This window comes from Pseudomonas sp. NBRC 100443 (assembly GCF_030268185.1).
Taxonomy (GTDB): domain Bacteria; phylum Pseudomonadota; class Gammaproteobacteria; order Pseudomonadales; family Pseudomonadaceae; genus Pseudomonas; species Pseudomonas citronellolis.
The window spans coordinates 1-57,671 of the sequence record NZ_BSQE01000002.1 but is presented as its reverse complement, the minus strand read 5'-3'; the positions used below and the strand labels follow the sequence as shown (position 1 = coordinate 57,671).

Sequence of the window (57,671 nt, the reverse complement as noted above, 5' to 3'; positions counted from 1 at the left end):
CCCGGCCTATCAACATCTGGCGGATGGTGAGACGCAAGTAATCAACATCCCGGTCATCGTCACCGATGACCATGGAGCTACCAGCTCCAGCACCCTGACCATTACCGTCACCGGGACCAATGACGCACCGGTCGCCCAGGCTGGCAGCGCTACGACCGAAGAAAACACCATCCTCAATGGCCAAGTCCCGGCGGCCAGCGATGTCGACGGCACCATTGTCGGTTACCAGTTGGCCACCGATGTCGGCACCGGCAACGGCACGCTGACCTTCAACTCCAATGGCGGCTATACCTTCGATCCGGGCCACGACTTCGACAGCCTGCCGGCCGGTGTCAGCCGCGACGTCACCTTCACCTACCAGGCCAAGGATGACAGCGGCGCGCTGAGCGATCCGCAGACCATCACCATCACGGTCACCGGCACCAACGACGCACCGATTGCTCAGGCTGGCAGCGCGACGACCGAAGAGAACACCGTTCTCAATGGCCAAGTCCCGGCGGCCAGCGATGTCGACGGCACCATTGTCGGTTACCAGTTGGCCACCGATGTCGGCACCGGCAACGGCACGCTGACCTTCAACTCCAATGGCGGCTATACCTTCGATCCGGGCCACGACTTCGACAGCCTGCCGGCCGGTGTCAGCCGCGACGTCACCTTCACCTACCAGGCCAAGGATGACAGCGGCGCGCTGAGCGATCCGCAAACCATCACCATCACGGTTACCGGTACCAACGACGCCGCCGTCATCACCGGCGCCCAGGTCAGCATCAACGAGACCAACGCCCCGATCACCACCGGCGGCCAACTGACCGTCACCGACGTCGACAGCCCGGCCACCTTCGTCGAGCAGACCAACGTCGCCGGCCAGTACGGCCACTTCAGCCTGGCTGCCGACGGCACTTGGAGCTACACAGCCGACTCGGCCTACAACCAGCTGAATGTCGGCCAGTCGCTGACCGACACCTTCACCGTTACCAGCGCCGATGGCACCACCTCCAGCGTCAGCGTGACCATCGACGGCACCAACGACGCCGCCGTCATCACCGGCGCCCAGGTCAGCATCAACGAGACCAACGCCCCGATCACCACCGGCGGCCAACTCACCATCACCGACGTCGACAGCCCGGCCACCTTCGTCGAGCAGACCAACGTCGCCGGCCAGTACGGCCACTTCACCCTGGCTGCCGACGGCACCTGGAGCTACGTCGCCGACTCGGCCTACAACGAGCTCAAGCTGAACGAAACCCTGACCGACACCTTCAATGTCCAGAGCGCGGACGGCACCCAGTCCAGCGTCACCGTCAACATCGTCGGCAGCAACGATGCACCGGTGGCCCAGGCCGCCAGCGCCAGCGCCGTGGAGGGCGGCAGCCTGCAGCCGGGCGTCGTCGCCGGCGCCACCGATGGTTCGGCGCTGACGCTGACCATCACCACCACCCAGCCGGGCGAAGCCATCAGCTTCAACTGGACCTTCACCACCCAGGACTACGCGCCCTACAGCGACTTCGCCTTCGTGCAGGTCAACGGCCAGGTCGTCACCCTGCTGAGCAGCGTCGCCGCGGTGGGCGACTACGGCACCTCTGGCCCGCAGACCTTCAGCCACACCTTCGACCAGCCGGGCACCTACACCCTGGTGATCGGCGTGGCGGACAGCGGCGACAGCTCCGTCGACTCCACCCTGGTACTGAGCAACCTGCCGCCGCAAGCCAGCGTCGTCGGCTCGGTCGGCCAGGCGGTACAAGACGGCGCGGGTTGGACCCTCACCAGCAACGGCGCGAACAATCAGGCCCTGGTCGACCAGCTCAAGCCGGTCAGCGAGATCACCGGCCAGCTGCAGGCCAGCGACGTCGACCATGGCGCCCAGCTGAGCTACTCCGTCGACGGCGCCGCGCCGGCCGGCTTCACCCTGCACAGCGACGGCAGCTGGGTCTTCGATGCCAAGGACGCGGCTTACGACAGCCTGGCCGCGAACCAGGTGAAAGTGCTGCAGATCGGCTTCACGGTGACCGATGAACACGGCGCCACCGGCAGCAGCACCCTGACCCTGACCATCACCGGCACCAACGATGCGCCGGTGGCCAACGCCGACCAGGCGCTGACGCCGATCAACGTGGCGCTGCCGAGCATCGACGTGCTCGGCAACGACAGCGACGTCGACGGCGATGCGCTCAGCGTCACCAAGGCCGTGCTCGCCGACCCCAGCCAGGGCAGCGTCAGCATCAACCCCGACGGCACCCTGAACTTCGTGCCCGCCGAGAACGTCAGCGGCAGCGTGGTGATCCACTACGAGATCAGCGACAGCCACGGCGCCAGCGACAGCAGCAGCCTGACCGTGCAGGTGGGCGGCAACACCCCGCCCCAGGGCGCCGATGGCAGCGCCAGCCTGGACGAGGACAGCAGCCACAGCTTCAGCGCCGCCGACTTCGCCTTCAACGACACCGATGCCGGCCAGCACCTGCAGGCCGTGCGCATCGACAGCCTGCCGGGCGCCGGCAGCCTGACCTTCGACGGCGTCGCCGTCGTCCCGGGCCAGGTGATCGCCGCCGCCGACCTCGGCAAGCTGACATTCACCCCCGACGCCAACGACAATGGCGCTCCCTACGCCAGCTTCGGCTTCAGCGTGCAGGACAGCGCCGGCGCCTTCGACAGCGCTTCGCACACCTTCACCCTGGACGTCACCCCGGTGGACGATCCCTCGGTGCTGCTCCCGAACGTCGCGAGCATGGACGAGGACGACGGCAGCGCGACCGGCAACGTGCTGGACAACGACAGCGACGTGGACAACACGCTGAGCGTAAGCAGCTACAGCGTCGCCGGCTTCAGCGGCAACATCGCCGCCGGCACCGGCACCACCATCGTCGGCGTCGGCAGCATAGTGATCGATGCGAACGGCCACTACAGTTTCACCCCGGACGCCAACTACCACGGCGCCGTGCCGCAGATCACCTACACCACCAACACCGGCGCCAGCTCGACCCTGGACATCACCGTGAACTCGGCGAACGACCTGCCGGTGGCCGAAAACGCCAACAAGACCACCCTGGAAGACACGCCGGTTTCCGGCCAGGTCGTCGCCAGCGACGTCGATGGCGATGCCCTTACCTACACCCTGAAGCCGAGTAGCGGACCGATGAACGGCACCCTGGTACTCGACTCCAGCAACGGCAAATACACCTACACCCCGGACCACGACTACAACGGCAACGACAGCTTCACCGTGGTGGTCAGCGATGGCCAGGGCGGCACCGTCGAGTCCGTCGTCAGCATCACGGTCACGGCGGTGAACGATGAGCCGGTGACCGCCGACAACAGCAACACCACTGCCGAGGACACCGCCGTCTCCGGTCAGGTCGTCGCCAGCGACGTCGACAAGGACACCCTCACCTACACCCTGAAACCGGGTAGCGAGCCACAGCACGGCACCCTGGTACTCGACTCCAGCAACGGCAAGTACACCTACACCCCGGACCACGACTACAACGGCAACGACAGCTTCACCGTGGTGGTCGGCGATGGCCAGGGCGGCACCGTCGAGTCCGTCGTCAGCATCACCGTCACGGCAGTGAACGATGCCCCCATCGCACACGATGACAGCGCCACGATCGATGAAGACCACAGCGTCACCATCGACGTGCTGGCCAACGACACCGACATCGACAGCAGCAGCCTGAGCGTCACCGGCGCCAGTGCCAGCCATGGCAGCGTGACCATCAACCAGGACGGCACCCTGACCTACACCCCGGACGCCAACTACGGCGGCAGCGACACCATCGTCTATACGATCAGCGACGGCGATGGCGGCACCAGCAGCGCCAGCGTGACCGTCGGCATCACCCCGGTGGCCGACGCGCCGCTGCTCAGCCTCGACGCCTCCAGCGGTCATCCGGCGTCCACCGGCCTCACCGTGCAGAGCTGGACCGGCCTGGCCCTGGGCAGCAACGGCAACGGCATCAACCCGGACACCCTGCAGAGCGTCATCGACGCCGCCGGCGCGCCGGCCAGCACGTCCTCCACCAACAGCGTGAGCAACGGCAGCGTCAGCGCAGGCACCGCCACCAAGGTCAGCGGCCTGATCTTCCTCGAGGCCGGCCACACCTATACCTTCGCCGGCGTCGGCGACGACAGCATCCGCCTGGTGGTCGGCGGCACCAAGGTCGCCGAAGCCACCTGGAGCGGCTCCAGCGGCAAGTTCAGCGGTACCTTCACCCCCAGCGAGAGCGGCTACTACACCCTGGCGCTCTACCAGCACAACCAGAGCGGCCCGGGCAACTACAGCCTGACGCTTTCCGACAACGGCAGCCCGGCGCAGACCCTCGGCACTGGCAGCGCCCTGCTCTACCACGACGGCAGCGAACTCACCGCCGCCGGCGAGCGCCTGGCGGACCTGGCCGGCAGCAACGGCCAGGGCTACTACCAGGTCTACGGGCTGAACGAAGGCCGCGAGGACAGCAGCATTCCGCTGTCGAAGGTCAACGCCGCGCTGGTCGATACCGACGGCTCGGAAACCCTCAAGGTCAGCATCGGTTCGATCCCGCTCGGCGCGGTCCTCAGCGACGGCACCCTCAGCTTCACCGCCGGGGCCGACAAGACCAGCGTCGACGTCACCGGCTGGGACCTGGGCAAACTCACCATCACCCCGCCGCAGGACTTCAACGGCAGCTTCCAGTTGCAGGTCAGTGCCACCGCCAGCGAAACGGCCAACGGCGACCAGGCCACCAGCAGCCAGACGCTGACGGTGCAGGTCCATCCGGTCAACGACGCCCCGGTATTCACCAGCGCCGCCAGCCAGAGCACCGTGGAAGACAGCGTGCTGCACGGCCAGCTCGGCGCCAGCGACATCGACGGCGACAACCTGACCTACGCCCTGAAGAACGGCGGCAACCCAGCCCATGGCAGCGTGGTGGTCAACGGCGACGGCAGCTACAGCTACACCCCGGCGGCCGACTACAACGGCCCGGACAGCTTCGTCGTCACAGTCAGCGACGGTCATGGCGGCGAGGCCGAGCAACTGGTGACGGTCACCGTCACCCCGGTCAACGACGCCCCGGTATTCACCAGCCCGGCCAGCCAGAGCATCGCGGAAGACGACGTGCTCCACGGCCAGCTCGGCGCCAGCGACGTCGACGGCGACGCCCTGAGCTACGCCCTGAAGAACGGCAGCGCTCCGGCCCATGGCAGCGTGGTGGTCAACGGCGACGGCAGCTACAGCTACACCCCGCTGGCCAACTATAACGGCACCGACAGCTTCACCGTCACAGTCAGCGACGGCCAGGGTGGCCTGGCCGAGCAACTGGTGACGGTCACCGTCACCCCGGTCAACGATGCCCCCGTGGCCGCCAGCGACAGCAAGACCACTGGCGAGAACAGCGTGCTCAGCGACCAGGTGCCGGCTGCCAGCGACATCGACAGCCCGGTCAACCCCAGTGGCTACGCCCTGGTCAGCGGCCCGGGCACCGGTAACGGTAACCTGACCTTCAACGCCAACGGCAGCTACGTATTCAACCCGGGCAGCGACTTCGACAGCCTGGCCCCGGGCGAAAGCCGCCAGGTCAGCTTCACCTACACCGCCAAGGACAGCGCCGGCGCCACCAGTGCCCCGGCCACCGTGACCATCACCGTGACCGGCGCCAACGACGCGCCCACCGGCAGCGACGGCACCATCACGCTGAATGAAGACAGCAGCCGCAGCTTCAGCGCCCTCGACTTCGGCTTCAACGACGTCGACCACAACGACGCCCTCGGCGCGGTGCGCATCGACAGCCTGCCGGGCGCCGGCAGCCTGACCTTCAACGGCGTCGCCGTCACCCAGGGCCAGGTGATCGCCGCAGCCGACCTGGGCAAGCTGGCCTTCACCCCGGCGGCCAACGCCAATGGCAACAACTACGCCAGCTTCACCTTCTCGGTGAAGGACAGCAACGGCGCCTTCGACAGCACGCCGAACAAGCTCACCGTCAACGTCACCCCGGTCAACGACGACCCCGTGGCGGTCAACGACCACTACCTGGTCGGCGGCCTGCAGGGCAACTACTGGGGCTACCGCGAGGGCACCGACGGCAACAACCTGACCAGCCTGAGCATGGTCAGCGCGTTCATCGCCAAGAACACCCCCAGCGCGACTTTCACCGCTACCGCACTGGACTACGGTAATGGCGTAAGCAATAACCTGGGCGGCGACAAGCAGTTGCAGAAGTTCCTCGGCAGCGACGCCGCCTCGCTGAGCACCGACCCGGCCAACACCAGCGACGCCATCGTCCAGCTCACCGGGCTGGTCAACCTCGCCGCCGGCAACTACACGTTCAAGGTGACGGCGGACGACGGCTACAGCATCCGCATCGACGGTGTGGAAGTAGCCAAGGTCGATGCCAACCAGAGCGCCAGTACATTGGTGTCGCCGGTCTTCACCGTCGCCCAGGGCGGCAACCACCAGATCGAGATCCTCTACTGGGACCAGGGCGGCAACGCCCAGCTGAAGGTCGAGCTGGCCCCCGCCGGCGGCAGCCACAGCGTGCTCGGCGGCAGCAGCCTCAGCCACCCCCTGGCCGAACTGGTGACCAACGAAGACACCGCCCTGACCATCGCCGCCAATACCCTGCTGGGCAACGACAGCGACGTCGACGGCGACAGCCTGTCCATCCTCAGCGTGCAGGGCGCGGTCAACGGCACGGTGAAGCTGGAGAACGGCAACGTCGTCTTCACCCCGGCCAAGGACGTCAACGGCACCGGCAGCTTCACCTACACCGTCAGCGACGGCCACGGCGGCACCTCCACCGCCACCGTGACCGTCGGCATCAATGCGGTGAACGATGCGCCGGTGGCCAAGCCCGACATCGCCTCGACCCAGGAAGACAAGCCCGTCACCCTCAACGTGTTGGCCAACGACAGCGACGTCGACGGCGACAGCCTGAGCGTCACCAGCGCCTCCGCCAGCAACGGCAGCGTGACGGTCAATGCCGACGGCACTCTGACCTACACGCCCAAGGCCAACTTCAGCGGCAGCGACAGCATCACCTACACCATCAGCGATGGCCACGGCGGCACCGCCAGCTCCACGGTGGCGCTCAGCGTCACGCCGGTGGCCGACGTGCCGCTGCTCAATAGCGGCAGCATCTTCGCGCTCAACCCCGGCGCCACCAGCATCAGCACCACCCAGGGAATCACCCAGGCCAACCTGGAAACCGAGACCGGCCTGAAGTCGGGTGCCCTGGACGGCATCAATCCACCGGCCGGTAACGGTACCGGTACCAGCGACCCGGGTAACGTCGACGTCATCGACGGCTCGCTGACCAGCTCGGATTACACGCTCAAGGCCGGCACCCAGGTCAACTTCGCCTGGAACTTCACCAACGGCGAAAACTCCGGCAGCGAGATCAGCAATGGCTTCAACGACATAGTCGCGCTGGTGGTCACCGGTCCCGACGGCACCCGCACGCTGATCCAGGTGACCTCCTCCGAGCAGCGTGGCGCCAGCGTCAACGGCAGTGGCGTACAGAGCTACACCGCCAGCAGCAGCGGCAACTATCACTTCGACTGGCTGGTGCTCAACGGCGGCGACGCCAACAAGGACTCCAGCCTGAGCCTTGATCCTCCCACCTTCACCCTGGGCGGCAAGACCTACGGTGCGCCGATCAACGTCGGCATCAACGCAGCCCTGAGCGATACCGACGGCTCGGAAAGCCTCTCGGTGAAGATCACCGGCATGCCCAACGACGCCACCTTCACCAGCGGCACCCACAACGCCGACGGCAGCTGGAGCTTCACCCAGGCGCAGCTGCACGACCTGCAACTGCTGCCGGCCAGCGGCTACAACGGCACCCTGACCCTGGGCGTCACCGCCATCGCCACCGAGTCCGACGGCAGCACGGCCAGCGCTACGCAAACGCTGAGCATCACGGTGGCCTCGACCAACAGCAGCGGCAACGACCTGCTGCACGGCTACGGCACCAACAGCAGCAATAGCACCACCGACACCCTCAATGGCGGCGACGGCCACGACATACTCTACGGTGGCGCGGGCAACAGCATCCTCAATGGCGGTACCGGCAACGACACCCTGTATGGCGGCCTGGGCAACGACACCCTCGACGGAGGCAAAGGCAACGACCTGCTGGTCGGCGGCAAGGGCGACGACACCCTGACCGGCGGCGACGGCGCCGACACCTTCATCTGGCGCGCAGGCGACACCGGCAAGGACACCATCACCGACTTCAAGCCCACCGACGGCGACCGCATCGACCTGGTGGACCTGCTGCCGGATGCCGCGCACAACGACATCCTCAGCTACCTGAAGGTGGACACCGCGACCTCGACCCTGCAGATCAGCACCACCGGCCAGGTGAACAGCTCGCCCGACGTGACCATCAAGCTCACCGGCGTCGACCTCAAGACCTACGGCGCGACCTCGGCGGACATCGTCAAGTCGCTGGTGGCCGGCGCCGACCCGCTGGTGAAGACCGAGCACCACTGAGCCCGCCTGGCGGCGCCCCACGGGGCGTCGCCAGGTATCCCGAACACCTGATGGAGACGAGGCGATGCCTTACATCCAGCGTGACGCCGAAGGCCGGCTGATACGCGTCGAAAGCGCCGCCTTCGCCGGCATGAGCGGCAGCCTGGCCGACGACGACGAGGAAGTGCACGCCTGGCGCGAGGCCGAATACAGCCTGCGCCAGTTGCAACGCAGCGACCTGGAGATGATCCGGGTGCTGGAGGACCTGATCTCGGTGCTGATGGCCAAGGGCGTGATCCGTATTACCGACCTGCCCGAGGCGGCGCGCTCCAAGCTGCTCAGCCGTACCCAGGCGCGTGAGGCGCTGGGAGGCCTGCATCGGTTGATCGACGAGGAGGAGGATGGGGGGTTGATCTGACATCGCGAACAGCGCTTGCGCCGGCCCGAAGGGGAATGACCCAGTGACCTTCATGTCGCCTGGTCTCCTGAGCGGGTTTCGCTCGGTCTTCTGAAGAAACGTTCCGATGCGTGCGGATATTTCTGCGTAGGTTCCAGGAAGCACGGCTTTTCGTAGGATGGCGCTGAGCGAAGCGATACCCATCAGCGCAACCGCATGGGTTTCGCAAGCTCAACCCATCCTACGAAGAGCGCCTCGGCACAAGACAGTTGCTCCTACGGCTCCAGGAAGCGCGGGTGTAGGAGCGCGCCCTGCGCGCGAATCGCGGACAGAGTCCGCTCCAACGGGGGGACGGAACAGCCGTCGCTAACCCCGCCCCCACGGCCGCGGCGCGCCGAACAGTTGCCCCTGCGCCCCCTCGATGCCCATCCCGCGCAGCACGCGGAATTCCGCTTCGGTCTCGACGCGTTCGGCGATCAGCGGCAGGTCGATGCTGTGCGCCGCGTGCTGCATGGCCTCGATGAACAGGCGCTTGTCGTTCTCCACGTCGATGGCGCGGATGTGGCTGCCGTCGATCTTCAGGTAGGCCAGGCCCAGGCGCGCCAGGTTGCCGATCATGCTGAAGCGCCCGCCGAAGTGCTGCAGCGCCAGGCCGTAGCCCAGCTCGCGCAGGCGGCGGGTGAGTGCCTCCAGCGCCGCCTGGTCGGGCAACTGGTCTTCTTCCAGCTCCAGCACCAGGCGGCTGCCGTACTGCGGGTGCTGGCGCAGGCGTTCGAAGGCGCGGGCCAGGGCGCGTTCGTCGCGCAGCAGCGCGCCCGAGAGGTTCAGTGCCAGCACCTGGTCGTGGCCGGCCAGGTGCGCCAGGGTCAGGTCGAGCATCAGCAGGTCCAGCTGCGCCGACCAGCCGAAGCGCTCCAGCCAGGGCAGGAAGCGGCCCGCCGCGAGGCTGCCGCCCTGCCCGTCCGGCAGGCGCGAGAGCACCTTGTGGTGCAGCACCAGCTCGGTGTCCTCGCAGGCCACCACCGGCTGGAAGTACAGCTCGAAGCGCTTCTCGCGCAACGCCCGCTCCAGCAGTTGGTGCCAGCTGTGGCGCGCGTCGGCCACCGGCGCCGCTTCGCTGTCCAGCCGTGCCCAGGCACTGTGCTGCTGGCGTTCGGCCTGGGCCAGGGCCTGGTCGACGCGCAGCATCAGGCTGGCCGGCGCCTCGCCGGGATGGAACGGCACCAGGCCGAAGGCCGCCACCCGCGGCTGGTCGCTGGCGCCGGTGCTGGCCAGGCTGGCGAGCATGCCCTCCAGGCGCGTGGCCAGTTGCTCGGCGTCTTCCTCCAGCAGCCCGGGGGCCAGCAGGGCGAACTCGCCGCCGCGGGTGCGCGCCAGGGTGCGCCCGGCGCCCAGGCCCTGGCTGGCGCGCTGCAGTTGTTCGGCTACCGCCTTGAGCAAGGCGTCGGTGTGCTGGGCGCCCAGGCGCAGGTTGAGGCCGGCGAGGTCGAGCACCCGCAGCAACAGCAGGTAGCCGCTGCTGACCTGGTCCTCGGCGCTCAGCCGCGCCTGCAGCTGCAGGTCGAAGAAGCGCCGGTTGCCCAGGCCGGTCAGGCTGTCCTGGTAGGCCTCGTCGCGCAGCCGCTCGCTGCGTTCGGCCTGTTCCTGGAACAGTGCCTTGAGCTTCTCCACCATCTGGTTCATCGCCTGCACCACGCGGCGCAGTTCCGGGGTGCGCGGTAGCTCAGGCAGACTGAGGAACTCACGGCGGGCGATGGCGTGGGACTGCGCCACCATGTAGTCCAGCGGGCGTAGCTGGCGGCGCAGCAGCCAGGCGCCGAGCAGCGCGCTGGCCACCCCGCACAGCAGCAGCCAGCCGAGGCTGCCCAGGGCGCTCTGCCAGAGCTTGGCGATGGCGAACATCGGGTGGCTCACCACCTCCACCCGCGCCGCCTGGGTCCAGCCGCGGCTGACCACGGCGTCGCCGCCGGCGGACGGCAGGCCGATCAGCGAGACGAACCACTGCGGCGCGCCCGAGGCCACCGCGTCCGGCACGCCCTGGCGCTCCACCAGCACCTTGCCGGTGGCCAGGTCGACCACGCGGATGCGCTCGAAATAGCCGCTGTCGAAGATCGAGCTGACCATCAGCTCGACCATCGCCGGGTCGTCGATGTGCGGGGTGAGCGACAGGCCCAGCGCCGTGGCGGCGTCCTGGGCGTGGGAGCGCAACTGGTTGACGTACTGCTCGCGGGAGCTTTCCAGGCCGACCATGAAGCTGCCGCCGAAGGCCACCACCAGGAACAGGCAGATGGCGATCAGGAGTTGTTTGAACAGGGACATCTCGACTCCGCTACTCGCGCGAGGGGAACCCCTCGGCCTCCATTTTCCGCAACAGGTCCTGCCAGCGCGACAGCCGCTTGCTGTCGCCCACCTGCTTGCCTCCACCGCCGTCGGCCAGCCACAGCCCCTCGCCGTTGAAGGCGTACACCGGCTGCAGGTCGTCGCGCTGCGAGGCCGGCAGGATGCTGCCGATCAGGTTGTCCAGCACCAGCGGCACCGCTTCGGGCCGCGGGTAGTAGGTCAGCACCATGTGCGCCTGGTTCAGGCGCAGCGCCTTGACGTAGGTGATGCGCAACTTCTGCGCCGGCACCCCGAGGTGGCGCAGGCTGACGTACTTGGCGATGGCGAAGTCCTCGCAATCGCCGGCCCCCTTGAGCAGGGCCTCCACCGGCGTGGCCCAGTAGTCCACCTGGTGCCACAGGCCGAGGTCGTCGGTGAAACGCAGCTGGCGATTGAAGAAGTCGTTGACCGCCCGCAGCTGCTCCTGCTCGTCGGCGCCCGCCTCGTCGGCCAGCACCCGCTGCCAGGCCTCGATGCGTGCGCGCCCTGCCCCCAGCGGGCCATACAGCGCCTCGGCGCGGCGGGCGATCAGGGTGAAATCCCAGTCCGCCTCCAGCCACCCGGGGAGCCATGCAAAGGTAGCGGTCACGACCACGGTGGCCAGCCACGGCAACCTCCGCCGCGGGCCCCCCATTCGCCCGTTCGACAACATCGTCACTTCCTGCCAGCGGACCATCCGGCGCCCCACGGGGGCCGGCGCCGCATGGTGCGGGCTGGCGCGGGAAAAGGCAATGGCAATATGGAATCATCGAAACAGTGCTGCAGGCTCCCCCGCCTGCCCGCAGCCGCTTGTCACAAAAGGAATACATCCGGGCCACGGCGGTTTCCCGAGGCGCAGTTGTGCAGTGGAAGAAGCGATCCAGAGCGCTTGGCGAATCATGACCATCAGGTCATGAAATACTTACCTGCGGCTTCATTCATCAAGTGCATATACCTCAGAAACTTCCTTAAGAAATTGATGTAACAAAACTGAGCAAATCCACGATTCCTGACTAGGCTAATGGCCAGGGAAAAGCTCGCGTTAGAAGTCCGGGCGTTGTTTTTCGATCGCTGATTTCTGATGTGGGAATTCGTATGGACATGTCGAAACCAAGCCGTCCGATCGCTGCGTTCCGGCCCCGTAGCCAGGCCCTGGCCCTGGAACCCAGGATTCTCTTCGACGGCGCCGCCGCCTCCGCGGCCGACCAGCAGCACCACGCCAGCGACCACGCCGACCAGAGCGACGCCAGCCACACCCCCAGCACCCCGGACGCCGCCGCGGCCAAGGCCCCGGGCCAGCCGCGCACCCTGGTGGTGCTGGACAGCCGTGTGGAGAACCGCGAGCAACTGACCGCCAACCTCGCGGCCAACGTCACCACCCTGGTGGTGGATGCCGGCCAGGACGCCCTGGCGGCGATCAGCGCGGCGCTGGCGCAGCTGGGCAAGGTCGACTCGATCCAGATCTTCTCCCACGGCGCCTCCGGCCAGTTCACCCTGGGCAACCAGACCTTCACCGCGGCCAACCTCGACCAGTTCGGCAGCACCCTGAACAGCTGGCGCGGCGAACTCGATGCCGGCGCCGACATCCAGCTCTACGGTTGCGCCGTGGGCGCCGGCAGCGCCGGCCAGGCCCTGGTCGACCGCCTGGCGCAATGGACCGGCGCCGACGTCGGCGCCTCCAGCAACGCCACGGGCGCCAGCGCCGCCGGCGGCGACTGGAACCTGGAGGTGCGCCACGGCGACCTGGACAAGAGCATCGCCCTGTCCGCCAGCACCCTCGACCATTTCCAGGGCCTGCTGGCCGACGCCGACCCCACCACCAGCATCGGCAGCGGGGCCGCGGTGCGCCTGGGCGACGACGTCACCTTCACCGTCAGCTTCAGCAACCCCTCGGCCCAGGTCGGCTTCGCCCCCTACATCGACCTGTTCCTGCCGGCCACCGGGCGCGACGGCGACGACGGCCTGAGCTTCGTCAGCGCCACCTACCTGGGCCAGACGGTGAAGTCCTTCGTCGTCACCTTCGACGCCAACGGCAATGCCACCCACCCGCTGGCCAAGGACGCCAACGGCAACGCCCTGGTGATCAACGCCGCCAGCGTCGGCATGAAGCCGGGCGATCAGATGGTGGTACTGCAGCTGCCCTACGCCAGCGTCACCAACGGCCAGCCGAGCATCGACGTGCAGGTCACCGCGCACCTGAGCGACCTGGCCGACACCAGCCTCTCCGACGGCGCCCCCAACCTGACCATCAACGCCCGCGGCGGCTTCGAGTACGGCAACGATTCGCTGAACAACCCCACCCTCGACCCCAGCCGGGTGGAAGGCTCGCTGCATGCCTTCGTGGTCACCCCGACTCTGCTCAGCGTGACGCAGACGCTGGACATGCCCGAGGGCGAGACCGTCACCGGCCCGAACTACACCCGTACCGAGAGCGTCACCGTGACCCCGGCCGACGGCCAGACGCTGACCGACGTCACCATCACCCAGACGGTGCCCGCCCAGGTCCACGTCAGCGCCATCACCCCCGGCGCCGGCGGTACCCTGACCTCGGTGACCCTGCACGACGGCACCGTGCTGACCAACCCGGCGCTGATCGCCGTGGCCCTGGCCAACCCGAGCGTCTTCATCAGCAGCTACAGCATCCACTACGACACCCTGAGCGGCCCCAGCACCACCCAGGTCAGCTTCTACGTACCGGAAATCGACGCCAACGGCGCCCCGGTGATCGACCCGAGCACCGGTAACCCGGTGACCATCACCTTCGGCACCGCCACCGCGAGCGGCAACTGGAACCCGCTCGACCCGCGCGACCGGCCCACCGACCCGGATGGCTACCCCTTCACCATCACCGGCGATGGCCAGGGCATCACCTTCGTCGCCAAGTCCATCACCCTGCTCAAGCAGGTGAACCTGCAGAGCGACGTCGGCACCCCCGGACTGACCCCCGGCGACACCCTGCGCTACACCATGGACATCGCCATCTCCGACTTCTTCGGCTTCGGCGAGAACATCCTCCAGCAGGGCCGCTTCACCATCACCGACCAGCTCGGCGACGGCCAGACCTTCGATACGGCCAACCCACCGACCCTGGTCATCCGCCAGGGCGCCAACAGCCAGACCATCGCCCTGGTCTACACCGCCACGCAGAACGCCGACGGCAGCACCACCCTGGTCTTCGACATCGCCCAGTCGATTCTCAACGCGGTGGGCGGCGCCGGCCTGGGCGCCCTGTTCGGCGACCTGGCCCGGGACGACGTGCAGGACGGCGCCGTTCACGCCTTCATCACCTACGACGCCACGGTGGACACCACCTACACCACCGACCACCCGCCCCACGACCAGCTCAACGAGGGCGACAGCATCGGCAACAGCGCCACGGTCAACGCCACCGTGATACGCGACGCCGTCAACCTCGGCAGCGAACAGACCGATGGTTCCAGCACCACCAGCACCATCCAGAGTTCCAGCGTCGACATCGAACTGACCACGGTGAATGGCGGCACGCCGCCGGCCGACGGCGAGCTGCGCCCCGGCGACGTGGTCACCTTCACCATCAGCTACGACCTGCTGGTGGCCGACTACGAGAACTTCAAGCTCGTCGCCTACCTGCCGCTGCCGCTGCTGGACGCTACCGGCATCGCCTGGAGCGTCGGCAGCGGCGTGGGCCAGTGGTCCTTCGGGCCGGACAACACCATTCTCGACGTGCCGGACAGCGTCACCACCGGCCCGGGCAACTCGATCGTCTTCGACTTCGGCGACTTCATCTCCGGCGGCCTCGACGGCGGCACGGTGCAGGTGCACTTCACCATGGTCGTCGGCGACCAGCCCTTCGCCGACCAGCGCTCGCTGGACGTGCTGGCGCAATCCAGCCAGACCACCACCATCGACAAGGACGTGCTGGTCTCCTCCGATGTCGCGGTGATCGCCTCGATCGCCGAGCCGGTGCTGGACATCAAGCACGGCGTGGTTTCCAGCAGCAACGGCAGTGTCACCGGCACCAGCGGCAACTGGACGGCGCCGGGTACCGGCGGCAAGCCCTTCAGCGGCAACGTCACCGACCTTGCGGCGATCAACGGCGACGTCAGCGGCATCGACGGCGGCGACACCCTGCGCCTGGCCACCGCCATCGAGAACAGCGGTGGCGGCGCCGCCTACGACGTCAGCACCAGCATCACCCTGCCGCCGGGGCTGGCCTTCGTCGGCGGCAGCCTGGGCGCGGCCAACCTGCAGGTCTACCGTGGCGACGGCACGCTGCTGGCGCTCGGCACCGACTACAGCATCAGCGGCAACACCATCACCTTCCTCGACGCCAATGGCCAGGCGACCCTGCTGGCCGGGCGCAGCGGCACGGCCAACGACCTCTCCGGCGCCAACCTGGTGGTGATCACCTACGACGTCACCGTCGACAACGCCATCCTCGCCTCGCGCACCCTGCAGAGCAGCGCCGCGTTGACCAACTACGCCAGCGTCGAGGGCGGCCAGGACTTCACCCCCACCGACCTGACGGAAATCGCCAACCAGCAGGTGGCCGCGCCGACCCTCGTCAAGAACTACAAGGACGGCAGCCTCAGCGACGACGACTCCAGCGCCGGCCACACCAGCGGCAGCAACCTGGTGATCGGCGAGGGCATGACCTACGACATCGTCGTCACCCTGCCAGAAGGCGGCACCGCCAACCTGCGCATCGACGACCTGATCCCCCCGGGCCTGCGCCTGGACCCGCGCTTCAACGGCAACCTCGGCTACCAGATCATCACCACCGCGGCCGGCAGCGGCGCCCTGGGCCAGGACTTCAACGGCACGCTGAGCGTCTCCAGCTTCAGCGCCGACGGCAGCGACGGCGGCGACATGCGCCTGGTGTTCAGCACTGCCGGCGCCACGGCCGACAACAACACCGGCAACAATGCCTTCGTCATCCGCCTGGTGCTGGTGGCCAGCAACGTGCCGGGCAACCAGGCCGGGGTCAGCCTGAACAACGGCGCGCAACTGGTCTACAGCGACCCGGACGGCGACGCCCCCAACGGCGCCACCGCCCTCGACCGCACCGTGGCCAGCGCCCAGCAGCCCGGCGTGGCCATCGTCGAGCCGACGCTCACGGTGACCCAGCAGATCACCTCCAGCGGCGGCCTTGGCGGCTACGACCAGGGCGACACCATCAGCTTCGACATCACCATCGCCAACAACTCCGGCACCGATGCCTTCGACCTCAGCCTGCTCGACCTGCTGCCGACGGAAATCGACGGCCTGACCATCACCAACGTGACCTACAACGGTGGCGCGACCAACAATGGCGGGCCCGGCTTCGTCATCCTCAACGGCCAGTTGGTCAGCGCCGGCGGCGCCAATATCGACATCGCCAACGGCGGCAGCATCGTCATCAGCCTGAGCGGCGTGGTCAACGCCAGCGCCGCCGGCGAGGCGGCCATTCCGAACAACGCCGAAGTGCGCTGGACCAGCCTCGACGGCAGCAGTAGCGCCACCGACACCGCCAACGGCGAGCGCAGCGGCGACGACGGCCTGCTCGGGGGCGGCACCCTGAACGACTACCGGGTCATCTCGCCGCTGCTGATCCCGGTGGCCAACGGCATCCAGATCTCCCGCGTCGGCGGCATGCAGGACACCCCGCCGCCCAGCGATGCCGGCGGCACCAACACCGCGGCCCTCGACGAACAGGTGGCGGTGGGCGAAGTGATCCGCTACCGCGTGGCGGTGCTGGTGCCCACCGGCGACAACCCCAACTACCAGGTCCGCATCGAACTGGCCGCCGGCCTGGAATTCATCCCCGCCGACCTCAACAACATCCTCATCGCCCTGGTCTCGAGCAACCTCAACGGTCTGTCCAGCGACATCACCCTGACCAGCAACGGCCAGCTATGGATGAACGGCAACGAGGCCAGCGACGTGGCCCAGCCGATCAGCGCCAGCCTCGGCGGCACCGTGCCCGTCGGCCGGTTCGACGCCAGCGGCGGCCGCCTGGACATCGTCACCAACGCCGACGGCAGCCAGACGGTGACCTTCAACCTGGGCAACCTGACCAACACCGAGGCCAACGACAGCGACCTCGAAGGGGTGGTCCTCGAGTTCAACGTGCGCGTCACCAATGTCAGCGGCAACCAGGCCGGCAAGCAGCTCGGCGTGAGCGCCCACGAACACGTCGGCCTGGACGGCGGGGTCGACCGCGGCAAGAGCGACACCCTCTTCGAAACCGTGGTGGAGCCCAGCCTGGCCGGGCTGGACAAGCACGTCATCGACATCCAGCCCGGCGCCGGAAACACCACAGATACCACCGTCTCGGTCAGCTTCACCCAGAACGGCAGCGTGCCGGCCTACAACATCCACCTGCAGGACCAGTTCCCCAACGGCAGCAACTACCAGGTGCAGGGCATCCTGCTCAACGGCGTGGCGCTGAACCTGGCCAACCTGCCGGAAGGCGTCGCCTTCAGCGACGGCAGCGCCATTTCGGTGGACTTCGCCCGGCTCGCCCCCAACGACCAGGTGCAGGTGATCTACAGCGTCACCCTACCCAACGGCGTGATCGCCGACGACGCCAGCAGCGCCGCGGTGCTCACCTGGACCAGCCTGCCGACGGACTTCGAAAACACCGGCTGGGGCGGCTCCCTGCCCGGCAGCGGCGGCAGCACCGATGGCGAACGCAACGGCCAGGATGGCGCCAGCGGGCTGAACAACTACGTCCTCAGCGAGGGCGCGGGCATGGGCGTGGTCCAGGGCACCCTATGGAACGACAGCCGGTCCGCCACCAGTATCGCCACCCCAGACGGCCCGGGCCTGGACGGCGTGGCCGTACAGCTGACCTGGGCCGGCGCCGACGGCCAGTTCGGCACCGCCGACGACCGCGTGTTCAATACCGTCACCGCCAACGGCGGCATCTACCAGTTCGCCATCCTGCCCGCCGGCAACTACCTGATCGCCGTGCCGCAGGACTATCAATTGGCGGCCAACAACCGCTTCCACATCCGCATCGACACCGACACCGGCACCAGCGCCGCCGGGCTGGGCACGGTGAGCCTCGCCCTGGGCGAAGGCGCCACCGGCACCGCCGATTCGGGCTACGTGCACCTCAACGAGGCGCCGATCAACACCGTCACCGACCAGCACGGCACGGAAGACACGGTGCTGCACATCGTCGGCCTGGTCACCAGCGACGTGGACGTCAACGCCGGCAACGCCGACGGCATCATGAGCATCACCCTGAGCGTGCAGCACGGCGTGCTCTGGCAGTCGGCCACGCCGCCCGCCGCCGATGCCACGCCGCCCACCGGCGCCGGGCGCACCCTGGTGCTGAGCGGCACCCTGCAACAGCTCAACATCCTGCTCGGCCAGCTCTATTACAAGGGCGACCAGGACTTCAACACCTTCCGCGACAGCGAAACCCTGACCATGGTCACCAACGACCAGGGCAACTTCGGCGACAAGGACGGCGACGGCATCCCCGGCGAGAACCTGGACGATGCCCTGAGCGACACCGACACGGTGAACATCGTCATCGACCCGGTGAACGACGCGCCTCAAGCCAACAACGACATCGCCATCGCCGTGGAGGCCGGCGGCTCCAACAACGCCAGCCCCGGCACCAACCCCACCGGCAACGTGCTGGCCAACGACACCGACGTCGACATCCAGACCAACAACGACTTCCTCAGCGTCACCCACATCGCCAGCAACGCCAACCCCGCCGGGCTGGACCTGCCGTCCAGCGGCGTCATCAGCATCCAGGGGCGCTACGGCACCCTGCTGATCAACGCCAACGGCGGCTACCAGTACATCGTCGACAACAGCAACCCGACGGTGCAGGCGCTACGCACCGCCAACGACCGCCTCAGCGACTTCTTCGACTACGACCTGGTCGACAGCGGCGGCCTGACCAGCAGCGCCGTGCTGCAGATCAACATCCACGGCGCCAACGACACGCCGGTGGCCGCGCCCGACACCGGTATCGCCATCGAGGCCGGCGGCACCCTGAACGGTACCGCCGGCCAGGACGCCACCGGCAACGTGCTGAGCAACGATACCGACGTCGACTCGGTGGCCCTGGGCGAGACCAAGACGGTCAGCCTGGCCCGCTACGACGGCCCGGGTGGCGGGCGCGTGATTCCGGTCGCCAGCGGCCAGCCGGCGGTGATACAGACCGCTTTCGGCAGCCTGACGCTCAACGCCGACGGCAGCTACCGCTATGTGATCGACAACGACAGCCCGGCGGTGCAGGCGCTGTCCCCCGGCCAGACACTCACCGAAATCTTCACCTACCAGGTCACCGACGCCGGCGGCCTGAGCGCCATCACCACCCTGACCATCACCATCCAGGGCGCCAACGACGCCCCGCTGGCGGTCGACGACCAGGGCAGCGCCAGCGCCGGCGCCAGCGACGGCAGCCCGGCGCCGGTGAACGCCAGCGGCAACGTGATCACCGGCGCTGCCGGCGTCGGCACCGATACCGACGTCGACAACCTCGACCAGCCCAACGCCGACGTGCTCAAGGTCGACGGCGTGCGCAGCGGCCTGGAAAGCGCCGGAGGCAGCTTCACCGCGGTGCCGGCCAGCGGCTCGGTGAGCCTGACCACCGAAGTGGCACGCCTGGCCAACGGCAGCCTGATCAACGGCAACTTCGGCCAGCTCAGCCTGAGCGCCGACGGCAGCTACAGCTTCTTCGTCAACAGCGCCAACCCGGACATCCGCGCCCTGGGCGCCGGCGAAAGCCTGGAGGTGATCGTCACCTACCAGATCCATGACAGCGGCGGGCTGACCGACCAGGCGCAACTGGTGATCACCGTCACCGGGGTCAACGACCCGCCACAGATCAACCCGGTGACTGTCGATGCCATCGAGGCCGGCGGCCTGAACAACGCCACCGCGGGCCTGGACCCCAGCGGCAACATCGCCACGTCCTACAGCGACCCGGACGGCGATACCCTGACCATCACCGCCATCGTCAGCCCCACCGGCGCCAACGGCACCGTCGGCCAGAGCCTGGCGGGCAACTACGGCAGCCTGGTGCTCGACGCCCAGGGCAACTACAGCTACGTGATCGACAACAACAATGCCGCCGTTCAGGCCCTGCGCACCGACGCCGAGCGCCTGACCGAGGTATTCCAGTACAGCGTCAGCGACGGTAACGGCAAGACCGTCACCGCCACCTTCAGCGTGGTGATCCACGGCCGCAACGACACCCCCATCGCCAGCGAAGACGCCCCCATCGCCGTCGAGGCTGGCGGCACCGACAACGGCACCCCGGGCACCGACCCCAGCGGCAACGCCCTGCTCAACGACACCGACGTCGATGGCGGCGACGGCAAGACCGTCGATGGCCTGCGGACCGGCGCCCTGGCCGCCGGCGGGAGCTTCGTCCAGGTCGGCGCCGGCAACACCTCGGTGGCCGGCAGCTACGGCAGCCTGAGCATCGACGCCAACGGCAACTACGTCTACACGGTCAACAACGGCCTGGCCGCGGTGCAGGCACTGAAGGCCGGCGAGAGCCTCAGCGAAGTCTTCACCTACCAGATGCACGACACCGCCGGGGCCACCTCCCAGGCGCAGATCCGCATCACCATCCAGGGCGCCTGGGACGCGCCGGTGGCCCACGACGACCTGGACTTCGCCGTGGCCACCGACGACGACGGCAATGGCGGCAGCAATCCGATCGGCAACGTGCTGCCCAACGACACCGATGTCGACGCCGGCGACCACAAGACGCTGACGGGCATCGGCCTGGGCGCCGAAGGCGACAACCCGGCGCTGACCGGCGTGCCCGGCGGCACCACCCAGGCCAACGGCCAGGTGCTGGTCGGCCAGTACGGCACCCTGACCATCGGCGCCGACGGCAGCTACCAGTACGTGGTCGACTCCAGCAACGACGTCATCATCGCCCTCGGCCCGCTGGGCTTCGTCATCGAGCAGTTCACCTACCAGGTGACCGACGACGGCGGGCTGAGCGACACCGCCACCCTGAACATCGTCATCCGCGGCCAGGACCAGCCGCCGATCACCGCGCCCGACCAGGGCACCGCGGTGGAGGCCGGCGGCCTGAACAACGCCACGCCGGGCAGCGACCCCGGCGGCAACGTGCTGGACAACGACCACGACCCGGACACCATCGACCTGTTCCCGGAACAGATGACCATCCTCGCGTTCTGGAGCGGCGACCGCCCCCTGCCCGGCGACGCCGCCGCGGCCGGGCAGACCCTGCGCGGCCAGTACGGCGACCTGCGGATCAACGCCGACGGCAGCTGGAGCTACATCCTGGACAACAGCCTGGCAGCGGTGCAGGCCCTGCGCGTCAGCGGCCAGACCCTGGTGGAACGCTTCACCTACCAGGTCACCGACATCTGGGACGCCACCAGCAACGGCGTGCTGACCATCACCATCGACGGCCGCAACGACACCCCCATCGCCCAGGACGACGCCGCCATCGCCGTGGAGGCTGGCGGAGTGAACAACGGCACCCCGGGGGTGGACCCCACCGGCAACGTGCTGGACAACGACAGCGACGTCGACGGCGTGCAATACGGCGAGACCAGGCAAGTGATCTTCTTCAGCGGCGAGAACGGCCAGCAGGCCCAGGCCGGGCAACGTCTTGCCGGGCGCTACGGTGTGCTGCTGCTCAACGCCGACGGCAGCTACCGCTACGAGGTGAACAACGCGGACCCGGTGGTGCAGGCCCTGCGCACCGCCGGCGAGACCCTGCGCGAAGTCTTCACCTACCGCATGCGCGACACCGCCGGCGCTACCTCCGATGCGCGCCTGACCGTGACCATCCAGGGCGCCGACGACAACCCGGTGGCGCGCAACGACAGCAACACCGCCAGCGACCAGGTGGTCGCGCCCCAGGCCAGCGGCAACGTGCTGCCCAACGACAGCGACGTGGACGGCGGCGACCGCCTGAGCGTAGTCGGCGTGCGCGTCGGCGCGGAAAACGCCAGCGGCGCGGCCGGCAGCGTCGGCCAGGTGCTGGCCGGGCGCTACGGCTTCCTCACCCTCAATGCCGACGGCAGCTACACCTACAGCATCGACCAGACCAACCCCGAGGTGCTCGCCGCCGCCGGCCTGGGCCGGGTGCTGCAGGACGTCTTCACCTACACCGTCGCCGACCTCGCCGGCGCCACCGACCAGGCCGAGCTGACCATCACCCTGGAGATCGCCTCGCCCTACATCCAGCCGCCGGCCGGCCCCTACTTCGGCCAGCGCCCCGGCGACGGCCAGCGCAATGCCCCCGGCCTGGGCCTGGAGCCGGCGATCTTCGTGCTGCCGGAAGTCGAGAGCATCGAGCAGCGCCTCATGCAATCCATGTGGCACGTCGACGGCAACCGCGCCGACCTGTTCCTCACCCCCGAGGTCGAGGTGGACTCGATCGGCGCGGGCCTGGGCCTGGTGCCCGGCCAGTACGTGGCCCAGGCGGTGGCCGAGAGCCGCGAAGCCAGCGAACGGGAAAGGGCCTGGATCGACGGCCGCCACGGCCGCGCCAACCTCAGCGCCGACGGCCTGCTCAGCGAGCCCTCGCTCTGGGCGCCGCGCGCCAGCGACCTGGTACCGGCCGCCGAGAAGCCCGCGCAGACCGCCCGCGGCTTCCGCCAACAGCTGCGCGAAGCCGCGCAACGCAGGGGGAGCGCGAATTGAATCGGGATCGACAGAAAAAAACACGCATTGAACAAGGAATGCTTATGCCGGGACAACGCCTCAAGGCCTTGAGTGCCATCATCGCCGTCAGCACCGTGCTTGGCGCCTGCTCCTCGCTGATGGAGTCCAAACCCTACGACGAACAGCAGATGCGCCAGCGCGTCATCGACGACCAGGCGCGCATGTACCGCGAGCAGGAGCCGGTGAACGCGCCCATCACCTTCTACGAGGCCGCGGCGCGAGCCCTGAAATACAACCTCGACTACCGCCTGAAGCTGCTGGAAAGCGCCCTGGCCGCCGACCTGCGCGACGTCACCGCCCACGAGATGCTGCCGCGCCTGGTGGCCTCGGCCGGCTACGCCGGGCGCAACAACGACTCCGGCGGCACCTCCATCGGCATCCAGGACCGCCAGGTGTCCCTGCGTCCGTCCACCTCCGAGGAGCGCTACCGCGACATCGACAGCCTGGGCCTGTCCTGGAGCCTGCTGGACTTCGGCGTGGCCTACTACCGCACCCAGCAGAAGGCCGACCAGATCCACATGGCCGAGGAACGCCGCGAGCGCGTGGCGCAGAACGTCATGCAGGACGTGCGCAACGCCTACTGGCGGGCCCTGGGCGCCCAGCGCCTGCTGCCGGAGGTGGACAACCTGTTGATGCGCACCCACCGCGCCCTCACCGCCGCCCGCGAGGCCGAGAACCAGGGCCTGCTGCCGCGCCAGGACATCCTCGCCTACCAGCGCGCCCTGCTCGACTCGGTGTACATGCTCACCGTGCGCCGCCAGGACCTGGAGTTCGCCCGCGCCGAACTGGCCGCGCTGATGTCGCTGCCGCCGAACTCGAAGATGCTCCTGGCCGACACCAGCGAGCCGCCGCTGCCGCTGGTCACCAGCAACGTCGAGAGACTGGAGCAGCTGTCGCTGCAGCACCGCCCGGAAATCATGGAGGAGTGGTACCGCAAGCGCGTCGACGAGAACGACCTGAAGATCGCCAAGGCCCAGCTGTGGCCCAACGTCAGCGTCAACTACGGCTACCAGTACGACTCCAACAAGTACCTGTACAACAACCACTGGAACGAGACCGGCGTGCAGGTCTCCATCAACCTGCTGCGCCTGCTGCAGTACCCGGCGCTGAATACCGCCCAGCAGACCCAGGCCAAGACCGACGACATGCGCCGCACCGCGCTGTCCATGGCCATCCTCACCCAGGTCCGCGTCGGCCTGCTGCGCTACCAGCTGGCGCGCCAGGAAGTGGAATTCGCCGACGACAGCCTGCGCGTCGACAAGAGCCTGCTGGACTACGCGCAGAAGGCCCGCAGCGCCGCCCTGGGCACCGAGCTGGAACTGATCCGCGCCGAGGGCCGCTACCTGCTCTCGCGCTACCAGCGCGAGGCCGCCTACTCCGACGCCCAGGCCGCCTGGGGCCGGCTGTACAACTCGGTGGGCTTCGCCGTGCTGCCGGACAAGGTGGAAAACCACGACGTGAAGACCCTGGCCCGGGAAATCCAGCGCACCCTCGAACAGGAGAGCGGCAGCAACCTGCTCACCGCCAGCAGCAGTCTCTCTGGCAGCAACCTCTCCAGCAACGCCCCCTCCAGCAGCCACGAAGGAAGCGCCAATGCCGCACAGCCGTAAGTCCTGCCTGTCGTTCCTGCCGCTGTTGTTCCTCGCCCTGCTGCCGTCGGCCTTCGCCGCCGACGGCGATCCCACTCTCCCGCCGCCAGCCGCCAGCGACGAACCCAACGCCATCCGCGTGCTGCTGGTATCGGACCTGGAGACCACCCTGTCCAGCCAGATGAACGGCACCCTCGGCGAACTCAAGGCCAGCCTCGGCCAGAAGGTCGGCAAGGACGCCCTGCTGGCCCAGCTCCAGTGCGTCGAGGTGCAGGCCCGCGCCAAGGTCGCCGCCGCCGAGCTGGGCATGGCCCGGCAGAACCTGGCGGCCAAGCGCAACCTGCAGAAGCTCGACGCCGCCGGCGAGCTGGAAGTGGCCATGGCCACCACCGAGGTGAGCAAGGCCGAGGGCGCCCTCACCCTGGCCCGCGCCCAGGCCGGCTACTGCCAGGTGCAGGCGCCCTTCGCCGGGCGCGTGGCCAAGGTCTACGTCAAGCCGTACCAGACCGTGCAGGCCGGCGCGCCGCTGTTCGACCTGGTCAGCGACGGCGCCCTCAAGGTGCGCCTGAACGTGCCCTCCACCCTGCTGCCGCAGCTCAAGCCCGGCATGCCGGTGGAAGTGGAAATCCACGAGACCGGCAAGCGCTACCCGGCCAAGGTCAGCGCCATCAACGCGCGGGTCGACGCCGTGGCCCAGACCGTCGAGCTGGAGGCGCGCCTGGATGCGGCCTATCCTGAACTGATCGCGGGCATGAGCGGTACCGCGCGCTTCCCCGACGCGCAAGAGTAGGCAGCCATGAGCGAGATGTTTCCGCCACCCCAGCTGCTGCTGAGCCTGGCCAACCTGCGCGACCGCGCCCTGGCCGCGGAGTCGCTTAACGCCCTGGCCTTCTCCATGGCCAACGACCTCTACGCCCTGCTGCGCTTCCACCAGGCGCTGGTGCTGGCCCAGCACGGCCAGCAGCTGGAGCTGCTGTGCATCTCCGGCCTTGCGCGGCCCACCGAGGACTCGCCCTACCTGGTCTGGCTGCGCCGCGCCGGGCGCTGGCTGAGCGGCCAAGTGGCGGACGCGGCGCCGCGCTGGCTGCCCCGCGAATCCCTGGAAGTGCCCGAGGACATCGCCGAAGGCTGGGCCGAGTGGTGGCCCAGCGGGCTCTGGGTCATCCCCCTGCATGACCGCCACGGCCAGCGCCTGGGGCTGCTGGTGTTCCTCCTCGACGAAGCCCCGGCGCCCTCGGTGGAGAACCTGCTGCAGGGCGTGTTCCAGACCTGGGCGCACTGCTGGGCCGCCTTCGGCAAGCCGCGCTCGCTGCGCTTCTGGCGCCCCAGCCGGCGCCAGCTGTTGCTGGGCGTTGCGGTGCTGGCGGTGATGCTGCTGGTGCCGGTGCGGCAGACCGCGCTGGCCCCGGCCGAAGTGGTGTCGCGCAATGCCCAGGTGATCAGCTCGCCGATCGACGGGGTGATCGCCCGCATGCTGGTGCGGCCGAACCAGAGCGTCGAGGTCGGCACCCCGCTGTTCGCCCTCGACGAAACCACCCTGCGCAGCCGCGCCGAAGTGCTGGCCAAGGAAGTCGCGGTGGCCGACGCCGAGCTGCTGGCCGCCAGCCAGCGCGCCTTCGACAACCCGCAGAGCAAGGGCGAGCTGGCGGTGCTCAACGGCACCGCGCGGCAACGCCGCGCCGAACTGGCCGCGGTGCAGGCGCAACTGGCGCGCACCACGGTGCTCTCGCCGCGCGCCGGGGTGGCGGTGTACAGCGACCCCAACGACTGGCTGGGCAAACCGGTGGTCACCGGCGAGCGCATCCTCCAGGTCGCCGATCCCCGCCAGCCGGGCATGCGCATCCAGCTGCCGGTGGCCGACGCCATCGCCCTGGACAGCGGCGCGCCGGTCACCCTGTTCCTCACCGCCTACCCGCTCTCGCCGCTGCACGGGGAAATCCTCGAAACCAGCTACGAGGCGCGCCCGGGCGACGACGGCGTGGCCTCCTACCGCCTGCTGGCCAGCGTCGAGGGCGCCCCGGCCCACGCCCGCCTGGGCCTGCACGGCACCGCCAAGCTCTACGGCGAGCGCGTGCCGCTGGGCTACTACCTGCTGCGCCGGCCGCTGGCCGCCGCCCGCGCCTGGACCGGCTGGTGATGGACGCCGCCGCCGAAGACCTGCCCACGCCGCCGCTGCGCGACGACCTCGACATCGCCGAGGCCGGCAGCAATGCCGACGGCGAGCCGGCCTGGGTGATCCACGACAACGTCACCAACCGCTTCTTCCGCATCGGCTGGCTGGAGTTCGAATGCCTGCTGCGCTGGGAGCAGACGCCGCGGCGCATCGCCGAAGACATCGCCGAGCAGACCGCGCTCAAGCCCGACGTCGAGCAGGTGCTGGGCTTTCGCGCCTTCCTCGAACGCCACCAGCTGGTGCGCCCCGGCGCCCAGGCCCTGGAACGCCTGCGCGAGGCCAGCGAGGGCAACCAGTTCCTGACCTGGAAATGGTGGCTGCACCACTACCTGTTCTTCCGCATCCCGCTGCTGCACCCGCAACGCCACCTGCGGCGCCTGGCCGGCGCCCTGGGCTGGCTGTTCCACCCCTTCATGGGCGTGCTGGTGGTGGGCCTGGGCCTGCTCGGCATCGTCCTGGTGGCGCACCAGTGGGACACCTTCCGCCACGACGTGGTGGAATCCTTCTCCACCGAGGGCCTGCTCAGCTTCGCCCTGGCCCTGGTGGTGGCCAAGACACTCCACGAACTGGGCCACGCCCTGGTGGCTACGCGCCTGGGGCTGAAGGTGGCGCACATGGGCATCGCCTTCGTGGTGATGTGGCCGATGCTCTACACCGACACCGGCGAGAGCTGGAAGCTGCGCAGTTCGAAACAACGCCTGGCCATCGCCAGCGCCGGCATCCTCACCGAGCTGGGCCTGGCCGGGCTGGCCACCCTGGGCTGGGCGCTGAGCGACCCGGGCCCGCTGCGCAACGCCCTGCTGTACCTGGCCACCACCAGCTGGGCGCTGTCCCTGGCGCTGAACGCCAGCCCCTTCATGCGCTTCGACGGCTACTTCATCCTCTCCGACCTGCTCGACTTCCCCAACCTGCACGAGCGCGCCACGGCCCTGGCCAAGGTCACCCTGCGGCGCAACCTGCTGGGGCTCGACGAAGCCTGGCCGGAAGCCTTCCCGGTACGCCAGCGGCGCCTGCTGGTGGCCTTCGCCATGATCACCTGGGTGTACCGCCTGGTGCTGTTCCTGGGCATCGCGGTGACCGTCTACCTGTTCTTCTTCAAACTGCTCGGGATCTTTCTCTTCGCCGTGGAAATCTCCTGGTTCATCGTGCAGCCGATCTGGCGCGAACTGAAACACTGGTGGCAACACCGCGGCGAAGTGCGCCGCGGCCGCCGCCATCTCTTCCTCCTCCTGCTGGCAGCCGCCCTGCTGCTGGTCGCGGTGCCCTGGCGCAGCCAGATCCACGCCGTGGGCCTGGCCCGCGCCGAGCACCAGGTGCGCCTCTACGCACCCTTCCCGGCGCTGTTGCAGCAAGTGCGTAAGGCCGGCCCGGTGCAGGCCGGGCAGACCCTGGTGGTGCTCGACCAGCCGGACATCACCCTCCGCCTGGCCGGCAACGAAGCCAGCATGCAAGGCTACCGCGCCCGCCTGGCCGGCCTGCTGGCCGACCCCGGCGGCCTGGCCGAGGAAGCCGCCACCCGCCAGCGCTACGGCGTGCAATTCCAGGAAGCCCGCGCCGCCCGCTCGGAAATCGCCCGGCTGAACCTGCAGGCGCCCTTCGCCGGCCAGTGGCTGGACCTGAACCCGGACTGGCGCGGCGGCCAATGGATAGGCACCCGCGAGCCCCTGGGCGTACTGATCGACCCACACAGCTGGCAGGTGGACGCCTACGTCGGCCCCGACGAAGTCCAGCGCCTGGGCAAAGGCAGCGCGGTGCGCTTCTACCCCGAGGGCGTGCCCCGGGCGATCACCGGCAAGGTCCTGCAGATAGGCACCACGCGCATCGGCCAACTGGGCCAACCGGCCCTCGCCTCCCGCCACGGCGGCCCCCTGGCGGTGCAACCCCACGGCGACCAACTGGTGCCCAGCAGCCCGCTGTTCCACGTGCTGGTGCAGCTGGACGAAGCCCCACCGAACCTCCACGAAACCCGCGGCCACCTGCAGATCGAAGGCCAGCGCCGCAGCCTGCTGGCGGATGGGTTGATGCACCTGGCGGCGGTGTTCATGCGCGAGAGTGGGTTCTAGCGCTCCCGCGATTTCGCGCGCAGGGCGCGCTCCTGCATGGGAGCTGCGCCGAGGCGCTCTTCGTAGGATGGGTTGAGCCTTGGCGAAACCCATGCGGTCGGGGTGATGGGTATCGCTTCGCTCAACACCATCCTACGAAAAGCCGTGCTTCCTGGAAGGTAAGCGGGCCCTGCCCACGATTTCGCGCGCAGGGCGCGCTCCTACAGGGGAATGGCGTGGGTTGGGCGGCGTAGGCGCAACTGTCCTGCCCCGCGCCGAGATGCGGCGGATAACCGCGAACGGTTATGCGCCCTACGCACTTGCCGGTTGACGCTGAACTATCCGACCGCTCCGAACGGCTCCCTCTCCCGCTTGCGGGAGAGGGCTGGGGAGAGGGCGCTCTCACCCCCCCACAACAAATTGCAACGCCTTCCTCCCCATAACAGCCAGCCCCTTCGGTTACCCTCCCCGGCTCCCACGAAAAAACGACCCGCCCCAAGCCCCCTCGGCAAGGCCGGCGTCCGCAAAGAGGAACCCCCGTGACCCAAGCCCGCTACACCCCCGCCCAGATCACCCTGCACTGGCTCAGCGCCCTCCTGGTGCTGGCCATCATCGCCCTGCCCTACGGCAAGGACCTGTTCGCCGGCCTGCTCGGCGGCGTCGGCGGGGTGTTCACCCTGCACAAGTCCCTGGGCCTGACCGTCCTGGCCCTGACCGTCACCCGCCTGCTGGTCCGCGCCCGCCATGGCGCGCCGCAGCTGCTGCCGGCCGACGAGCGCCTCAAGCTGCTGGCCGCCAAGGCCGGCCATGCCCTGCTCTATGCGTTGCTGATCCTCATGCCGCTCACCGGCCTGCTGTTCGGCAAGCGCCCGGTGAACCTGTTCTGGCTCGTGGAAATCCCGCCGCTACCGCTGTCCGATGCCGCGCGCGAGGCGGCCAAGGCCTTCCACGTCACCGCCCAGTACCTGCTCTTCGCCCTCATCCTCGGCCACGCCGCCGCGGCCATCTGGCACCACCACGTGCGCCGCGACGGCGTGCTGCGCGCCATGCTGCCGGCCCGCGAACAGGCCTGAGGCGCCACCCGGGGCCGGCTCGCCACGCGCCGGCCCATCATCCCCATTCATCATCCTGATCGCACTTCCGGGCGATACCGCCGCTCCGCCCCGCTGCCTATGCTCGCCTGGCCGGCCCCACCCCTAGACGCGCCTCCTGATCCGACCGGGGGCGGTGGCCGGCCCCTTTCGCAACCGTTCCCGGAGCAGCCCATGTCCACACCCGCCCCCTTCGACCTCAGCGGCAAGGTCGCCTTCGTTTCCGGCGCCAGCCGCGGCATCGGCGAAGCCATCGCCCACCTGCTGGCCCGCCAGGGCGCCCAGGTCATCGTATCCAGCCGCCGGCTGGAGGGCTGCCAGGCGGTGGCCGAGGCCATCCAGGCCGCCGGCGGCAAGGCCAGCGCCGTGGCCTGCCACATCGGCGAGCCGGAGCAGATCCAGGCCACCTTCGCCTGGATCCGCGAACGCTTCGGGCGCCTCGACATCCTGGTCAACAACGCCGCCACCAATCCGCAGTACGGCAACGTGCTGGACACCGACGTCGCCGCCTTCCAGAAGACCGTGGACGTCAACATCCGCGGCTACTTCTACATGTCGGTGGAAGCCGGCAAGCTGATGCAGGCGCAAGGCGGCGGCAGCATCGTCAACGTCGCCTCGGTGAACGGCATCACCCCCGGCGAGCTGCAGGGCATCTACTCGGTGACCAAGGCCGCGGTGATCAGCATGACCAAGGTCTTCGCCAAGGAATGCGCGCCCTTCGGCATCCGCTGCAACGCGCTGCTGCCGGGGCCCACCGACACCAAGTTCGCCGCCGCCCTGGTGCAGAACCAGGCGGTGCTCGACGGCATCCTGCAGCGGGTGCCGCTCAAGCGCGTGGCCAACCCCGAGGAAATGGCCGGCGCCGTGCTCTACCTGGCCAGCGACGCCTCCAGCTACACCACCGGCATCAGCCTGGCGGTGGACGGCGGCTACCTCATCTGATCCGCACGCCCGCGGGCGCCCTTCCGACCTCCTGACGCACCGGGCCCTGGCCCGGTGCGCGCGTTGCCCCGCGGAATTCCTTCAGACAACTCCCACATCTCACCGAGCCAGTGAATGAAGGACCATTCAGCGTATTGCTGGACCCCGCTGGAACCCGCGCCACAGCGCGACTCATACCTTCTTCCGATGCGCCACTCGTACTTTCGCGCGCTTATCCGCCCCCGGCGCTCCACATAGCTTGTGCCTGCAGTCTTCCACCCCCTGCACTGGAGCGTTTCATGAGAACAATAACAAGACCTGGATTCTTCCAACCGCAGCTGCTCGCGCTGGCCGTCGCCCTGGGCGTGGCCGCCCCTGCCAAGGCGGTCAACTTCAACATCGGCGAGATCGAGGGGCAGTTCGATTCCTCCCTGTCCCTGGGCGCCAGCTGGAGTACCCAGAGCCCCCACCAGGACTTCATCGGCTACAACAACGGCGGCAACATCGCCACCCACACCACCGACGACGGCCGCGTGAACTTCGAGAAGGGCGAGACCTTCTCCAAGCTGTTCAAGGGCATCCACGACCTGGAGCTGAAATACGGCGACACCGGCCTGTTCGTCCGCGGCAAGTACTGGTACGACTTCGAGCTCAAGGACGAGAGCCGGCCGTTCAAGGACATCAGCGACGACGGCCGCGACAAGGGCGCCCGCTCCTCCGGCGCGCAGCTGCTCGATGCCTTCGTCTACCACAACTACGACATCAAGAACCTGCCGGGCAGCGTGCGCCTGGGCAAGCAGGTGGTGAGCTGGGGCGAGAGCACCTTCATCCCCAACAGCATCAACAGCATCAACCCCATCGACGTTTCCGCCATCCGCCGCCCCGGCGCCGAGATCAAGGAAGCGCTGCTGCCGGTGAACATGTTCTACCTGTCGCAGAGCGTGACCGACAGCCTGTCCGTCGAGGGCTTCTACCAGCTCAAGTGGGAGAAGACGGTACTGGACAACTGCGGCACCTTCTTCGGCACCGACGTGGTCCCCCACGGCTGCAACCTGAACAACGCCAACAACGCCGCGCCCGGCTTCGGCTCGCTGATGGCGCAGTTCGAGCCCATCGCCGCGGCCGCAGGCCAGGGCTTCATCGCCAACGACGAAGGGGTGATCCTGCCGCGCAGCGGCGACCGCGAGCCGGGCGACAGCGGCCAGTGGGGCCTGGCCCTGCGCTGGATGACCGACGACGTCGAGTACGGCGCCTACGCCATGAACTACCACAGCCGCAACCCCTACTACAGCAGCCAGACCGCCAACGGCGCCACCCTGGCCTCGCTGGGGCGCATCCTGGCCGCCACCGGCGCCGCCTGCGGTGGCCGCCCGGGTTGCTCCTCGGTGGTCCAGGGCATGGCCCTGAGCACCGTGCTGGGCAACAGCAACTACTTCATCGAGTACCCCGAGGACATCCGCCTCTACGGCCTGAGCTTCGCCACCAGCCTGCCCACCGGCACCGCCTGGAACGGCGAGATCAGCTACCGGCCGAACATGCCGCTGCAGATCAACACCCCGGACGTCTCCCTGGCGGTGCTCAACCCGATCGCGGCGACCAGCTCGCCGACCATGCCCAACGTGCCCGGCGGCATCAACCGCGGCTACGAACGCAAGCCGATGACCCAGGTGCAGACCACCTTCACCCACTTCTTCGAACAGGTGATGGGCGCCGACCGCCTGACCCTGGTGGGCGAACTGGGCCTGACCCAGCTGAGCGACCTGGAACCCACCAGCTCCATGCGCTACGGCCGCTCCCCCGAGTACGGCCAGTGGGCGCCGGGCAACACCCACGGCTTCTACACCAACACCTCCTGGGGCTACCGCGCCCGCGGCATCCTCGACTACGGCAACGCCATCGCCGGCATCAACCTGAAACCGAACATCGCCTGGTCCCACGACGTGGAAGGCTACGGCCCGACCTTCAACGAAGGCGCCAAGGCCATCAGCCTCGGCCTGGATGCCGACTACCGCAACACCTACACCGCCAGCCTGTCGTACACCAACTTCTTCGGCGGCGACTACAACACCCTGATCGACCGCGATTTCCTCGCGTTCAGTGTCGGCGTGAACTTCTGATCCGCGAGGACTCAACGATGAACAAAGCACTACGAGTGATCGGCGCATTCACCCTGTCCCTGCTGGCCGGCAGCGTGCTGGCCGCGGTGTCCCCGGACGAAGCCGCCAAGCTGGGCGCAAGCCTCACCCCGCTGGGCGCGGAAAAGGCCGGCAACGCCGACGGCAGCATCCCGGCCTGGACCGGCGGCCTGGCGCAGAACGCCGCCGCGGTGGATGCCAAGGGCTTCCCCGGCAACCCCTTCGCCGGCGAGAAGCCGCTGTTCACCATCACCGCGCAGAACGTCGAGCAGTACAAGGCCAAGCTGTCCGAAGGCCAGTTGGCGATGTTCAAGCGCTACCCCGACTACAAGATGAACGTCTACCCGAGCCACCGCAGCACCGTGGTCCCGGACTTCATCTACCAGGCGGCCAAGACCAGCGCGCTGAAGACCAGCCTGGTGCAGGGCGGCAACGGCCTGCAGGGCTTCGCCGACAGCCGCTGGGTGGCCTTCCCGATTCCCAAGGACGGCCTGGAAGTGGTGTGGAACCACATCACCCGCTTCCGCGGCGTGAACATCCTGCGCGCCTCGGTCACCGCCGCGCCGCAGACCAACGGCAGCTTCACCGCCATCCGCTACGAGGAAGACCTGGCGGTGCCCAAGGGCATGGCCGACCTGGATCCCAAGGACGCGGAAAACCTCCTGTACTACTACAAGTCGCGGGTCACCGAGCCGGCACGCCTGGCCGGCAACGTGCTGCTGGTGCACGACTCCCTGGACCAGGTAAAGGAACCGCGCATGGCCTGGCAGTACAACGCCGGCCAGCGCCGCGTGCGCCGCGCACCGCAGGTGGCCTACGACAGCCCGACCACCGAGGTGGACGGCCTGCGCACCTCCGACGGCCTGGACATGTACAACGGCGCGCCCAACCGCTACGACTGGAAGCTGGTGGGCAAGAAGGAAATCTACATCCCCTACAACAACTACGAGCTGGCCTCGCCCAAGCACAAGTACGACGAGATCCTCAAGGCCGGCCACATCAACCAGGACCTGGCGCGCTACGAGCTGCACCGCGTCTGGGTGGTGGAAGCCAACCTGAAGCAGGGCGAGCGGCACATCTACGCCAAGCGCCGCTTCTACGTCGACGAGGACTCCTGGAGCATCGCCCTGTCCGACCAGTACGACGGCCGCGGCCAGCTGTGGCGCGTAGGCGAGGCCATGCTGACCCAGGACTACAAGCAGCAGGTGCCCTGGTACGCCCTGGAATCCCTGTATGACCTGATCTCCGGCCGTTACGCGGTCAGCGGCATGATGAACCAGGAGAAGAGCTGGATCCGCTTCGGCGAGCCCTCCTCCGCCGCCAAATTCACCCCGGCTGCCCTGCGCAGCGACGGGGTTCGCTGAGCAGCAGCACCTGTGGTTTTGGGCGACCTTCGGGTCGCCATTTTTTTTGTGGCCCGGGCCACCCGAACCATGGCGCCTCCAGTGCTCTTCGTAGGAGCAACTGTCTTGCCGGCCGCGCCGAGACGCTTTTCGTAGGATGGGTTGAGCCTTGGCGAAACCCATGCGGTTGCGGTGATGGGTATCGCTTCGCTCAACACCATCCTACGAAAGCCATGCTCGCTCATGCGGTAAGCGGACCTTGTCCGCGATAGCCGGACGATCCGGCGCGGTTCGCGGATGAGATCCGCTCCTACGCAACCCCACCCACGCCATTCCGTTGTAGGAGCGCGCCCTGCGCGCGAATCGCGGGCAGGGCCCGCTCCTACAGGTCGCCGTGAAGCACGGTATTCCTCCCCCGTAGGAGCGGACCTTGTCCGCGATTAGCCGGAACCTCCGGCGTGGTTCGCGGATGAGATCCGCCCCTACGCAACCCCACCCACGCCATTCCGTTGTAGGAGCGCGCCCTGCGCGCGAATCGCGGGCAGGGCCCGCTCCTACAGGTCGCCATGAAGCACGGTATTCCTCCCTGTAAGCTCGCTCCTACGAAAAGACTCGCGGAAGAGCGCCCTCTCCCCAGCCCTCTCCCGCAAGCGGGAGAGGGGGCCGTTCGGAGCGGTCGGGTGGTTCAGCGTCAACCGGCAAGTTCGTAGGGCGCATAACCGTTCGCGGTTATCCGCCGCATCTCGGCGCGGGGCGCATAACAGTTGCGCCTACGCCGCCCCACCCGCGCCATTCCCATGTAGGAGCGCGCCCTGCGCGCGAAATCGCGGGTAAGGCCCGCGCCTACAGGTCGCCGTGAAGCCCGGCATTCCTCTTTGTAGGAGCGGACTCCGTCCGCGATCCACCGCGCCGCTAGCGGGCGCGGGTCACTTGCGGCAGCGCGTAGCTGCCATCGAGGATGCTGGCGTCCGGCTGGTACAGGCGCAGCAGCAGGTAGAAGTCGCCCTTGGGCGCCGGCAGCCAGTTGGCCTTGCCTGCGCCGGCCGGCTGGGCGTGCTGGATGGGGATACTGATCGAGCCGTCCGCCGCGACCTGCAGGCCCGGGGTGTCCGAGCCGACCTTGTAGCGGCCGATGGGGTTGTCCACCAGCATCTTGTCGCCGGCGTTGTAGATCGTCAGCGACCAGAATGCCCCCACCGGCGGCGCCTTGGCGAAGGTCAAGCGGTACGGGGTCTCGCCGTTGAGCGGCTTGCCCTGCTCGTCGGTGAAGCGGATCGGGTAGACCGCCTCCTCCGCCAGGTTGCCGCCCAGGTAGGCGCCGGCCATGACCGAGCGGCCCGGGTAGTCGTAGCCGAACGCCTTGACCAGGGCCACGTTCCAGCCATTGCGCAGCACGGTGGAGGTCATGGTGGCCTTGCCCGCCACTAGTTGGCCGTCGGCCAGGGCGCGCTTGAGCCCGCGCAGCTGCTCGGCGGTCAGCTTGCTGCGGTCGAAGCCGTGCTCGGGGGTGAGGCCGATGCGCGCCAGTTGCCCCACCAGCGCCTGGTCCACGGTCTTTATGCGGTTGTGCTGCATGGCGTAGCCCAGGTGGGTGAAGAAGCCCAGCTCGTCGCCATCGATCGACGGCAGCGCCGGCAGGCTTTGCTTCGCCGGCACGTAGCCGGCCTTGCCCAGCTGGCTCAGCGGGCGCAGGTCGAACTGCTTCTGCAGCGCCAGCACCGGCGCCAGGTCCTCGCCCTGGCGGATGTGCACGCGGCCCCACAGCCAGACCTTGTCGGTGCTCACCGGCAGCGCCTTGACGCCTGCCGGCAGGCTGCCCTCCCAGCCCGGCGGCACCAGGGCGAAGCGCCCGGCACCAGTGCCGGTGGCGCGACGGCCGATGTAGTGCTCCAGGTCGTGGTACATGTCGAAGACGTTGATCACGTAGTAGCGGTCGGCGGTGTCCGGCACGCTCAGCACGTAGGGCTCGTCCAGCTTGACCACCGCGCTCATGTACAGGGTGTCGTTGTTGGCGGTGGGCATGTCCTTGTCCGCCGGGGTGGACAGCGCCGTGGCCCAGCCGATCTGGTTCAGCGGCCCGCGGTAGCTGGTAGGCGGCTTGTTCGCCGGCACGTCGATGTACTCGAGCAGGATCCGCTCCAGGCGCACCAGCGGGTAGCCCCAGGTGTAGGCCATCACCCCCAGGTTGTAGGCGTCGATCTCCTGGGCCTGGGCGACCTTCTGCGGCGTCATCACCAGGCTGACCTGCGGGTCGGCATAGCTCGGCGCGGCCAGGCAGTGGCCGGCGGCCAGGGCGACGGCCACGCTCAGCGCGGACAGCATCGTGCGTGTGGCTTTCATCATGAATTCCTTGCTCTGGGTTGGAACTGGTGCGGCCCCATCCGTGCGTCAGAACGAAGCCAGGGGCACGGAAAGCGTCAGGTAGGCGGCGTGGCCTTCCAGGCGGTTGTAGGTGCCCTGCTCCTTGTAGGCCTTCAGGCGCAGCGACCAGGGCCGCGCGCCGGGAAAGTTCCAGGCCAGGGTCGCGCCCAGGGCCCGGGCGCGGCCCCGGAAAGGCCCGAGACTGGCGCCGCGGCCGCTGTCGCCAGTCAGCTGGCGGTAGTGGTAGCCGACCAGGCCGGCGGAGAAGCGCGGGCCGAAGTGCTGCTCGGCGGCCCACTCCAGGTGCGCCTCGTTGCCGCTGCGGTAGTCGGTGGCGGGGTTGGCGGCGTTGACGGTGACGCCGGCGGCGACGGACAGGTCCAGGCCGATGGCCGGGTCGAACCAGGTCAGCGCGGCGAAGGGGTCGGCGCCCCAGTGGTGGAAGGCGAGGTTGGCCAGGGCCTGGTCGTCGTAGTCGCCGGCCGGCACGTTCAGCGACACCCCGCCCTGCCAGTGGAAGTTGCCGCGGTGCCAGCCGAGGAAGGCCGCCAGCACCGGGTCGCCGTAGGTGTAGTTGGAGGCGTGCACGTCGCTGGCGAAGCGCCCGCCCTGGGGCCCGGTCAGCTCGGCGTCGACGTCGAGGCCGGGCCCGCCCAGGGGCTGGCTCCAGGACAGCCCCAGGTTGCCGCCAAGCAGTTGCGCAGGCGTGGACCAGAGCAGCGTCGGCATTGCCAGCCAGGTTTCCACGTCGATGCCGGCCACCACCTTGCCGTTGAGGGGGAAGTCCCGGCTCGCCCCGGCGCTGCCGCTGTAGCGGTAGAAGTCGTTCTGCAGGTACAGCCCCGGCGGCGGCAGTACCCCGGCCATGGGGCCGCGGGAACCGAGCAGGTAGAAACCGGCGCCGTTCTCCACCGCCCAGCCCTGGCCGGCGCCGAACAGCAGGCAGCCGGCCAGCAACAAGGATTCACGGCGCATGCAGTACGGCATCCGTCATGGCAGCAGGTGGCTGCCCATCGCCAGTACCGGGGCTCCACCAGCTCCGGGAGTCGCCGGCACGGCCCCGAGGAACAGCAGATCGCCCTCCGCAGATGTGATGAAAACCTGTGCAGCCAGACCGAGGACGACGGCCAGGATCAGGCTTGCGGTGATCAGAAGTTCTTTTCGATGGACGCGCATGCTCCGAACTCCTCCTGAAGGAAAATCCGAGTTGCCACCCGCCGGACGGACGGCAACCCCGTTACCGCTCGGCCTGCAGGGCCTTGGCGAGGGTCTGGTCGGTGAGCCAGCGCAGCAGCGCGCTGGTCTTGCGCGCCATGCCGCGCAGCAGCCGGGCGCGCAGGCCCGGGGTGATCATGAATTCGCGCTTGCGCAGCCCGGAGAGGATGCCGGCCACGGCCTCCTCCACCGTCAGCACACCGGCGGTGGCGTTGAGCGCCTCGGTGACCTTGCTGCCGTGCTGGCGCTCGTAGCTCAGCAGGGGCGTGGCGATCTCGCCGGGGCACACCACGGAGACGTCGATACCGCGCGGCTTCTGCTCCAGGCGCAGGACCTCGGCCAGGCCCACCACGCCGAACTTGGAGGCGCAGTAGGCGGCCTGGGTGTAGCCGCCGATGACTCCCGACAGCGAGGCCACCAGCACCAGGTGGCTGCCCCGCTGCATGTAGCGCAGCACGCCGGCGGCGAAGTTGCGGCTGCCGATCAGGTTGATACGCACCACCAGCTCGAAGGTTTCCGCCGGCAGCTCGGTGAACAGCGCGGTGCGCAGGATGCCGGCGGAATTGAAGGCGAAGTCCGGCGCGCCCAACTTGGTCGCGGCGGCATCCACCGCCGCGTCCACCTCGGCGGCGCGGGTGATGTCGACGATGAAGGCCTCGACCTTCTGCTGCGGCTGCCGGCACAGGCCGCGCAACTCGGCGAGCACGTTCTCGTCCACCCGCAGGTCGAACAGCGCCACGCTGGTGCCCTCGCCCACCAGGGCCTTGGCGATCTGCAGGCCGATGCCGCTGCCGGCGCCGGAAATGAAGGCGACGCGCGGCGTGCCGTGGGTCCACTGACTCATGCCTGGCTCTCCAGTCCTGCTGTTGCGCCGGCGGCGCCTGCCGACGCCTGGCGCTGTGTGCGGAAATGCTCGGTCAGCTCCGCCATGGCCGCCTCGAAGCTCACCGGCGGCCGGTAGCCGAGCAGGCGCCGGGCCTTGTCGATGGCGAACTCGTTGGGCCCGCCCATCAGGCGGAAGGTCTGCCGCGTCAGGTGTGGACGCTGCGTCTGCTTGCGCAGGTGGCCCCACCACTCCAGGGCGCTGGCCATGAAGCGCGCCAGCCAGTTCGGCAGGCTTTTCGGCGGCGGCGTCTGCGCGGCCTTGGCCAGGGCCTCCAGGTAGGTCTTCCAGGTCACGCCGAAGCCGTCGGCGGCGATGAACACATCGCCGTGCACGTACTCCGAGCGCGCGGCGGCGATCAGCAGCGCCACCAGGTTGTTCACGTGCACCAGCCCGGCGTCCCAGTCGCCGGAGCCCAGCAGGCAGGGCGCGCCTTCGCGCATCACCTGCACCAAAGAGTTCACCCAGGGCATGCTGCCGACGCCGAAGACGTTGGCCGGCCGCACGATGGTGCCCTTGAGCCCGCGCGCCACGCCCTCGCGGGTGACGCGCTCCTGTTCCTGCTTGCAGAACTCATAGGCCGACGATGGCACGCCGACCGGGCTGCCCTCGCTCAGCCGGCCCTTGGCCAGGGCGCTGGCGAAGGCGCAGACGCTGGTGGTCACCACGAAGTGCGCGTCCCAGCCCAGGGCCAGTTCGATGGCGTGCTCGGTGCCCTTGACGGTCACTTCCACGTGGGACTGGGTGCTGCCCCAGTCGCTGACCACCGCGGCCAGGTGGAAGATGGCGTCCACCGGGCCGATCTGCTCGCGCAGTTCGAGCAGCCGGCGCACGTCGCCGACCACGATGCGGACCCTGTCGCCCCACTCCGCCGGCTCGGGTTCGCCGGGCATCATCAGGGCGACCACGGCCACCTGCTCGGCCAGCAGCTGGCGCACCAGGTGGCGGCCGATGAAGCCGCCGGCGCCGGTGACGAATGCGCTCTGCAACCGGCTCATCTCACTCACCGAGCACGATCAGCTTGTCGCAGCTCTTGCCTTCGGCCGCGCACAGCGCGCGGTAGACGGCCAGGGCGGTCTTGGCGTCGAGGATGCGGATGACGTCGCCCTTCTCGTCGATGTCGACGTTGCTGCCGAAGATGGCGAACCAGACGTCGGCGATCTCGCTGGCGTCTTCGGCCACGCACAGGGTGTGCAGCGAATGCGCCGGCTCGTAGAGGTAGGAACCGGCCTTGTTCACCTTGTCCGGGTATTCGCGGTAGAACCACTCGCCCTGCAGGGTGACGGCGAACACCGGGCCGGTGTGGTAGTGGGTGTCGACGCCGAAGCCCGGCTTCATGCGGGTGCGGTTGATCCACAGGTTCTGGTTCAGGTCCACGTGCAGCAGCTGGATGGTGGAACCGTCGGGCAGGGCGACCCAGGGCAGGTCGTCTTCCAGCAGCAGGATCGCTTCGCGGGCGTGGTCACGGGACACCACCGGAGCGTTCTGCATGGCAGCGAAGACTTGCATGGCGGCGGGGCTGAGCTGACTCATCGGGGTAGAACTCCAATCTTGTTGTTATCGGCGCGCGCTGGCGCACGGGTATGTCGGGCGACCGCTCGCGGCCGCCCGGCAAGATCATTTCTCGGCGGACTTGGTGATCTGTTCCTTGAGCTGGTCGAAGCTCAGCGACACGCCCTTCTGCGCCGGCGGGAAGTCCTTGAAGGTCTTCAGGTGCGCGACTATGGCGTCGGTCATCCGGTTGAACACGTAGGTCTTCTTCTGCAGCAGGTTGGCGCGCGGGCCAGGCGCCTGGTCGTAGCTCTCGAAGGGGTCCTGGCGGATGTTGAACAGCCAGGGCATCTCCAGGGTCTTGGTGCTGCCGTAGTAGCCGTCGCGGGTGTAGAAGTGCGCCTTCCACTGGTCCAGGCGCACGGCCTGCAGGCGGCTCTCGGCGTAGTAGAAGATCTCGTGGCGCGCCGACTGGTCGGTCTTGCCTTCCCAGTAGGCCAGGTTGTCGAGGCCGTCGATGTAGTTCTTCTTCACCACGCCGGTGCCCAGGTCGTCGCCCTTGGCCAGGCGCTCGCGCACGTCGGGCATGCCGGCGGCCGACGCCAGGGTGGTGAACAGGTCCTCGTGGGACTGGATGCCATTGAGCTCCTCGCCCGCCGGGATGTGCCCCGGCCAGCGCACCATCATCGGCACGCGCACGCCGCCTTCCCAGGTGGTCATCTTGGTGCTGCGGTAGGGGCTGGTGCCGCCGAACGGGTAGGTCTCGTGCTCCGGACCGTTGTCGGTGGAGTAGATGACGATGGTGTTGTCGGCGATGCCCAGGTCGTCGAGCTTCTTCAGCACCGTGCCGACGTCCTCGTCGTGCTGCAGCATGCCGGCGCAGTGTTCGTCCTCGCCGCTGGTGAACTGCTTGCAGCGCTCCAGGTACTGGTTCGGCGTGTGGGTGAAGACGTGCATGCGCGTGGTGTTGATCCAGGCGAAGAACGGCTTCTTCTGCGCCACGGCCTTGTCCATGAACTTGAACGAGGCCTGGATCAGCTCCTGGTCCACGGTTTCCATGCGCTTGCGCGTCAGCGCGCCGGTATCCTCGCAGCGCTGCCTGCCCCACTTGCCGAAGCGCGGGTCCTCGCCGGGCGTCTCGCTGTCGGTGGCGTAGCAGTGCAGCACGCCGCGCGGGCCGTAACGCTTCTTGAAGTTGGGGTCGGTCGGGTAGTCGATGTCCTCCGGCTCCTCCTCGGTGTTGAGGTGGTAGAGGTTGCCGAAGAACTCGTCGAAGCCGTGCACCGTCGGCAGGTACTCGTTGCGGTCGCCCAGGTGGTTCTTGCCGAACTGGCCACTGGTGTAGCCCTGGGTCTTGAGCACCTCGGCCAGGGTCACGGTCTGCGGCTTGAGGCCCAGCAGCCCGCCCGGCTGGCTGACGGTGGTCATGCCCGAGCGGATCGGCAGCTGGCCGGTGATGAAGGCGGCGCGCCCGGCGGTGCAGCTGGGCTGGGCGTAGTGGTCGCTGAAGATGGCGCCGGCCTTGGCGATGCTGTCGATGTTCGGCGTGCGATAGCCCATGGCGCCACGGCTGTAGGCGCTGAGGTTCCACATGCCGATGTCGTCACCGAAGATCACCACGATGTTGGGTTTTTCCGCCGCCTGGGCGGCGCCGCCCAGTATCGACAGACCAAGGAGCAGCAGCGGCGCGGCTAATGTCGCGGCGAAGCGAGGCAGACAGGTAAGGATCATGTTTCTCGTTCTCGGTTTATCATCAACGGCAGGCGTGGCTGGTCATCGATCGGCAGGGCGAGACAGCACGCTCGAACGGTCACATGAAACGGCAAGAGGACGCTGGCGAACATGCCCGAAGAGGACAAAAACCGAACCAAAGTGGCCACGCCGGTCCAGCCGCGGCACCGCGGCGCCATGGGCCGGGTGCTGGCGCGCTTCCTCAGCGAGCACAGCGAAGCCGAGGAATTTGACCGGACGCAACTGGAGCAGCTATGGCAACGCGCGGCGCACATCGATCCGGCCGTCGGCCTGCACCTGTTCAGCCATTTCCTGCCCAGGGAGCGTTTCGTGCTGGTGCCCCTGACGCTGTGCTGCGCCAACGTCGGCGAGGCCCTGCGCTACTGGCAGCGCTTCGCCCACCTGGGCTCGGACCTTGATCGCCTGCGCATCGTCGAAGCCGCAGGCGAGGTGGCGCTGGAGGTGCAGATAGAGGCCTCGGAGCGCCTGCGCCGGCACTACAGCGAACATGCCCTGGCCATGACCATGACGCAGATGCGCGAAGGCTGCGTCGAACCCGTGCTGCCGCTACGCGCCGAGTTCGCCTACCCGCGGCCGCCCTACCATGCGCAGTACCGGGAGTGGTTCGGGCCGAACCTGCAATTCGGTTGCGAACGCACCCGCCTGGTCTTCGACAGTCGCGTGCTGGAGGTGCCGATGCGCGGCCACCACCCGGTGCTGGTGGAGCTGATCGTCAGCGGCCTGGAACAGCGCCTGGCGCGCCTGCAGCAGTTCAGCGGGGCCGCCGCGCGGGTGGCGCGGCACATCCGCGGCGAGCTGGAAAGCGGCGCCGCGCCCAGCCTGGAGAGCGCCGCCGCGGCGCTGCACATGACCCCGCGCACCCTGCGCCGGCGCCTGCTGGAGCAGGACCTGGGCTACCGCCAGGTGCTGGCCGCGGTGCGCACGGAGCTTGAGCAGTACCTGGAGCTGCAGGGCCTGGACCGCGAACGCATCGCCGCCCGCCTCGGCTACGCCGACACCGCCGCCTACCTGCGCGCGCGCAAGCGCTGGCAGGAGTGCCAGGAAGGCTGAAGCCTCATTCCCGGGCCAGCGCCTCCAGCCGGCCCCGGTCGAGCACCACGATGCAGCCGTACTTCTGCTCGATCATGCCGTCCTGGCCCCACTTCTTCAGCAACTGGCTGACCCGCTGGCGGGTGCTGCCCAGCAGCAGCGCCAGGGTCTCCTGGGACAGGCGCAGCTCGATGGCCAGCCCGCCATCGGCGTTGGCCGAGCCGAAGGCCGCGGCCAGCGCCAGCAGGCGGCTGGCCAGGCGCTGTTCCAGCGACTGGGTGGAAAAGGCCTCGAAGCCGACCAGCAACGCGCGCAGCATCGAACTCTGCAGGTGCAGCAAAAAGCGCGCGAAGGCGGGATGCCGGCCGATCAGGCTTTCGACGTCCGCCGGGGTGAGCTGCAGCACCAGGGACGGCATGGCCGCCTGGGCATCATGGATGCGCGGCTGGCCATCGAGCAGCGACACCAGGCCGACCCAGCAGCCCGGCTCGTAGAAGTTCAGCACCGCCTCCAGCCCATCTCGGGAAGTGCCGCTCAGGCGCAGCGAGCCCTCCAGCACTATGTACAGCCCATCGGCCCTGTCGCCACGGCGGAACAGCCGCTGCCCGGCCGCCAGCCGGCGTTGCCGGCCGTGGGCCAGGACCTCGTCGCGCACCTCCGCCGGCAGCAGGGCGAACGAGGGGTTGCCCAGCAGCGTCCGCAGGTGGCTTGCCGATACCTCGGAAGGGGTAGTCATGAGTACTCCTACAGCGTCCTCGCATTGCAAATACCTAACAGTCTCCCGCGGTATCGCGCCGCACTATTTTCCAATGATCGTCGTGGCGCCATGAGCCGCCCGGCGGGCATGCCCTGCCCGCCCCCGCCGCTTGTACTCCGCGAGAGACGCCAGAACAAGAATAAGCAGGAGACACCGTGATGAACGCCCCTCTGCCCCACCCGAGCGTCAGCCTCGACGACAAGTTCGAAACCCGCGAGGGCTGGATCTACCTCACCGGCACCCAGGCCCTGTCGCGCCTGCCGTTGCAGCAGCGCTGGCGCGACCAGGCCGCGGGCCTGGACACCGGCGGCTTCATCTCCGGCTACCGTGGCTCGCCGCTGGGCCGCTACGACATGGAGCTGTGGGCCCAGCAGGCGCGCCTGGAGGCCAACAATATCCACTTCATGCCGGGGGTCAACGAGGACCTGGCGATCACCGCGGTGTGGGGCTCGCAGTACGTCGGCCTGCTGCCCGGTTCGAGCGTGGACGGCGTGTTCGGCATCTGGTACGGCAAGGGCCCGGGCACCGACCGCAGCGCCGACGCCATGCGCCACCTGGGCAGCGCCGGCACCCACAAGCACGGTGGCGTGCTGGCCATCGCCGGCGACGACCACGGCGTCAAGTCTTCCTCGGTCATCAACTTCTCCGACCCGATCTTCATCGCCGCCGGCCTGCCGATCCTCTACCCGTCGAACACCCAGGAACTGCTCGACCTGGGCCTGCACGGCTTCGCCATGAGCCGCTTCTGCGGCTGCGCCGTGGGCTTCAAGGTGCACAACGACGTGGTCGAGGGCGGCGGCTCGGTGCGCGTCGGCCCGGACTCGCCGCGCATCGTCCTGCCCGAGCTGCAGGTTGCCCCGCACCTGGGGCCCCAGGGCCTGAACATCCGCACCTTCGACATCCCGCTGATGGGCGAGGAGCGCCTGGTCAACCACCGGCTACCGGCGGCCGTGGCCTACGCCCGCGCCAACCGCCTCAACCACCTGTTGCAGGAGGTGCCCGGCGCCCGGCTCGGCGTGCTGTCGGCCGGCAAGTCGTACCAGGACGTGCTGCAGGCCCTGGCCGGGATGGGCCTGGACGAGGCGCGCCAACGCGAGCTGGGCCTGCGCATCGGCAAGGCCGGGCTGATCTGGCCGCTGGACCCGCAGTTCGTCCGCGAATTCGCCGACGGGCTGGACGCCATCCTGGTGGTCGAGGAAAAGCGCGGCATCCTCGAAGACCAGGTCAAGGGCATCCTCTATGACCTGGCGCTGCCCAACCACCCGCGCGTGGCCGGTAAATACGACGCGGCCCAGGCCTTCGCCCCCGAGCATGGCGAGGCTGTGCTGCAAGGCTGGGGCGAGCTGTCGCCGACGCAGGTCATGCACGCCATCCACGGGCAACTGCGCAAGCTGCACCCCGAGTTGCCCGACATGGCGCTGCCGCCGGCCACCAACAAACTGCCCGGCCTGCCCGACCCGGCCGCGCCCAACCGCAACCCCGGCTTCTGCTCGGGCTGCCCGCACAACCGCTCGACCCAGGTGCCCGACGGCTCGCGGGCCATGGTCGGCATCGGCTGCCACGCCATGGCCGTGCTGCACGACCCGGTCAAGACGCCGCCGATGTTCGCCCAGATGGGCGGCGAAGGCATGCACTGGCTGGGCCAGCACCGCTTCACCCGGGAAAAGCACGTATTCGTCAACATCGGCGACGGCACCTACTTCCATTCCGGCTTCCTGGCCATCCGCCAGGCCATCGCGGCCAAGGCCAACATGACCTACAAGGTGCTGTTCAACGGCTTCGTCTCCATGACCGGCGGCCAGCCCATCGACGGCGAGCTGACGGTGCCGCAGGTGGTCACCGAGCTGATGGCCGAGGGCGTCCGGCACATCTTCGTGCTGACCGACGACCTGGCCAAGCACCCCGCCGGCAGCCTGCCGGCCGGCGTGCCGCTGCTGCACCGCACCGAACTCGACGCGGTGATGCTGCGCTGCCGCGAGATCGAAGGGGTGTCGGTGATCGTCTACGACCAGCCCTGCGCCACCGAGCGCCGGCGCCTGCGCAAGCGCGGCAAGTGGGCCGACCCGGCCAAGCGCAGCTTCATCAACGCGGCCGTCTGCGAGGGCTGCGGCGACTGCTCCAGGGCCTCCAACTGCCTGTCCATCGAACCGCTGGAAACCCCCTTCGGGCGCAAGCGCAAGATCAACCAGAGTTCGTGCAACAAGGACTACTCCTGCGTCGAGGGCTTCTGCCCGAGCTTCGTCACCGTGCACGGCGGCAGGCTGCGCAAGACGCGCACCGCGGGCGTGGCCGCGGCGGACTTTCCGGCCATCGCGGAACCGGCGCTGCCGGCGCTCGCCGGCGAGTTCTCGCTGCTGATCACCGGCGTCGGCGGCACCGGCGTGGTCACCATCGGCCAGGTGCTCGGCATGGCCGCGCACATCGAGGGGCTGGCGGTCTCGGTGCTGGACGTCACCGGCCTTGCGCAGAAGTACGGCGCGGTGATGTCCCACGTGCGCATCGCCGCCGATGCGCAGCGTCTGCATGCCACGCGCATCGCCACGGCCGAAGCCGACACCATAGTGGGCTGCGACCTGGTGGTGACCGCCGGCGACGAGGCCTTGCTGCGCGTGCGCCCCGGCCGCACACGGGTGATAGTGGCGAGCGACCTGGTGCCCACCAGCGACTTCGCGCGCAACCCCGACTGGAAGATGGATGCCGGCACGCTGGTCGAGCGCATCCGCCAGCGCTGCGGCGACGGCCAGCTGCTGGCCATGGAGGGCCTGCGCATCGCCGCGCAGCTGATGGGCGACAGCATCGCCGCCAACATGTTCATGCTCGGCGCGGCCTGGCAATTGGGCAGCGTGCCGCTGTCCCACGCGGCCATCATGCGCGCGCTGGAACTCAACGCCGTGCAGGTCGACTTCAACAAGGCCAGCTTCCTCTGGGGCCGCCGCGCGGCAGTCGACCTGCAGGCGGTGGAACGGGCCGCCTGCGCCGGCGAGCCGGTCGCCCCCGCGCCGCGCATCGACATGTCCCTGGACGCCATCGTCCAGCGCTCCATGGCCTACCTGGCCGAGTACCAGAACAAGGCCTATGCCCGGCGCTACAAGACCCTGGTGGACCGCGCCATGGCGGCCGAGCGCGGGCAGGGTCTGGGCGAGCGCTTCAGCACGGCGGTGGCGCGCTACTACTTCAAGCTGCTGGCGATCAAGGACGAGTTCGAAGTAGCCCGCCTCTATGCTTCCGCCACCTTCAGGCAAGAACTCGATGCGGTGTTCGAGGGCGACTACAAGGTCCACTTCAACGTCGGCGCCTGGCCCTTCGGCGGCCTGGACCAGCACGGCAAGCCGTACAAGAAGGAAGTCGGGCCCTGGCTGCTGAAGGCCTTCGGCCTGCTCAAGCACTGCAAGGGCCTGCGCGGCACCCTCCTCGACCCCTTCCGCAACAGCGCCGAACGCCGGCTCGCGCTGCGCCTGCTGGCCGAGTACGAGCGCGAGGTCGACGGCCTGATCGCCAGCCTCGACGCCGGCAACCTCGACACCGCCGTCGCCCTGGCCTCGCTGCCGGAGAAGATCCGCGGCTATGGCCACGTGCGCCAGCGCCACGTCGAGCAGGTGGAAAAGGAACGCGCGCAGCTCAGGGCCTCGCTGCACGACACCGCCCGAGCGCCCGCCGCTCCCCGCTAGGAGACGATCGCATATGGACCCCATAGTCGAGGCGCTGCGCGCCATCGTCGGCGACAACGGCGTGCTCTGCGCGGCCGATCTCGCCAGCCGTTCGGCCGGCGCCTTGCGCGCCGACCACCTGCGGGCGCGGGCCCTGGTGCGCCCGGCCAGCACCGGGGAGGTCGCCGCCGTGCTGCGCTGGTGCCACCAACGGCAGCTGCCGGTGGTGCCGCAAGGCGGCCTGACCGGCCTCGTGCGCGGCGCCGACGCCGGGCCCGGCGAGATCATCCTGTCGCTGGAGCGCATGCGCGCCATCGAGGCCATCGACCCGCAACAGCGCACCGCCACCGTACAGGCCGGCGTCACCCTGCAGGCCCTACAGGAAGCCGTGGAGGCCCAGGGCCTGGTCTACCCGCTGGACCTGGGCGCGCGCGGCAGCGCCACCCTGGGCGGCACCGCCGCCACCAACGCCGGCGGCACCCGCGTGCTGCGCTACGGCATGACCCGCGACATGGTGCTGGGGCTGGAGGCCGTGCTGGCCGACGGTACCGTGGTGTCGTCCCTGCGCCCGCTGATCAAGAACAACACCGGCTACGACCTCAAGCAGCTGTTCATCGGCAGCGAAGGCACCCTGGGGGTGATCACCCGCCTGGTGCTGCGCCTGCGCGAGAAGCCGCTGGCCAGCCAAACCGCGCTGCTGGCGGCGCCGGGCTTCGATGCCGTGGCCGGGCTGCTGCGCCACATGGACCGCGCGCTGGGCGGCTCGCTGTCGTCCTTCGAGGTGATGTGGCAGTCCTTCTACCGCCTGGTGACCACGCCGCCGGCCAGGAGCCTGCCGCCGCTGGGCCAGGAGCACCCCTTCTACGTGCTGGTCGAGGCCCAGGGCAGCCAGCGCGAAGCCGACGGCCAGCGCTTCGAGGCCGCGCTCGAAGCGGCCCTGGAGCAAGGGCTGCTGAGCGACGCGGTGCTCGCCCGCTCCGACGCCGATGCGCAGGCCTTCTGGGCGCTGCGCGACGACGTGGAACAGGTGATGCGGCACGGCATGCCGCTGGGCTTCGACATCTCCCTGCCGATCGCCGAGATGGACGGCTACGTGCGCCAGGTGCAGCAGCTGCTGCTCGCAGAAGCCAAGGCGCACTGGCTCTACGTGTTCGGCCACCTGGGCGACGGCAACCTGCACCTGGTCGTCACCCTGCCCCACGCCGACCTCGAACGGTTCAAGCCGCGCATCGAGGCGCTGGTCTACGCGGAACTGCGGGCGCGCGGCGGCTCGGTATCGGCCGAGCACGGCATCGGGCTGGAGAAGAAGCCCTGGCTGTCGATCACCCGCAGCCCGCAGGAACGCGCGCTGATGGGCGCGATCAAGCGCGCGCTGGACCCCGCCGGCATCCTCAACCCGGGCAAGCTGCTCGACGGCGGCGCGCCATGACCTGCATCACCTGCATCGAGGACCTGCGTGCCCTGGCCCAGCGCCGCGTGCCGCGGATGTTCTACGACTACGCCGACTCGGGCTCCTGGACCGAGAGCACCTACCGCGCCAACCAGGCCGACCTGCAGCAGTTGCTGCTGCGCCAGCGCGTGGCCATCGACATCGACCGGCGCAGTACCGTCACCACCCTGCTCGGCCAGCGCCTGTCCATGCCTCTGGCGCTCGCCCCGGTGGGCGCGCTGGGCATGCAGCACGCCGACGGCGAAATCCTCGCGGCACGGGCGGCGCGGACCTTCGGCGTGCCCTTCACGCTGTCCACCATGAGCATCTGCTCCATCGAGGACGTGGCCGAACACGCCGGCCCCGGCTTCTGGTTCCAGCTCTACGTGATGCGCGACCGCGCCTTCGCCCGGCGCCTGGTCGAACGCGCCAGGGCCGCCGGCTGCACGGCGCTGGTGCTGACCCTCGACCTGTCGCTGGTGGGCCAGCGCCACAAGGACCTGAAGAACGGCCTGACCGATCCCTCGCGCATGAACCTGCGCCAGCTGCTCGACGTGGCCAGGCACCCGCGCTGGGCGCTGGGCATGGCCGGCACGCCGCGGCGCGCGTTCGGCAACGTGGTCGGCCACGCGCCCGGCATCGACAGCATGGCCGACATGGCGCGCTGGCGCGGCGGCGAGCTGGACCCGTCGCTGAACTGGGCCGACGTCGCCGAAATCCGCCGCTGGTGGGACGGCCCGCTGCTGCTCAAGGGCATCCAGGACGTCGACGACGCGCGCAGCGCCGTGGCCCACGGCGCCGACGCCATCGTGGTCAGCAACCACGGCGGGCGCCAGCTCGACGGCACCCAGTCGAGCATCCGCGCGCTGCCGCCGATAGTCGAGGCGGTCGGCGCGCAGACCGAAGTCTGGATGGACGGCGGCATCCGCAGCGGCCAGGACGTGCTCCGCGCCCGCGCCCTTGGCGCGCGCGGCTGCCTGCTGGGGCGCGCCTTCGTCTACGGCCTGGGCGCCCTCGGCGAGGCCGGCGTGAGCCGTGCGCTGGAGATCATCCACAACGAACTGAGCCTGAGCATGGCCTTCTGCGGCCACACCGACATCGAGGCCGTCGGCCCGAGCATCCTGCTGCCCCCGTGCCCCTGGCCGGGGGCCAGCGCCCTCCCGCACGGCCCGCTCCATCCGGGACGGGACGCGCGGCTACCCACCGGAGACCTGTCATGACCACGCAAACCCCCATCCAGCGCCTGGAGCGCCTGTTCGCGCTGCAGAAAGCGGCCTTCGCCCAGGACATGTTCCCCAGCGCCGAGACGCGCATCGAGCGCATGTCGCGCATCGTGCCGATGATGTACAGCTACCGCGCCAGGATCCACGAAGCGCTGGTGGCGGACTTCGGCAGCCATTCGGGCGCGGCGGCGGACCTCACCGAAATCCTGTCGATGGTCGAGCGTGTGCGCTTCGACTGCGCCAACGTCCAGCAGTGGATGAAGCCCATCGCCAAGCCGGTCGACCCCGCCACCCAGGGCGAGTCGCTGGCCTACGTGCAGTACAGCCCCAAGGGTGTGGTGTGCAACATGGCGGCGTGGAACTTCCCCTTCGACGTCGGCATCGGCCCGCTCATCGACATGCTCGGCGCCGGCAACCGGGTGATCCTCAAGCCCTCGGACCTCACGCCCAACAGCGGCGCCCTGCTGCAGGAAATGTTCGCAGCCTACTTCGCCGAGGACGAGGTCGCGGTGGTCAACGGCGACCTGGAACTGGCCCGGCACTGCGCCACGCTGCCCTGGGACCACCTGCTGTTCACCGGCGGCACCGCGGTGGGCCGCGAGATCATGAAGCGCTGCGCCGAGAACCTGGTGCCGGTCACCCTCGAACTGGGCGGGCGCAACCCCACCATCGTCGGCCGCGACAAGCTCGGCGACGCGCAGACGCTGGCGGCCATCGCCGGCATCAAGGCCATCAAGCGCGGCCAGCTGTGCATCACCGTCGACCACCTGCTGGTGCCCGAGGAGGGCCTGCAGGACTTCGTGAAGGCCTTGAGCGAAGTGATGCAGCACAGCTTCGGCCACGACAACGGCGCCAGCAGCGCCAGCGGCATCATCAACCAGCGCCACGTCGAGCGCCTGCAACGCCTGCTGGAGGACGCCCAGGACAAGAGCGACCAGGTGATCCGCATCGGCCGCGAGATGGATGCCGGCGCCCGCGACATGCCCTTCCACATCGTGGTCAACCCGCGCGACGACGCCCAGGTGGTGCGCGAGGAAATCTTCGGCCCGATCCTGCCGGTGCAGACCTACAAGAGCACCGACGACCTCATCGCGCGCATCAACCAGGGCGACACGCCGCTGGGCATCTACCTCTTCAGCGACGACCCGGCGCTGCGCCAGGCGATCGCCACGCGCACCCGCTCGGGCGGCGTGTGCTTCAACATCGCCGTGATGCAGGGCGCGCTGGCGTCCATGGGCTTCGGCGGGGTGGGTGCCAGCGGCATGGGCCGGCACCACGGCGAGGAAGGCTTCCGCGAGTTCTCCAACCCGCGCGGCTTCTACGAGCGCCGCGCCGGCGGCAGCTTCGAGCTGATCACGCCGCCCTACGGCGCCGCCACGCGCCAGTTGATCGACACGGTGGCCTATCCGCAGGTGGCAGCTGCGCTGGGGCTGGAGCCGTGACCTGCACAGCGCGTCACGCCTGACGGCCGGCCCCGGCGGCCTGCCGCCGGGGCACCGTCCTGCGCACTGAGCCTCGCCAGAAACGCGCCGCCGCTGGCGGCACCATGGGGGAACCCAGCATGAAAGCACCTTGGAATACCGGGGCGGCGCTGCTGCTCGCGGCTCCGCTGGCCTGGGCGGGCGGCCCGGCGGCGATCGACGCCCAGCGCCTGACTGCCGCCGACAGCGAGCCCGGCAACTGGATGAGCACCGGCCGCACCTACGGCGAGCAGCGCTATTCGCCGCTGGAGCAGGTCAACGAGCAGAACGTGGGGCAGCTGGGCCTGGCCTGGGACTATGGGTTCGGTCTGGACCGCGTGGTCGAGGCCACGCCCCTGGTGGTGGACGGCGTGATGTACACCACCAGCGCCTACAGCATCGTCCACGCCCTGGACGCGCGCACCGGCAAGCTGCTGTGGCAGTACGACCCGGGGGTCTACCGCGGCATCCAGGGCTCGGGCTGCTGCGACGCGGCCAACCGCGGTGTGGCGGTGTGGAACGGCAAGGTCTACGTGGGTGTCTACGACGGCCGGCTGGAGGCGCTGGACGCGCGCAGCGGGCAACGCGTCTGGTCGGTGGACACCGTGCTCGACCACGCGCGCAACTACACCATCACCGGCGCCCCGCGCATCATCAAGGGCAAGGTGGTGATCGGCAACGGCGGCAGCGAGTTCGGCGTGCGCGGCTACGTCACCGCCTACGACGCCGAGACCGGCGCGCAGGCCTGGCGCTTCTTCACCGTGCCGGGCGACCCGGCGCAGGGCGACGAAACCGACACCATCGGCATGATCCGCAAGACCTGGTTCGGCGACCAGTACTGGAAGCAGGGCGGCGGCGGCACCGTGTGGGACTCGATGGCCTACGACGCCGAGCTCGACCTGCTCTACCTCGGCGTCGGCAACGGCTCCTTCTGGAACTACGGCCAGCGCTCGCAGGGCAAGGGCGACAACCTGTTCCTCTCCTCCATAGTCGCGGTCCGCCCCGACACCGGGCAGTACGTCTGGCACTACCAGACCACGCCGGGCGACGCCTGGGACTACACCGCCACCCAGCACATCATGGTCGCCACCCTGGCCATCGACGGCAAGCCGCGCAAGGTGGTGATGCAGGCGCCGAAGAACGGCTTCTTCTACGTGCTGGACGCGGCCACGGGCAAGCTGCTCTCGGCCGCCCAGTACGCGCCCAAGGTCAACTGGGCCAAGGGCGTGGACCTGCACAGCGGCCGGCCGATCGTCGACCTGGAGGCGGCCGACTACTGGAGCAAGGGCGAGACCAAGCTGGTGTTCCCCGGCTCCCAGGGCGCTCATAACTGGCACCCGATGAGCTACAGCCCGAAGACCGGCCTGGTCTACATCCCCACGCAATCGACGGCCGACATCCTCCATCCGAAGGCGAAGATCGACATACCCGCCAAGGGCCAGTGGAACTCCGGGGTAGAGCTGCCGCCGATGCCCAGGGACAAGAAGAGCATCGACGAATTCGCGCGGATCTACACCGGCAAGCTGCAGGCCTGGGACCCGCTGCGGCAGAAGGAAGCCTGGTCGGTGCCCTACGCGCAGATCGCCAACGGCGGCACCCTGGCCACCGCCGGCAACCTGGTGTTCCAGGGCACCCACGATGGCCGCCTGCTGGCCTACGCGGCCGACAGCGGCAAGCTGCTCTGGCAGCGCGAAGTCAGCAGCGGCGTGGTGGCCGCGCCCATCACCTACAGCGTGGACGGCGAGCAGTACGTGACCTTCAGCAGCGGCTGGGGCGGCGCCTACCCGATCACCCTCGGCGCCCTGTCCGAACGCACGCGCACCGTGCCCGACGCCCGGGTGTTCACCTTCAGGCTCGGCGGCAACGCGCCCATGCCCGAGGTCAGGCGGCGCGCCCTCGTACTGCCCGAACCGCCGCCGCTGAGCGCCGACGCGGCCACGGTGGCTGCCGGCGACCAGCTGTTCCGCGAGCACTGCGGGGTGTGCCACGGCCTGGGCGCCTTCAGTGCCAACGTGATTCCCGACCTGCGCTACATGACGGCGCAGACGCACAAGGACTTCCAGAGCATCGTCGCCGGCGCGCGGGCCGGCCGCGGCATGCCGCCGTTCGCCGGGCGGCTGGCGCCGGAGCAGGTGGAGCAGATCCGCGCCTACCTGATCGAGCGCGCCCACGACCGGCGCGCCGAACTGCAGGCCGCGGGCCAGCCGCCATCGGGCACCTAGGGTCGCTGGGCTAGCGGTCCGGCCGCTCCTGGGCCAGCGTCTGCAGGGCGTCCGGGCGCAGCAGCAGGAGCTGGCCGTAGCGCTGGCGGATCAGGCCCTGCTGCTCCCACTGCTTGAGCACCTGGTTGACGCGCTGGCGGGTGGCGCCGATGAGCTGCGCCATGGATTCCTGGGACAACCGCAGGTCCAGGGCCACCCCCTGCGCCTCCTTCGTCCCGAAGGACTCGCTCAGCCCCAGCAGGCGCCCGGCCAGGCGCTGCTCCAGCGACTGCGTGGAAAAGGCGGAGAAGGCCACCAGCATGGCGCGCAGGCGCGACACCTCCAGGTCCAGCAGCATGCGCACCAGCGCCGGGTGCCGCTCGCACAGCTCGCCCAGGGCCAGCGGGCTGATGTGCAGCACCTGGGAGGGCTCGTGGGCATGGGCGTCGTGCAGGCGGTTGCTGTGGTCGAGCATCGACACCTCGCCCAGCCAACTGCCCGGCTCGTAGAAGTTCAGCACCGCCTCCTGGCCGTCGCGGGTGGTGTTGCTCAGGCGGATGATGCCCTGCAGCACGATGTACAGGCCATCCGGCGGCTCGCCGCAGCGGAACAGCTGCTGGCCGGTGTTCAGGGCGCGCACGCCGGCGCGGGCCAGCATGTCGTCGCGAACCTGTTCCGGCAGGCCGCCGAACCAGGGGCTGGCCAGCAGCACGGCGAGATGGGACTCCGACAACATCGAGGGGAAGGTCACGCCTGAAGGCTCCATGGAATCCGGGACGTTGCTCCCATTATTCGGCCGACGGGCGAGCCAGCACAAGGCGCATCGACGGCCTCCCCCATCGGCCGCAAGGGGCGACCGGGCGCCAGCAGGACGGACGTCAAATTCAGGACAGTCGCCGCACCTCGCCACGCCTTAGCCTCGGGCGCTCCACCACAACATCTACAAGAACACCTACAAGAAGGAATGCCCCATGGCCCACGAACTCGCCCTCCCCCATGTCCGCGACCAGGTGAGCGACGAAGAATGGCAACTGCGCGTCAACCTCGCCGCGTGCTACCGGCTGGTCGCCCTGTTCGGCTGGACCGACCTGGTCTTCACCCACATCAGCGCCCGCGTCCCCGGCCCCGAGCATCACTTCCTGATCAACCCCTACGGCCTGCTGTTCGACGAGATCACCGCCTCCAACCTGGTGAAGATCGACCAGGACGGCAACAAGGTGATCGACAGCCCCTACGACGCCAACCGCGCCGGCTTCGTCATCCATAGCGCCATCCATGCCGCGCGCCACGACATCCAGTGCGTGCTGCACACCCACACCCGTGCCGGCGTCGCGGTCAGCGCCCAGGAATGCGGCGTGCTGCCGATCAGCCAGCAGTCCACCTTCGTGCTCTCCTCGCTGGCCTACCACGACTACGAGGGCGTGGCCCTGCGCGACGACGAGAAGCCGCGCCTGCAGGCCGACCTGGGCAACAAGCTGTTCTTCATGCTGCGCAACCACGGCCTGCTCACCGTCGGCCGCAGCGTCGCCGACGCCTTCCTCAACATGTACACCTTCGAGACCACCTGCCAGATCCAGCTGGCGGCCCAGGCCGGCGGCCAGCTGGTGCAGGTCGATCCGCAGATCATCGACGGCGTGGCCGAGGTGGTCGACAAGCAGACCGGCGGCCAGGGCGGCGACTTCGTCTGGCCGGCGCTGCTGCGCAGGCTCAACCGCATCGACACCAGCTATCGCGACTGAGGAGCCAGCGATGAACACCACTCCCTGCATCGCCCTGTCGCGCCAGGTACCCGATGCGCTGTTGGGAAGCCTGCGCGAAAGGGCCGAGCTCCGCATGCCCGAACACGGCCTTCCGGATGACCTGGGCGAGCTGCTGAGCGGGGCCGACTACGCCCTGGTGCTGCCCGCCGACCGCATCGACGCCGCCCTGCTGGAGCGCTGCCCGCGCCTGAAGGTGCTGAGCACCGTCAGCGCCGGCTTCGACCACATCGACGTGGCCGCCTGCACGGCCCGCGGCATCCGCGTCTGCAACACCCCCAAGGCGGTCGCCGCGGCCACCGCCGACCTCGCCTTCGGCCTGCTGCTGGCCGCGGCCCGGCGCATCGTCGAGGCCGATGCCTTCGTCCGCGGCGGCGGCTGGCGCGCCGACTCCTCGCCGCTGTTCGGCCAGGACGTGCACCACAAGCAACTGGGCATCCTCGGCCTGGGCAGCATCGGCATGGAAGTGGCCAAGCGCGCCCGCGGCTTCGACATGGACGTCACCTACTGCAACCGGCGGCGCCTGCCGGTGGAGGAAGAAGTCCGGCTCGGCGTGCGCTACCTGGACTTCGACAGCCTGCTGGAGCAGAGCGACGCGCTCATCCTGCAGCTGCCCTACAGCGCCGCCACCCACCACATCATCGGCGCGCCGCAGCTGGCGCAGATGAAGCCCGAGGCCATCCTGATCAACACCGCCCGCGGCGGCCTGGTGGATGAAACCGCCCTGGCCACGGCCCTGCGCGAAGGCCGGCTGGCGGCGGCCGGGCTGGACGTCACCGAAGGCGAGCCGGGGGTGAACCCGGCGCTGCTCGGCCTGCCCAACCTGGTGCTGTCGCCGCACAACGGCGCCTCCACCCGCGAGACGCACAAGCGTATGACCCTTGAGGCCTTCGACAACCTGCTCGACGCCCTGCAGGGCGCGCCGCTGCGCAACTGCATCAACCCGCAACCAACAGAGGAATGCTGCCCATGAGCGTGCATTGCGTAGTCGTGTCCTGGCTGAAAGAGCCGGGCAACCTGGAACACATCGCCCAACTGACCGCCGCCTGCGAAAGCCTGCGGCAGATCCCCGGCGTCAGCGAAGTCCGCTTCGGCCCCCGGGCCAACCTGGGCGGCGTCGGCTCGGACGACAGCTTCGACTTCGCCATGATCATCAGTTTCGAGTCGTTCAAGGCGGCCCAGGACTATGGGCCCCATCCCAACCATGTGCAGGCGGCGCAACTCACCGTGCAACTGGCGGAGCGGTTCCAGAGCTTCTATTTCGAGACCTGAGTTAATCGTGGACGGAGTCCGCTCCTACGGCGCCTGGCACAGGGGTCGACCGTAGGAGCGGACTCCGTCCGCGATTTGCGCGCAGGGCGCGCTCCTGCAGTCCAGGGAGGCATGGTGTGTTTCCTGGGAGCGAGCTTGCTCGCGAACAGTTTCCCGGTGGCGTGGATGTCGGATGCAAGAGCGCCCTCTCCCCAACCCTCTCCCGCAAGCGGGAGAGGGGGCTGTCCTGAGCGATGCGTCGGTCAGGCGCAATCCTCCCACCCTCGTCATTCCCGCGAACAGCGCTTGCGCTGCCTTGGCTTGGGTGTTTCTGCGCCGCACCGAGTTTGCCCAACCGTCTTGTTTCGCCCCCTCGGGCGAGTCCCTTTTGTCAGTCGCCACAAAAGGAACCAAAAAGGCTTGCCCCGCCATACGGGCCCGACAGAGTCGGGCTACCCTCGCGAATTCCCCCGCCACGGAGGCCCGCCCCGAGGGTACGTCCCTGTAGCCCATCGGGGCTCTCGCGACATCCATGTCGCATGACCTCCTGAGCGCCGGTTTCGCTCGGCCTTCTGAAGGGGCGTTTCGGAGTGCGCGGAGGTTTCTCTGGAAATCCAAAAGCAAAAGCCGGAGTAGAACTGCTTTTGCTCTTCGTAGGAGCGAGCTTGCTCGCGAACCCCGCAGCCACTGGGTTATTCCCCTTCGGGCCAGCGCAAGCGCTGTTCGCGATGGAGCCGCGTCCCGCCTTCGCGCACTACTGTCCGGAATATTTTCGAGGGGGCGTCTGGAGGGCTTGCGGGGGCTGAAGGCACGGGTTAAACCGTTGAGCGCCAACTCAACCTCACAGCCCCCGCAAGATGTTCAGGATAAGCCGTTTTCACGATGTACTAAAAGCGCTGCCTCGCGGCGTCTTCGATCGACTGGTCGCCGAACACGGCGCCGACAAACACAGCAAGCGCTTTGGCAGCTGGGATCACCTGGTCGCCATGGTGTATGCCCAACTGGCCGGCGTGAGCAGCCTGCGGGCGCTTGAAACCAGCTTCAACAGCCATCCCCATCAGCACTATCACCTGG

At 68.8% G+C, this 57,671-nt stretch carries 32 protein-coding genes (1 of these 32 running past the window's edge); 21 read left to right on the top strand and 11 right to left on the bottom strand.

Annotated elements, in window-relative coordinates:
- Both QSJ95_RS02495 and QSJ95_RS02490 read left to right on the top strand, forming a co-directional pair.
- Window positions 1–8,464, top strand: partial view of a retention module-containing protein gene (locus tag QSJ95_RS02495; protein ID WP_285639733.1) — the 3' portion only. The gene continues 3,365 nt to the left of window position 1, outside the view; only the last 8,464 of its 11,829 coding nucleotides appear in the window; the start codon falls outside the window, past its left edge; its stop codon occupies window positions 8,462–8,464.
- A gap of 64 nt (window positions 8,465–8,528) precedes the next feature.
- Window positions 8,529–8,861 carry a hypothetical protein gene (locus QSJ95_RS02490; protein ID WP_009622277.1) on the top strand — a complete coding sequence of 111 codons (333 nt, stop codon included), beginning with the start codon at window positions 8,529–8,531 and terminating at the stop codon, window positions 8,859–8,861.
- A 345-nt stretch (window positions 8,862–9,206) separates the two neighbouring features.
- On the opposite strand, the gene lapD is transcribed toward QSJ95_RS02490, so the two are convergent.
- Window positions 9,207–11,159, bottom strand: coding sequence for a cyclic di-GMP receptor LapD (gene lapD / locus QSJ95_RS02485; RefSeq protein ID WP_285639730.1), 1,953 nt, complete (start codon window positions 11,157–11,159; stop codon window positions 9,207–9,209).
- A 10-nt stretch (window positions 11,160–11,169) separates the two neighbouring features.
- Window positions 11,170–11,871, bottom strand: a complete 702-nt coding sequence (lapG, locus tag QSJ95_RS02480) for a cysteine protease LapG (RefSeq protein WP_423357989.1) — start codon at window positions 11,869–11,871, stop codon at window positions 11,170–11,172.
- A 422-nt stretch (window positions 11,872–12,293) separates the two neighbouring features.
- Here lapG and QSJ95_RS02475 point away from each other — a divergent pair, with 422 nt between their 5' ends.
- The 9 genes from QSJ95_RS02475 to QSJ95_RS02435 all read left to right on the top strand — a co-directional run bounded on the left by QSJ95_RS02475 (window position 12,294) and on the right by QSJ95_RS02435 (window position 34,162).
- Window positions 12,294–22,826: a cadherin-like domain-containing protein gene (locus QSJ95_RS02475; RefSeq protein ID WP_285639726.1), complete on the top strand. Its 10,533-nt coding sequence runs from the start codon at window positions 12,294–12,296 to the stop codon at window positions 22,824–22,826.
- A gap of 44 nt (window positions 22,827–22,870) precedes the next feature.
- The gene (locus tag QSJ95_RS02470; RefSeq protein ID WP_285639724.1) at window positions 22,871–24,457 is read left to right on the top strand and encodes a TolC family protein; all 1,587 of its coding nucleotides are present in this window, start codon (window positions 22,871–22,873) and stop codon (window positions 24,455–24,457) included.
- Window positions 24,441–25,226 carry an efflux RND transporter periplasmic adaptor subunit gene (locus QSJ95_RS02465; RefSeq protein ID WP_285639722.1) on the top strand — a complete coding sequence of 262 codons (786 nt, stop codon included), beginning with the start codon at window positions 24,441–24,443 and terminating at the stop codon, window positions 25,224–25,226. Before QSJ95_RS02470 ends, QSJ95_RS02465 begins: the two co-directional genes overlap by 17 nt.
- 6 nt (window positions 25,227–25,232) lie before the next feature.
- The gene (locus QSJ95_RS02460) at window positions 25,233–26,573 is read left to right on the top strand and encodes an efflux RND transporter periplasmic adaptor subunit (RefSeq protein WP_285639720.1); all 1,341 of its coding nucleotides are present in this window, start codon (window positions 25,233–25,235) and stop codon (window positions 26,571–26,573) included.
- On the top strand, window positions 26,573–28,672 hold the full coding sequence (locus tag QSJ95_RS02455) for a site-2 protease family protein (RefSeq protein ID WP_285639718.1): 2,100 nt from the start codon (window positions 26,573–26,575) through the stop codon (window positions 28,670–28,672). The genes QSJ95_RS02460 and QSJ95_RS02455 overlap by 1 nt, the downstream gene beginning before the upstream one ends.
- 518 nt (window positions 28,673–29,190) lie before the next feature.
- Window positions 29,191–29,724 (top strand): cytochrome b, encoded by a 534-nt coding sequence (locus tag QSJ95_RS02450; RefSeq protein ID WP_043317159.1) that lies wholly within the window; start codon window positions 29,191–29,193, stop codon window positions 29,722–29,724.
- A gap of 192 nt (window positions 29,725–29,916) precedes the next feature.
- Window positions 29,917–30,684: an SDR family oxidoreductase gene (locus tag QSJ95_RS02445; RefSeq protein ID WP_009622290.1), complete on the top strand. Its 768-nt coding sequence runs from the start codon at window positions 29,917–29,919 to the stop codon at window positions 30,682–30,684.
- Window positions 30,685–30,962: 278 nt separating this feature from the next.
- Window positions 30,963–32,780 carry a DUF1302 domain-containing protein gene (locus QSJ95_RS02440; RefSeq protein WP_009622292.1) on the top strand — a complete coding sequence of 606 codons (1,818 nt, stop codon included), beginning with the start codon at window positions 30,963–30,965 and terminating at the stop codon, window positions 32,778–32,780.
- A 17-nt stretch (window positions 32,781–32,797) separates the two neighbouring features.
- Window positions 32,798–34,162 (top strand): DUF1329 domain-containing protein, encoded by a 1,365-nt coding sequence (locus tag QSJ95_RS02435; protein ID WP_058070913.1) that lies wholly within the window; start codon window positions 32,798–32,800, stop codon window positions 34,160–34,162.
- A gap of 891 nt (window positions 34,163–35,053) precedes the next feature.
- Here QSJ95_RS02435 and QSJ95_RS02430 read toward each other — a convergent pair.
- The 7 genes from QSJ95_RS02430 to QSJ95_RS02400 form a co-directional block, all read right to left on the bottom strand.
- Window positions 35,054–36,481, bottom strand: a complete 1,428-nt coding sequence (locus QSJ95_RS02430) for a DUF1254 domain-containing protein (RefSeq protein WP_285639707.1) — start codon at window positions 36,479–36,481, stop codon at window positions 35,054–35,056.
- Between the two features lie 48 nt (window positions 36,482–36,529).
- A complete protein-coding gene (locus QSJ95_RS02425; RefSeq protein WP_285639705.1) occupies window positions 36,530–37,477 on the bottom strand; it encodes a SphA family protein in 948 nt (315 codons plus the stop codon).
- A gap of 15 nt (window positions 37,478–37,492) precedes the next feature.
- A complete protein-coding gene (locus tag QSJ95_RS02420; RefSeq protein WP_009622300.1) occupies window positions 37,493–37,678 on the bottom strand; it encodes a hypothetical protein in 186 nt (61 codons plus the stop codon).
- A gap of 61 nt (window positions 37,679–37,739) precedes the next feature.
- Window positions 37,740–38,561, bottom strand: coding sequence for an SDR family NAD(P)-dependent oxidoreductase (locus QSJ95_RS02415; protein ID WP_285639701.1), 822 nt, complete (start codon window positions 38,559–38,561; stop codon window positions 37,740–37,742).
- Window positions 38,558–39,598, bottom strand: a complete 1,041-nt coding sequence (locus QSJ95_RS02410) for an NAD-dependent epimerase/dehydratase family protein (RefSeq protein WP_285639699.1) — start codon at window positions 39,596–39,598, stop codon at window positions 38,558–38,560. The genes QSJ95_RS02415 and QSJ95_RS02410 overlap by 4 nt, the downstream gene beginning before the upstream one ends.
- 1 nt (window position 39,599) lies before the next feature.
- The gene (locus QSJ95_RS02405; RefSeq protein WP_009622303.1) at window positions 39,600–40,133 is read right to left on the bottom strand and encodes a 2,4'-dihydroxyacetophenone dioxygenase family protein; all 534 of its coding nucleotides are present in this window, start codon (window positions 40,131–40,133) and stop codon (window positions 39,600–39,602) included.
- Between the two features lie 84 nt (window positions 40,134–40,217).
- Entirely contained in the window at window positions 40,218–41,822 is a 1,605-nt protein-coding gene (locus QSJ95_RS02400; protein WP_082656907.1) for an arylsulfatase, read from the bottom strand.
- Between the two features lie 111 nt (window positions 41,823–41,933).
- Here QSJ95_RS02400 and QSJ95_RS02395 point away from each other — a divergent pair, with 111 nt between their 5' ends.
- Complete coding sequence (locus tag QSJ95_RS02395; RefSeq protein WP_061561843.1) at window positions 41,934–42,893, top strand: AraC family transcriptional regulator ligand-binding domain-containing protein; 960 nt, start codon at window positions 41,934–41,936, stop codon at window positions 42,891–42,893.
- A 4-nt stretch (window positions 42,894–42,897) separates the two neighbouring features.
- Here QSJ95_RS02395 and QSJ95_RS02390 read toward each other — a convergent pair whose 3' ends face one another.
- Window positions 42,898–43,608: a Crp/Fnr family transcriptional regulator gene (locus QSJ95_RS02390; RefSeq protein ID WP_285639689.1), complete on the bottom strand. Its 711-nt coding sequence runs from the start codon at window positions 43,606–43,608 to the stop codon at window positions 42,898–42,900.
- Window positions 43,609–43,787: 179 nt separating this feature from the next.
- On the opposite strand from QSJ95_RS02390, the gene QSJ95_RS02385 reads away from it, so the two are divergent.
- The 5 genes from QSJ95_RS02385 (at window position 43,788) to QSJ95_RS02365 (ending at window position 53,610) form a co-directional block, all read left to right on the top strand.
- Window positions 43,788–47,297 (top strand): indolepyruvate ferredoxin oxidoreductase family protein, encoded by a 3,510-nt coding sequence (locus QSJ95_RS02385; RefSeq protein WP_285639688.1) that lies wholly within the window; start codon window positions 43,788–43,790, stop codon window positions 47,295–47,297.
- A gap of 13 nt (window positions 47,298–47,310) precedes the next feature.
- Window positions 47,311–48,705 (top strand): FAD-binding oxidoreductase, encoded by a 1,395-nt coding sequence (locus QSJ95_RS02380; RefSeq protein WP_285639687.1) that lies wholly within the window; start codon window positions 47,311–47,313, stop codon window positions 48,703–48,705.
- Window positions 48,702–49,925, top strand: a complete 1,224-nt coding sequence (locus tag QSJ95_RS02375; protein ID WP_285639686.1) for an alpha-hydroxy acid oxidase — start codon at window positions 48,702–48,704, stop codon at window positions 49,923–49,925. Before QSJ95_RS02380 ends, QSJ95_RS02375 begins: the two co-directional genes overlap by 4 nt.
- A complete protein-coding gene (locus QSJ95_RS02370) occupies window positions 49,922–51,370 on the top strand; it encodes an aldehyde dehydrogenase family protein (protein ID WP_269963065.1) in 1,449 nt (482 codons plus the stop codon). The genes QSJ95_RS02375 and QSJ95_RS02370 overlap by 4 nt, the downstream gene beginning before the upstream one ends.
- A gap of 119 nt (window positions 51,371–51,489) precedes the next feature.
- A complete protein-coding gene (locus tag QSJ95_RS02365) occupies window positions 51,490–53,610 on the top strand; it encodes a PQQ-dependent dehydrogenase, methanol/ethanol family (RefSeq protein WP_285639683.1) in 2,121 nt (706 codons plus the stop codon).
- 10 nt (window positions 53,611–53,620) lie between these two features.
- Here QSJ95_RS02365 and QSJ95_RS02360 read toward each other — a convergent pair whose 3' ends face one another.
- On the bottom strand, window positions 53,621–54,340 hold the full coding sequence (locus QSJ95_RS02360) for a Crp/Fnr family transcriptional regulator (RefSeq protein ID WP_009622312.1): 720 nt from the start codon (window positions 54,338–54,340) through the stop codon (window positions 53,621–53,623).
- Between the two features lie 220 nt (window positions 54,341–54,560).
- Here QSJ95_RS02360 and QSJ95_RS02355 point away from each other — a divergent pair, with 220 nt between their 5' ends.
- From QSJ95_RS02355 to QSJ95_RS02340, 4 genes are all read left to right on the top strand, one after another.
- A complete protein-coding gene (locus QSJ95_RS02355) occupies window positions 54,561–55,328 on the top strand; it encodes a class II aldolase/adducin family protein (RefSeq protein WP_009622313.1) in 768 nt (255 codons plus the stop codon).
- A 10-nt stretch (window positions 55,329–55,338) separates the two neighbouring features.
- A complete protein-coding gene (locus QSJ95_RS02350) occupies window positions 55,339–56,319 on the top strand; it encodes a 2-hydroxyacid dehydrogenase (protein ID WP_285639679.1) in 981 nt (326 codons plus the stop codon).
- Complete coding sequence (locus tag QSJ95_RS02345) at window positions 56,316–56,618, top strand: Dabb family protein (RefSeq protein ID WP_009622317.1); 303 nt, start codon at window positions 56,316–56,318, stop codon at window positions 56,616–56,618. The genes QSJ95_RS02350 and QSJ95_RS02345 overlap by 4 nt, the downstream gene beginning before the upstream one ends.
- Window positions 56,619–57,454: 836 nt before the next feature.
- On the top strand, window positions 57,455–57,671 hold a 217-nt coding region (locus QSJ95_RS02340; protein ID WP_285639675.1), incomplete at its 3' end, for a DUF4372 domain-containing protein.

Bases quoted from the DNA above. Each gene is read 5' to 3' on its own strand.
- QSJ95_RS02490 (WP_009622277.1), top strand. From the start codon at position 8,529: ATGCCTTACATCCAGCGTGACGCCGAAGGCCGGCTGATACGCGTCGAA.
- lapD (WP_285639730.1), bottom strand. From the start codon at position 11,159: ATGTCCCTGTTCAAACAACTCCTGATCGCCATCTGCCTGTTCCTGGTG.
- lapG (WP_423357989.1), bottom strand. From the start codon at position 11,871: ATGTTGTCGAACGGGCGAATGGGGGGCCCGCGGCGGAGGTTGCCGTGG.
- QSJ95_RS02475 (WP_285639726.1), top strand. From the start codon at position 12,294: ATGGACATGTCGAAACCAAGCCGTCCGATCGCTGCGTTCCGGCCCCGT.
- QSJ95_RS02470 (WP_285639724.1), top strand. From the start codon at position 22,871: ATGCCGGGACAACGCCTCAAGGCCTTGAGTGCCATCATCGCCGTCAGC.
- QSJ95_RS02465 (WP_285639722.1), top strand. From the start codon at position 24,441: ATGCCGCACAGCCGTAAGTCCTGCCTGTCGTTCCTGCCGCTGTTGTTC.
- QSJ95_RS02460 (WP_285639720.1), top strand. From the start codon at position 25,233: ATGAGCGAGATGTTTCCGCCACCCCAGCTGCTGCTGAGCCTGGCCAAC.
- QSJ95_RS02455 (WP_285639718.1), top strand. From the start codon at position 26,573: ATGGACGCCGCCGCCGAAGACCTGCCCACGCCGCCGCTGCGCGACGAC.
- QSJ95_RS02445 (WP_009622290.1), top strand. From the start codon at position 29,917: ATGTCCACACCCGCCCCCTTCGACCTCAGCGGCAAGGTCGCCTTCGTT.
- QSJ95_RS02440 (WP_009622292.1), top strand. From the start codon at position 30,963: ATGAGAACAATAACAAGACCTGGATTCTTCCAACCGCAGCTGCTCGCG.
- QSJ95_RS02435 (WP_058070913.1), top strand. From the start codon at position 32,798: ATGAACAAAGCACTACGAGTGATCGGCGCATTCACCCTGTCCCTGCTG.
- QSJ95_RS02430 (WP_285639707.1), bottom strand. From the start codon at position 36,481: ATGAAAGCCACACGCACGATGCTGTCCGCGCTGAGCGTGGCCGTCGCC.
- QSJ95_RS02425 (WP_285639705.1), bottom strand. From the start codon at position 37,477: ATGCGCCGTGAATCCTTGTTGCTGGCCGGCTGCCTGCTGTTCGGCGCC.
- QSJ95_RS02420 (WP_009622300.1), bottom strand. From the start codon at position 37,678: ATGCGCGTCCATCGAAAAGAACTTCTGATCACCGCAAGCCTGATCCTG.
- QSJ95_RS02415 (WP_285639701.1), bottom strand. From the start codon at position 38,561: ATGAGTCAGTGGACCCACGGCACGCCGCGCGTCGCCTTCATTTCCGGC.
- QSJ95_RS02410 (WP_285639699.1), bottom strand. From the start codon at position 39,598: ATGAGCCGGTTGCAGAGCGCATTCGTCACCGGCGCCGGCGGCTTCATC.
- QSJ95_RS02405 (WP_009622303.1), bottom strand. From the start codon at position 40,133: ATGAGTCAGCTCAGCCCCGCCGCCATGCAAGTCTTCGCTGCCATGCAG.
- QSJ95_RS02400 (WP_082656907.1), bottom strand. From the start codon at position 41,822: ATGATCCTTACCTGTCTGCCTCGCTTCGCCGCGACATTAGCCGCGCCG.
- QSJ95_RS02395 (WP_061561843.1), top strand. From the start codon at position 41,934: ATGCCCGAAGAGGACAAAAACCGAACCAAAGTGGCCACGCCGGTCCAG.
- QSJ95_RS02390 (WP_285639689.1), bottom strand. From the start codon at position 43,608: ATGACTACCCCTTCCGAGGTATCGGCAAGCCACCTGCGGACGCTGCTG.
- QSJ95_RS02385 (WP_285639688.1), top strand. From the start codon at position 43,788: ATGAACGCCCCTCTGCCCCACCCGAGCGTCAGCCTCGACGACAAGTTC.
- QSJ95_RS02380 (WP_285639687.1), top strand. From the start codon at position 47,311: ATGGACCCCATAGTCGAGGCGCTGCGCGCCATCGTCGGCGACAACGGC.
- QSJ95_RS02375 (WP_285639686.1), top strand. From the start codon at position 48,702: ATGACCTGCATCACCTGCATCGAGGACCTGCGTGCCCTGGCCCAGCGC.
- QSJ95_RS02370 (WP_269963065.1), top strand. From the start codon at position 49,922: ATGACCACGCAAACCCCCATCCAGCGCCTGGAGCGCCTGTTCGCGCTG.
- QSJ95_RS02365 (WP_285639683.1), top strand. From the start codon at position 51,490: ATGAAAGCACCTTGGAATACCGGGGCGGCGCTGCTGCTCGCGGCTCCG.
- QSJ95_RS02355 (WP_009622313.1), top strand. From the start codon at position 54,561: ATGGCCCACGAACTCGCCCTCCCCCATGTCCGCGACCAGGTGAGCGAC.
- QSJ95_RS02350 (WP_285639679.1), top strand. From the start codon at position 55,339: ATGAACACCACTCCCTGCATCGCCCTGTCGCGCCAGGTACCCGATGCG.
- QSJ95_RS02345 (WP_009622317.1), top strand. From the start codon at position 56,316: ATGAGCGTGCATTGCGTAGTCGTGTCCTGGCTGAAAGAGCCGGGCAAC.